The organism is Paenibacillus sp. SSG-1 (genome assembly GCF_002224835.1).
GTDB lineage: Bacteria > Bacillota > Bacilli > Paenibacillales > Paenibacillaceae > Paenibacillus_AQ > Paenibacillus_AQ favisporus.
In genome coordinates this window covers 2,811,343-2,869,013 of sequence record NZ_MBRK01000001.1, presented here as the reverse complement: position 1 = coordinate 2,869,013, position 57,671 = coordinate 2,811,343, and the positions used below count along the sequence as shown (strand labels likewise).

The following is a 57,671-nucleotide window of genomic DNA, read 5'->3' as shown; positions in this document are numbered from 1 at the left end:
ACAATTCACGGCCGTTGACCCCGTTCAAGCCATGCTGAGTACGGCAACATTCTCCAAGGTGTTTCATGTATTAAGTTCGGCCTATTTAACAGGAGCTGCTCTGCTGGCAGGTGTTGCTGCATTCGCAATACTTCGAAAAGGGGTTTCAGCATACCACAAAAAAGCCTTAAAGCTGATGATGGCTGTCGTTTTATTGTTCAGTTTAGTAAACACATTAGCCGGAGACGTATCCGCTAAGTTTTTGGCCGAACATCAACCTGAAAAACTTGCGGCTGCCGAATGGCATTTTGAAACGGAAAGCGGCGCAGATTTGATATTTTTAGGGTGGCTTAATGCTGAGCATGAAATTATAGGAGCACTCCACCTTCCCAAATTTCTGAGTTTCTTGGCTTTTGGAGATTTCAATGCAGAAGTAACGGGTCTTAATGAGTTTCCTATCGATGAACAACCATCACTCGTGGTTCATTATTTTTTCGATTTAATGGCAACCATTGGATTTTTATTCTTAGGCATTTCCTTTCTGTATTTCCTATTTGTATTTTGGAAAAAGCGTAACGAACTCAACAAGTGGATACTGCGAATGATTGCATTAGGAGCACCACTTGCTTTTTTAGGAGTTGAACTGGGGTGGTTTTACGCAGAACTCGGCAGGCAGCCTTGGATTATCCGAGGATATATGCGTGTAGAGGAAGCGGCTACGACATCCCCAAGCGTCAGGATCCTTTTTTTCTTTTTCCTTCTACTATACATCGTATTGGGAACCGTTAGTGTTCTTGTGCTTCGTCGCATGTTCTATAACAATCCGGCTGAAGTTGAGATGGAGACGTGGACGCAGCGTGCAAGCGACAAATCAACATTGAAGGGTGAGCACACATGATGAATTACGAATTGATTGGAATTTCCGTGCTCTGGTTGTTTTTGTACGGATATATCATCATCGCTTCCATTGATTTTGGCGCAGGTTTCTTTGCCTTTTATGCTCGTTTAACCAAACAGGATCATGTCATCAATAAACTGATTTCCCGTTACTTATCGCCAGTTTGGGAAATCACGAATGTATTTTTCGTTTTTTTCTACATTGGCATCATCGGCTTTTTCCCGGAAACCTCCTATTATTATGGATCAGCCATGCTTGTCCCAGGAAGTCTTGCGGTCATTTTGCTCGCTATACGCGGTTCATTCTATGCATTTGAAAATTATGGCTCCAAACATAATATGGTTTATCTGTTTCTGTATGGAGCAACCGGAGTGCTTATTCCTGCTTCCTTGTCAGTGGCGCTGACATTATCCGAAGGCGGATTTATCTTGAAACAAGGAGAGACGGCCTCGTTGGATTACTGGGCACTCTTGAGCAGTCCACTGTCTTGGAGCATCGTTGGACTGGCTATCGTATCTGTTTTATTCATTAGCGCTGCTTTTCTTGCTTTTTACGCTTCGCGTGCTGAAGATCATGCTGCATTAAAATTGATGCGAACCTATGCGCTTTTTTGGAGCACGCCTACAATCGTTATCGCACTGACAGCATTTATTTTTTTGGGTCAACACAATGAACGGCATTTCCAAAATATGATGGATTTATGGTGGCTGCTCGCGCTCTCAGTTGCCTTTTTCATGATTGCCATGTGGTTATTATACCGAGGAAGCCGTTACGGGATGGCGTTTATATGCATCATGCTGCAATTCTTCAGTGCTTTTTTTGCTTACGGCATCGGGCAATATCCTTACATTCTTGATCCATACATCACCATTCAAAGTAGTGTCACCTCTTCGTCTATGGGATTCGCACTGGTAGTGGCGTTTATCGGTGGTATGTGTCTCTTAGTTCCTTCGTTGATCTTGGTCTTCAGGCTTTTTCTGTTTGATGCGGATTATGTGAAAGGAAACAAATAGAGTAGTTCATTGTTTCTTAGGGGAATATCCCCTCAAGGCCACTTTCCGGAAGGAGGAGAGTTTTTACGTGAAGAGAAATAAAAACCTTATTGCTCAACACATGTCTGCACAACGAAATTATCTTGTTCTTCTTGGCATCATATCCTTTGCACTTGGCACAGCCATTGTTGGTCAGGCTGCATTGCTTGCAGAAGCCATTCAGCGTATCTTCGTGGAAAAAGCCTCTTTCTCATCCGTGGCGCTGATCCTTGGCATGCTTTTGGCGATGATGGCTTTACGCACATTGTTATCATTTGTCAATGGGAGAATTGGTCTTCATATGGCTGCCACGGCAAAGACCAACATGCGCGAATCTGTTTTGCAAAACTTGACCCGTGTTTCCATGGGTTTAAGTCTTCAGGGGCAGACGGGAGAGAGGGTCAGCGTAGCATTGGATGCAGTAGATGAGGCGGATAGTTATTTCAGTCAATACATCCCGAAAATGGTGGAAGCGATGATCATTCCCATTTTGGTCCTGATCGTTACATTTACTCAACATGCCAATTCAGGTTGGATCATGATGTTTACGGCTCCGTTTATTCCGATATTCATGATCCTGGTGGGGCTAAAGACGAAAAATAAATCGGAAGAAAAATATGCGCAGCTGGCCAACTTTTCCGGTACGTTTTTGGATTCCCTTCAAGGGTTGGTTACATTGAAAATATTCGGGCGAACTCAGCGTCAGCAACAGGAGATAGAGCGCAGTAGTCTCAACTATCGTGACACAACCATGGATATTTTGAAGATCGCATTCATGAATACGTTCATGTTGGAATCCATTGTGATGCTTAGTATCGGTATTGTCGCCCTTGAGTTGGCCATTCAGTTGGTTGTTTTCAAATCAATGGCGTTTCACACGGCTTTACTCGTTCTGTTACTCGTTCCAGAATTTTATAATCTCTTAAAAAATACAGGCACCGCTTTCCATAGCGGGCGGACAAGCATGGGAGCGATCCGTAAGGTTGAGAGTATGCTTGAGAAAAATAGGGTAGAAGCGCATGTAAGCGATAGTAACGATCGGATGCCAAATTTTCAGTTGTCCCATGCAAAGACACTTCCGGTACCCCCTTCGATAGAATTAAAAAATGTACGATTTCAGTATGCTCCTGATTCATTTGAATTCCACTCGGGAAGTGTGTTTATTAAACCGGGGGACAACATTGCCATTGTTGGAAAGAGTGGAGCCGGTAAAACGACACTTCTTCATCTTATTGCCGGTTTGCTGAAACCGGATTCGGGGGTCATTCTGGTTAATGGAAACCCACTCTCTCATGATCATGAAGAAGAATGGTTTAAACAGGTTAGCTACATCACACAGCACCCTTACATTTTTGCTGGTACATTCGCAGAAAATATTGCGATCGGTGCGGGTAGGGACGTTTCTAGGGCAGAAATCGAGAAGGCCGCAGAGGAAGCCGGACTTACAGCGGTTGCAGCACAATTGGATAAGGGGTTTGATACATTCGTTGGCGAAGGCGGACGTGGACTATCGGGTGGCGAAAAGCAACGTCTTGCCCTGGCACGCGCATTTTTGAAGCGGCCTGCCATCATATTGTTCGATGAGCCTACAGTAGGGCTCGATTTGCGCACCGAAAGCATACTGCAACGTTCCATTTCCACATTGTCGAAAACGTCTACCATGATTACTGTGGCACATCGTTTATATACGATTCAACACGCCACCAACATTTTGTTTGTAGACCATGGATCGATCGTGGGTTCAGGGTGTCACGAGGAACTTCTGAAACGCTTGCCCCAATATGCTGAAATGGTCGCTGTTCAACAAAAAGGAGAATTAGCATGAGTGAGCTGGCTATGTTATCGAAAGCGATGTTTCAAGAGCGGAAGGATATTATCTTTTCGATAATAGGAGGGTTTATTGCTGGAATAGCCGGTGTAGCTCTCTTTTCCGCAAGCGGGTATCTGATTTCTCAAACGGTATTTGCGCCACCGCTCTATACATTGATTATCCTTACCTCTCTTGTGAAATTTCTCGGTTTTCTCCGGTCGGTGAGCCGTTATGGAGAACGATTGTATACCCACCGGGCGACGTTCTCCATCCTCAGCCGTCTGCGAACTTCCTTTTTTGCTAAGCTCGTCCCTTTGACACCTGGAATACTGAATAAAAATCGAAGTGGGGACTTACTTGCACGGATCGTTGGAGATGTAGAAAGTTTACAACATTACTTTCTGCGCGTTGCATATCCGCCGCTTGTTGTAATGATGGTGTTTTTGGCAACGGTGCTTTTTACAGCTTCCTATTCCTTCTGGATTGCTGGTTTGCTGGTATTGGGAATGTTGATGACTTCACTGGTCGTGCCTGGAATCGTTCTGTTGGGACAGCGAAAAATTCATGAGCGCGTCCGCGAGCAGCGATCGAAACTGTCCACGGAAATCACAGAAACACTGTATGGATTTCGTGATTTAAAGATTTATGGGCAATTGGCACAGCGTGAGGAGCAGCTTCAGCGCTATTCAGCTTTATTGGCAGCTGAACAGCAACGAGCTGCTGTCCAATTGTTACGGGGACAATCCATGCATGTTTTTGTTACATTTTTTGTTGCTTGGGGTGTGCTGACGCTCAGTGCCTATTTGATTCTGGACGGAAGACTTGCTGGCGTATTTCTTGCCATGCTGGTCATGGCCACGCAAACCGTTTTCGAAGAGGCAGCTCCTTTGGCCGTATTACCTGCATATAAGCAAGATAGCGAACATGCAGCCAATCGGCTGACGGAAACAATACCATCTCAAGCTGCAACATTACGATCAAGTAAGTCTGAGTCTTTGCCAACCGATTTACCTGTATCCATTGAAATAAGCAATGTTACTTTTCAATATGAGGGGGAGTGGCGGCCAGCACTATTGAATTTCTCACTGCAACTTGCTGCAGGTTCTAAAACAGCGATTGTTGGGCCGAGCGGGTCAGGAAAATCTACATTAATCGAGTTGTTGCTCAAACTGCGAACAACAACATCGGGGAATATACGCATAAACAAAGTCTTGATTAACGAATTAGATGAGGAAAACATCTGGGAATTGACAAATGTAGTGTTGCAACAAAGCCATTTTTTCAAAGGGACGCTTCGTGAAAATCTGTTGGAGAATGCAGATGAACATTCTGACGAGGAGCTAATGGAGGTACTTGCTAAAGCCCAATTACCAAATGTTTCGCTAAACCAGGTGGTCTATGAGAAAGGTGAAAACTTATCCGATGGGGAAAAACAGCGTCTTGCCCTAGCACGAGCCATGCTGCGCAAAAGACATCTGTGGTTGCTGGACGAACCAACGTCTTCTCTGGACTATGTAACCGAGCAGCGCGTTCTAAAGCAATTGTACGAGCAAGCGAGCGGAGATACACTTCTTCTCATTTGTCATCGCCTGACCGGTTTAGAGAAGATGGATCAGATTGTCGTCATGGAGCAGGGCGAAATTGTGGAGATCGGCTCATTTAAGGAATTGATGGAACAGAAGGGATACTTTTATAAGTTAAAACAGATTGAACTACAGATGATTGGTGAATCTGGAGTTTAAACCGCTTGAGCTCCTGTAAGCTAACTGGTTGATTCCGTTCACTCAGGCGTAGGAGGGCGATTAAAAATGATAACAAACCATAGAAGAGTTTTACTAGTTGATGACGAGACACGCATTCGCAACATTCTACGAATGTATTTGGAGTTCGAAGGATTCATAGTCGAAGAAGCATCGAATGGTACACAAGCCATCGAAAGATATGGTGAGAACCACGCAAATTATGATTTGATCGTGCTGGATTGGTTACTGCCTGACATGAATGGGATTGAGATTTGCAAGTGTATGAAACAGACACAACCTGATATTCCGATTCTGTTGTTATCTGGGCGATCGGAAGAAAAGGACCGCATTGAAGGTTTTGAAGCCGGAGCAGACGATTACGTCATCAAGCCATTTAGCCCGAGGGAAATTGTGCTGCGTATCCAAAACATGATAACCCGTGTATATTCTCCCGGTCCCTATGTTTCTGAAACCGGTGATTTGCTAAATAACGCTTTCAAGATTGGTGAAATTGTGCTTTATCCTTCAGCACGCCGTGTCATGGTGAAACAAAATGAGATCCATCTGACTCCGAAAGAATATGATCTGCTCTATTTCCTGATCACACACCAAGAAAAAGTTTATTCTCGTGAAGTATTGCATACTGAAGTTTGGAAGTCATCGCACAGAGGGATTTACGATCGGCGTACAGTAGATACCCACATTAAACGCCTGCGTGATAAGCTATTCTCCTATTACCCGGAAGGAAATGGATGGATTCAGACATTATGGGGACATGGGTATATGTTCAAAAAAATTTAATTTTTGGGATATCAAATATAAAAAATGCATAAAAAATGTTTGCCGAAAAAGACAAGAACATGTATGGTTAACTTAATTATTAATTACCAAATGCGGTGAAGAGGACAAGTAGATCAGGAAACGCCGTTCAGAGAACTGCCGGTTGGTGCGAGGCAGCGGATATCCGAATCAAAAATCACCTCAGAGCTGGCCTCCGAATTATAGTAGATGGGCCCGGGATTCTACCGTTACAAAGAAGCATCGTTGTTGGACGATGGCTAAGAGGGCGTTTATTATAAACGTCAATCAAGGTGGTAACGCGGAGTAACTCCGTCCCTAATGGGATGGGGTTTTTTTGCGTCTTCATAGAATATTTATTATATTGGAGGGTTATCGAATGAATAAATTGATGTTACAGAACGTTTGACATTACGGCAACTTGAATATGATGATGCTGAAGCTTTGGGTAGGGATTGGTGTAGTTTAACAGGCTGGATTAACGATCAGAAGTTGAGCTGATGAAAGGGTGATATTGCAATGCAATTCAAGTTGTATACGGATGTGCATGAGTTTTACAATGACACCTATGATGTGCTGATGCGTCATGAAGCGCAAAATTTGATTCCTCTTGGCAATATCATAATGGGGCACGAAGGAAAAGACACAACAGACTGGCGTAACCCTGTAAATTGGCTTATGGCAACTATTACGGATGCTAAGGGCATACAACTTACCGCCATAATGACACCGCCACACAATATTACGCTTTATGCAACAGACAACATCATTAACCCGGATGCGATAAACTGTCTGATAGATGGGCTGAAAGACCGTGAAATTCCAGGTGTGATAACTGAAAAAACCTTGGCAGAATATTTTGCCAAAGAATATACCTTGCGCAAGGGAATAACCTTTAAAACCACCATGAGCCAACGTATCTATGAACTTACGGCAGTAAACCCAGACATTCAAAAGGTTGGTATCGTTCGATTGCTAAATGAAAAGGACATTCACTTTTTCCCATACTGGGCTGAAGCATTTTATGCAGCGGGGAGTTATGGCAAAACAGAAATGTCCATCCCGCAAAATGCAGACCCTTACCTCTACCGAATAGCATCAAAAAAGCTCTATATTTTAGAGGACAACGGGATACCCGTTTCTATGGCAGGATATACAAGGGAATTGCAGACGGCTATTGGCGTGGCATTTGTATATACCCCTCCATATGAGCGCAGGAAGGGTTACGCTACTTCAATTGTGGCGCAAATAAGCCAACTTGCATTGGATAAAGGGTTTACTAAGTGCGTCTTATATACAGACCTAGCAAATCCCACATCTAATAGTATCTATCAAAAGATAGGCTATATGCCAATTTGTGATTCGCTCCAGTTAAAATTTGAATAGTACAATGATGCCGACAGAACTTTTACTACCTTAGAAAATAAGAGCATCATATAGAGTTATCATGAAATCACTTGGAGTTATAGGGGGAAACACATTCTATGTTAGGCGCTGAGATCAGCATAATGGAGTATTTTACGGAGCAAAACATCGAACTCCTTTTGGAGCGTTTCCGCTCGCTGGGGCCGCTGCCCGGCATTCTGCTAACTTTTCTAAAGTCTTTCGTTCCGCCGCTGCCTACTATCATGATTGTCGGCGCCAATGCCGCCATCTATGGATTGTGGCTGGGTTTTTTATATTCGTGGATCGGCCTTGTAACGGGCAGTTTTCTTACGTTTTGGCTTTTTCGCAAAGCGTCGGATACACCATTTATTCAACGCTGGGCGGTCAGGCCCAAAGTACGGATGGCCATGGTATGGGCGCAGAGGAACGGGTTTAGCTTCGTTTTTCTCTTAAGCATGCTCCCGATAGGACCGTTTGTAGTCATAAACATGGCCGCGGGATTAACGCGAATGCCGACGGTTTCCTTTGCGGCAGCCGTAACTCTAGGCAAAGGTGTCATGGTATTCTGCGTTTCCTATATCGGAATGCATCTGTCCGATTTTATTGCCCAGCCCGTCAAGTTAATCGGAGTGGCATTGTTTATTGCAGCTTCCATATGGTTGAACCGGAGGCTGCAGGCCTATTTTACGTCCTCGGCAGCTGTGGCATCCGAGCCCTCGAACACTATGGAATAAAGCGGGGAGAGAACTTGGAGTTAGATGATAAAAAATAATGAAGGGGTATGCTGCCAGGCTGATTTGGTCATGTAAGACGACAAGAACATACACGCTTATTAGCCGCGTAACTGCGGCTAATTTTGTTCAAACGATAAATGTCCATGTCAGCTTCACTTATTCTAAAATGTTGTATCGAAGCCGCCGATCGCGCTAAAATGGCTTTAAATGTAATGCTCAAAAAACGGGGGCTTCGCCGTGACGATGAAATGGATTGACTTGTCCAGGAATGCGATAGACTTATACGAACAGAAGCATAGGGGCGGGCATCTCGTGTCCGAGCACTATCACCAGACGTACCAGCTGCTATTTGTGCTGGAAGGGGAAGGTACGATCCGGCTAGGGGGTGAAGTACGGGAGCTTGCGGTCGACGATACGGCGCTGATCGTTCCGTATTCCGTCCACTCCGTCATGTCCGACTTCAGGCTGACCTTGTTAGTGTTGGCGTTTGACGAGGCAGTGCTCGATCCGGATATGAGGGCGCAGCTGCTCCACGCCTACTTTCCGGCCTCCTGCCTGATGAAGCCGGGATTGTTTGCTGCGAGCGAACTGCGACAGCTGCTGAGGAAAATGCTGTTCGAGCAGTCCAGGGAGCTGTCGCCGCTCGTCCGGCTTTCGCTCAAAGTCCAGCTGTCTCAGTTGCTGCTCTTGCTGGTTCGATCGGCCGGAACGGAGGCCGCCGGAGCGGGCTCCAGCTCCAACAAGCTGCGTGCCGAGAAAATTCGCAGCTATATCGATTCGAAGTATTTTGATCCGCTGACCGCTGGGGACATCGCCTCCAAGCTGGACATCAGCACACGGCATGTGAACAACATCTTCAAGGAACGGTATAACATGACACCGATGCAATATTTGACCGAGGTACGCATCCGCGTCGCCCAGAAGCTGCTGGTGGAAACGGGTAAGGACATTATATCGATCTGCTTCGAGGTCGGCTACGATTCCGTGTCTACGTTTTACCGGTCGTTCAAAGCGGTCGCCAAGCTATCGCCAAAAACGTACCGTGAGCTGAACGCGCCCACGCAAGCTGAGTAGGCAGGGAGCCTTATTGAAACATATTTTCCCCTTCATCCCCCATCGGATAAGCACCGGCGGGGGTTTTGTTTTTTGCTCGAATAATTCGCTTCCAAAATTGAGAATCGTGTTCCCGTAATCGTAAGAAAAGTGGTTTCGCATCGACTACAATACGGTTATACGAAGCGAAGGGAGCGATGAATGTGGCAGTTCGCAACATCGGCATTATTATGAACGGCGTTACCGGACGGATGGGAACCAACCAGCATTTGATCCGTTCGATTCTTGCGATTCGCAAGCAAGGGGGCGTCGCGCTGCCGGACGGAGACGTCATCATGCCCGACCCGATTCTGGTCGGCCGGCAGGAGAGCAAGCTGCAGGCGCTGGCCGCCGCCCACGGCGTCGAACGTTGGAGTACCGATCTTGAAGCATGCCTCGCCGATCCGTACTATGAAATTTATTTCGACAGCCAGACGACGGTGCGCCGCGCCGAAAGCATCAAGCAGGCGATCGCCGCGGGAAAGCATATTTATTGCGAGAAGCCGACGGCCGTCGATTTTGAAGGGGCGCTTGAACTGGCCCGCATCGCCGCTGAGGCCGGGGTGAGAAACGGCGTCGTGCAAGACAAGCTGTTTTTGCCAGGATTGCTCAAGCTGAAGCGTTTAAACGACTCTGGCTTCTTCGGGCGTATCCTGTCCGTGCGGATGGAGTTCGGCTATTGGGTGTTCGAGGGCGACTGGCAGCAGGGTCAGCGGCCATCGTGGAACTACCGCAAGGAAGACGGCGGCGGTATAATCGTCGACATGTTTGCACATTGGCGCTATGTTCTCGAGAATTTGTTCGGGGAAGTGAAGGCTGTTTCCTGTCTTGCCGCTACACATATTCCGAAACGTCTGGATGAGCAGGGCGTTCCGTACGAATGCACGGCGGACGATGCGGCGTACGCCATATTTGAGCTGGAAGGCGGCATTATCGTGCAGGCCAACTCGTCCTGGGCGGTGCGGGTAGACCGCGACGATCTGCTCACGGTTACGGTCGACGGCACCGAAGGCAGCGCCGTGGCGGGTTTGCGGGACTGCAAGACGCAGCATCGGGTCAATACGCCGAAGCCGGTATGGAATCCGGACATTCCGAACCCGTTCCAGTTCCGTGACCTATGGGTGGAGGTGCCGGACAACGCGTCATACGACAACGCGTTCAAGGTGCAATGGGAACTCTTCTTGAAGCATGTCGTCATCGGCACGCCGTTTCCGTGGGATTTGCTCGAAGGCGCGAAGGGCACCCAGCTTGCCGATCTCAGCTTGCAGTCGTGGCAGGAACGCCGCTGGATCGACGTGCCGAAGCTGAGCCTGTAAAAATAAATACTAAAAAAATCGGCTTTTCAGCACCGAGAAGGTTGGATGAAGCTAGGGACTGAGCAACGCAGCGTAGGTGAACCTACGTGAGTAGCGGAAGGCCCGGCTGAATTCAAGATTCGACGTCGAGTAAGCTTCATAGCTATACTTCGTGATCAGAAGCCGATTTTTTAATTACCTCTTAAGGAGGGGAATACAGATGACCCAATCGCTGCTCCTCCCCCGCGCAGGGGGAGCGTTGTATGAATATACTCCGGGCAAAGCAGGCTCGTTCTCCGTGCCAGCCAAGCCGTTTACGGGCCGCATCGCCTTCTCGGCCGCCCATGTCGTCTGCGATCCGCTTGCGGACGCAGATCCGCTGCATCATTCGCAGATTGATTGGAACTCGACGCTCGCCTACCGGCACCATTTGTGGTCGCTCGGTCTGGCGGTGGCGGAAGCGATGGACACCGCGCAGCGCGGCATGGGCCTCGACTGGAACCGCTCGAAGGAGCTTATCCGCGCTTCGATCGCGGAAGCGCGCTCGGTCGGTGGCAAAATCGCCTGCGGCGCGGGAACCGACCATTTGTTTCCGGGACCGTCGGTCACGATCGCCGACGTGGAAGCCGCCTATGAAGAGCAAGTCGGCTTCATCGAAGGCGAGGGCGGTCAAGTCATTCTGATGGCGAGCCGCGCACTTGCCGCTTGCGCGAAAGGGCCCGAGGATTACGAGCGGGTGTATGGTAGCATTTTGGGACAGGTAAAACAGCCGGTCATTCTGCATTGGCTTGGCGACATGTTCGATCCCGCTCTGGCCGGCTATTGGGGATGCAAGGACGATCTGGACGACGCGATGGACGTTTGTTTGCGCGTCATTCGGTCAAACGCGGACAAGGTCGACGGGATTAAAATCTCGCTGCTCGATGCCGGTAAAGAAATCAAGATGCGCCGGCTGCTGCCGGAAGGCGTCAAAATGTACACCGGCGACGATTTCAACTACCCTGAACTGATCAAGGGTGATGAGCAGGGCTACAGCCATGCGCTGCTCGGCATATTCGACGCGATTGCGCCGGCCGCCGCCCAGGCGCTTCATGCGCTAGACGCAGGCGATCTGGTCAGTTATGAGGCGATAATGGAGCCTACTGTTGCCTTGTCCCGTCATATTTTCCAGAAGCCGACGTACGCCTATAAGACGGGAATTGTGTTCATGGCTTACCTGAACGGCCGCCAACCGCATTTCCGCATGATCGGGGGAGCGGAAGGATCTCGCTCGATCGTCCATTTGGCCGAGCTGTTCGTGCTTGCCGACAGGGCCGGGCTATTGGCCGATCCGGAGCTTGCCACCGAACGGATGAAGCCTGTCTTGGCGCTGGCGGGTATTTGGCCGTAATCATTTATAGAGATGTTTGAAATCCGGGAGGGATCAGTATGGAACCGCTTCGTTCCATAGACAGACTCAGCTTGAACCAGATTACGACCGATCGGCTGAATATGCGTGAGGCCGTGGAAGCATGCGTTCGCGCCGAAGTGCCTTGGATCGCGCTGTGGCGGCATAAATTGGCCGAGAATGGCCTGGCCGAGAGCAAGCGGCTTGTGCGGGACGCGGGCCTGTGCGTCTCCAGCTTGTGCCGTGGGGGTTATTTTCCGGCGGCCACCGCGCCTGCGCGCAAAGAGCGGTTGGACGACAATCGCCGCGCTGTCGAGGAAGCGGCCGAGCTCGGCACCGATGTACTCGTACTCGTTTGCGGACCGGCGCCAGACCAGGATATCGATTTCGCCCGCAAGACAGTCGAAGAAGCGATCGCGGAACTTGTGCCGTTCGCCCGCTCGCACGGTGTCAAGCTCGGCATCGAGCCGTTGCACCCGATGTACGCCGCTGAACGCTCCGTCATCAATACGCTGGCGCAAGCCAACACGCTCGCGGAGCAGCACGACCCGCAAGACGTCGGCGTCGTCATCGATGCGTTCCACGTCTGGTGGGACCCCGAGCTGTACGCGCAAATTGAGCGGGCCAGGGGGCGTATACTCGGCTTCCACGTCTCCGATTGGATCGTGCCGGTACCCGACCTGCTGATGGGCAGAGGAATGATGGGGGATGGCTTTATCGAGTTGCGCCGGATGCGTCATGCCGTTGAAGCGGCCGGTTACGTGGGGGCGATCGAGGTGGAAATCTTCAACCGGCAGGTATGGGATATGCCGGGAGACGAGGCGCTGACGCTCATCAAGGAACGTTATTTGCAGCATGTATGAATGATAAATTTGCAGCTTTGGCGGGCCGGGAGAATCGTTCCCGGCTCGTCAAGGCATAGCTTTGGAGGGAAGGAATGTGAAGATTTGTCGCACCGCGCTGATCGGGATCGGGGGATTCGGCGCTGAACATGTGAAAGTCATGCAGAAGCTGGTCGAAGAGGGTAGCCTGCAGGTTGCTGCTTTTGCGGAGCCGAATGTCGACGCTCATCAGGAGTCTTACGACAAGCTGACCGCGCTTGGGGCCGTCCATTATATGGATTACGTGCAGATGCTCACGCTGCATCCGGATATCGATTTCGTCGTCATCGTCACACCGATCTCCTCCCACAAGCCGATGTGCATCCAGGTGATGCGGATGGGCTTTCACGTGCTGGTGGAGAAGCCCCCGGCGGTAACGATTCAGGACTTGGACGAGATGATCGCGGTGCAGAGGGAGACCGGGCGCTTGTGCCAGGTGAACTTCCAGAATACGTCGGGCCAGGCATTCCGAACGCTGCTGGAAAGGATCAGCTCCGGTGTGCTCGGGCAGGTGGAGCATGTAGTCGGCATTGGCATGTGGAAACGGCTTCGCTCTTACTACGATCGAACCCGCTGGGCTGGCAAACTGGTCAGCGACGGCCAGTATGTGCTGGACGGGACGTTCAACAATCCGTTCGCCCACTTGCTGCACCATAGCTTGCTGGCGGCCGGAGGAGACGCCGCAGACTTGTACCCGGAATCGGTGCAGGCCGAGCTTTACCACGTCAATGACATCGAGGGGGACGATGTCTCCTGTATTCGCGCCGTTATGGCTAACGGTGTGAGCGTTCATTTTTACGCCATGCTTTGTCACGAAGTCAGCGAAGTGCCTTCGATTGCCGTGTATGGAACGCGAGGGAAAGCGCATTGGAATTACCAGAACAAGCTGACCATTAGCGCACAGGACGCCGAAGAGGATTTGGCGTTTGGTCCGACCGATTTGATGTGCAGCATGTATCTGAACCTGATGGAAGCGATTGAAACCCCAGGGAAATCACTCTTCTCGCCGCTCAAGGCAAGCCGAGGCTTCGTGCTGGTATCCAACGGCGCCTATGAGTCGGCTCGCGCCGTTCGTGCCATTCCCGGCCGATTCGTGACCGAGCGGGAGGATGGAGATTCCACGGTGCGCTTGCTGCCCAGCTTGTCCGAAAAGATGAGAGACGCAGCAGCAAAGCGGCAACTGTACAGTGAATATCCGCTTCCTTGGGCGACACCGACCCGGCTGTTCCGGATGGAGGGCTACAGCCGATTCGAGCTGCCTGCCACGATGTGCACAAATAACGGTAGACCGACCAATTAGAGGCGTTCCTTCAGGTAGCGACGGCAGCGTTCCGGAGGCTGCTATTACCCGTGAGCAGCTGATCACGCTCCTGTACCGGTATGGCGAGCAACCTGCTGTGGACGGCATCAACAAGAGCTTTCCGGACAGCGGCGAGATTTCCGTTTGGGCAAAGGACACTATGAGCTCGGCTACGGAGGTGGGAATCCTGAACGGCAAGCCAGGGAACCTTCTGGAACCTGCCAGTGTTGTCTCGCGGGCTGAAGTGTCCACCATACTCGCGCGCTTTATAGCTTGGCTAAAGTAATGCATCTTGGTAGAAATCCGATTTACGGAAGTGTTGTTCCGATTGTATTACCGAGACAAAACTCGAACGCTTGTTAACAAACGGCGCGTGAGTACATTGGTCAAACCTTCGATATGATTCATCTTATCTTGGTCAGCTCTTCCCATTCGATGGGCCCATTCGACCCGATGTCCCGGATTGAAGCGTGCTTCAGCTTGAATATGAGAACCGATATCTGCACGGCGGATCTTGAGCGAGCGCGACTCGAATATGTTGCTCAAGATCCGCTTAGGTTGTAAGACGACAAGAACATACACGCTTATAAGCCGCTAAACAGCGGCTTTTTTTGTTTTGAAGATATTGTAGTTTTTAGCATTTTATAATACGTGGCTGAGCAGGGCCCAAAGAAGAACCGAGAACGATAAGCTGATCCCCGCAAAAATGGAGTAACAAATCTATAACTGGCTTCAGACATTAAGCTAACGGGCAGAATAGTGCTAATTAGACTACAGGAATATCGACAAATTCAACCCCTAACTTTTATCGAAATTTTATTTTATATTGAATTTATGAACAATAAACTACGGTTAGGAGGGCGAGAAAATGAGTCAAGTCCGGAACTACTACGAGAATTCACAAAATAAAGAAAGCATACGATCAATTTATAACACAGGTAATAATCTTAGTGCTAAGTATGAGGTTATGGGTAAATACGGAATATCAACAGAAATGTTTGAAACTTGGACCATAGATAAGCTTAACTTGTTGGGCAATGAACGCGTTCTTGATATTGGAACAGGGAATGGGAGGTTCTCGATCCCCACCAGTAAAATTTTGAAGAATAATGGCGGGTTTATGGTTTGTTGTGACTTAACAGAAGGAGTTATGAATTCAGCACGTATTCAGGCAGAACAGGAAGGGCTACCTATCCTCCACATGATTGTTGACGCTGAAAAATTGCCGTTTCTTTCTGATGAGTTTGATGTCGTCATGGCTAATCACATGCTTTACCATCTACCTGATTTGAAAAAAGGATTGAAGGAAATTAGCAGAGTTTTAAGAAATACAGGACAATTTTTAGCTACGACTAATAGCAGCCGGGGGATGCCTGAATTCTTCGCACTGCATCAGGAGACAATGCATCAGTTACATATCCCATTTGAAATTAAAGACGACCCGATTCCTTTTTCCTTAGAAAATGGAGAGGCCATACTGTTAGAGCACTTTAATCGAGTAAAACTACTAACTTATGAGGCAGGATTCAAGGTAACAGATCCAGAGCCTGTGTTAAAATACTATATGGCAACTCAACTCTATCAAGGTCCTTTTCATGATATATCATTAAGCCGCGAACAACGGGAAGCAATTTCACACACTTTCTTTACTCTAACTAGACAAAAAATTGAATCATGTGGGGGAGAATTGATCATTTCAAAACCAGTTGCGGCTTTTATTTGTGAAATGAATTAACTAGCGGGGATGATACCTCAATTGAAGACTTTTTCTCTAAGAGGCAGTTTACTTGATTCGTGATCATTTAAAAGTAAAAACACCAGCTTTTTAGTTTCAGTTCTTAAGTCTCTCGCCCGAACCCCGGCGTACATCGGAGGCTTCATGCACTTCAAGCAATGCCGACATCAGCGACGACGGGGCCATTCACGAGGCTGGCCCTGACCAAGTCGATGCAGGTAGACTACGCACCGTATGTACAACATCCTTTATATTTGCGCCAGACGTAGACCGATTAGGAGGAAAAGTATGAGGCACTGTTCCTTGCCTCCAACGAATGGAAGTTCATGATGGACTTGCCATTCTACTTCGATGGCGTCATCGTCTTCAGAAAAAATGCTTAGGGAGGACCATAACCTATGAAACTGCTAACCTATCTTGAAGGCAATACATACCGCCTCGGTGTCGCTACCGAGGTAGGCATCGTCGACGTTGCGGCGGCGCTTGGCGACGGCCCGGGACCGCGCACCGTGCACGAAGTGATCGAGGGCGGGGAGGAAGCGATTCGGACGCTGCAGCAAGCAGTTAACCGCACACTGGCGTCTTGCAGCGACGTCCTGCTCGGAAAAGCGGGTCTCAAGCTCGGACCGTGTGTCACACACCCGAACAAAATCATTTGCGTCGGCCTTAATTACCGCAAACACGCCGAGGAGACAAACGCGCCAATCCCGGAGTATCCGATTCTGTTCAGCAAATTCAGCAACACGTTGGCTGCTGACGGCGAAGACGTGCCGCTTCCGCGCACATCGCAGAAAGTTGACTACGAAGCCGAGCTCGTCATCGTGATTGGCAAGACGGCCAAATATGTCGCCAAGGAAGAGGCGCTGGACTACGTATTCGGCTACTGCGCCGCCAACGATTTGTCCGCGCGTGACCTGCAGATGCGCACTCAGCAGTGGCTGCTCGGGAAGTCGTGCGACAAATTTTCGCCGATCGGGCCGTACCTCGTTACCGCGGACGAGGTCGGCGATCCGAACGCACTAGACATCAAGTGCATAGTAAACGGCGAAGTGCGACAGCATTCCAACACGTCGGACATGATTTTCCGCTGTGACGAGATCGTCAGCTACATTTCGCACCATATGACGCTCGTGCCCGGCGACATTATTTTGACCGGGACGCCGGAAGGCGTCGTGCTCGGCAAACCTCCGGAGAATCAGGTCTACTTAAAGGCCGGCGACATCGTCACGATTAATATCGAGAAGCTGGGCAGCCTCACGAACCGCATGATATCCGAATAAGCCTGCACTTGAAAAAGGGACCCGACGCAGCGCCTGAGCCGGCAGCGGGTCCCTATTTGCCATCGTAAGTTGCGCTTGCTAATACATTCCCGAAAGCACCACTCCCGTCAGAATTTACCCGAAACCTGCAATGAGATCGATTGAGATGAAGTTAATGGAAAGCGCTGACACGAATAAGTCGCCGAAATTTTCGAGTTATTTTCCCATTTTAACCTTGATATATATGTAAAAATCCATATTGTAAGACGACAAGCATTTGCCATTGGATTATTCTGAGAACGTGTACTTCGTTATTCAAAGCACCTGGAATAAATAATGTCATTCTACAATCCATTGATATCGACTTTATTCGAAATTAAAGTAAAAATCATTTTCTGTGGCGTGTCGAAAGGAGTGGGTAACGATGATTATGACACAGAATGAAATGCTGTTCATTGTGCAATCACAACTTGCAATTGACCTGAATTGCTCGATCGATGACTTGAACGGTGAGAAGGATAGCATTATTTTCGTAGAAGCTAAAGAAAATCCTGGACGAAGACCATTTCCTAGGAAAGAGCGTTTTTTCGAAATTGTGTCTATGGGGAAATCAATTGTAGTGTCAGCTACACCCGAAAGGTTGTCGATTGCTAAAACACAAATGCAAGGCAAAGATAGGGATACCGTATTTTCCTTGCCATTTATCAGAGGTCTTTACCTACATTTTCTGCCTGATGTAAAAAGAATAATGCCTATGGCACCACCGAATTTTTTTTCATATGAACTGATTAAGCGAGAAGAAATGGTCAGTTTATTTGATGATGTTACAAGATTCACTGAAGCTATAATTTATGATACTAATCTTCCCTGGCAGACTGATCTAGCTGTGCTTGCAAAGCAGGACGGAAAAATTGTTGGTGTGGCAGGAGCAAGCAAGACCTGTGCAAAACTGTGGCAAATTGGCATAGAAGTATTACCAAAATATCGTAACTTGGGATTGGCTAGTTATCTGGTAAACAAGTTAACTTTTGAAGTATTGGAACGTGGCGAGATACCAAGTTATGATGTAATCGCCAGTAACATTGCCTCACAGAGAGTAGCTCATCGATTAGGGTATTTTCCCGCATGGGTTTCTGATTGGCGATGCAATTTTGTAGGACTTGAACAGTAATAGTTTCTTTAAAAAGTTAAGCTACCGGGGAACGATAGCTGAATTAAGACATTTAAGGCAGCCGGCTTTTTGGCCGGATGCTTTTTTTCAAATAACGGGCAGTATAGTATCGCGACATCCAATATATGGTATTATGGAAAATGAAGTTAATTTCATGTTATATGCTGATTGAGGATAGCTTCTGAATGGGGGGATTTCTTTGGTAGATGCATATTTGCCGCCAAAACATCAGATTTCAGTGTCGGCACTCATTGAGAATAATAAAGGTGAAGTTCTGTTAGTAAAGACTCATTGGCGCTCGGATACGTGGGAATTCCCTGGTGGAAATGTAGAAGAAGGTGAATCACTTGATGATGCAATTACTCGTGAAGTCCTTGAAGAGACTGGAATTCTGATACGTCCCATTGGTGTAACGGGAGTTTATTACAAGGAAACAAGCAATCTATTATCGGTGGTATTTAAAGCAGAACTCATTGATGGCCAATTAAAAATTCAGCCCGAAGAGATAATGGAAGCTATGTTTGTAAGGCTGACGGTGAGCAACATAGAACAGTACATTACTCGTCCTCATATGAAGTCACGATCATTAGATGCAATTCGGAGTAAGGGGTTCGTACCGTATGAATTTTGGAAGACAAAGCCGTTTCAACGGATTTCTCGCTTAGACCCTCACGGTGTACAACCTGAAGTGAAGCAAGCTAACGGGAAATGATAGCTCAATGAAGATAATTGAGGGCAGTCGACCTAAAAACTGGCTGCTTTTTCCTCAACTAACGGGCAGGATAACGGGGAGTAGGAGGCTGCTGTTTATTATGTAAGCGACAGGAACATAGACGCTTAATAGCCGCGTAGGAGCGGGCACATTAAGATATTGGGCAGATTACATCAATACGGTTGGAATTTTATAGGGAATATGGTCGTTATAATGTAATGAGCTGAGAGGAGTGATTATTGTAAAATTTCTTTGTACTAGCATATTAATCGTTGGATTGCTGATTTTATTTGGTTGTTCAAATACTTCCGAAAAAGATGCAGAAGTCAGCCCAAAGTTTGTAAGTGAAGGAATCGAAATGCAAGGCATAGAAGGGAAAATCGGTATCTTGGGACCGGATTTCGTGGCGAATCAGGCTAATAAACATATGTGGCACTTATGGGGAAGTAAAGCTGATTTGGACGGGGAATTTAAAGTCGATGCCATGAATATAAAATCCGGTGAGAAGATAAATCCGTTTACAGCTGATATTCCTACATCCTTGTTCGGTCCAAATAACGGTGCAGATGCACATTTACCATCCTCAATGAGGCTACCGAAACCTGGCATTTGGCTGCTTAACGCTTATATTGATGAGAAGTTGTTCGGCAGTATTAATGTCGAAGTCAAATGATTATTGAACTAACGGGAAACGTTAGCTTCAAGAAACCGCCTTTTCACCAAGGCGATTTTGCAAGGGATATCAGATTACCTCCGGGAATTCCAGGATCTGGAGCAGGCGCTCATCTTATTCTGCGAACAATTTGTAGCTTCTGCGAACGGTTCGTCCGATTACAGCGCTCTGATCCGTCTGATTACAATGGAAGCCGCCAACCTGCCAGCCTCGTTTTTAGAAAAGCTGGATAACGCAACGGAAGAGGGGATTACCAGGAGGTTTACCGAGTTTGGACAAACCGGACTGCTCGATGTGCCAGATCCCGTAATGGCTACAAAGCACTTCGCTGCCTTAACGTTTTTATTGGTATTTGATCAACCGAGAAAAAACGGGACATTAGATGAGGAACAAACCAAACGTATCATCACTGAAGGCGTACGCGTCTTTCTTTGCGCTTATGGAAAACGCACCGTTCAAAACGAAAATCAACCATCAAACTGATAACTTGATACCATTCCCGAATGATGACAAGAACATGGTTACATAAAACATGGACTGTATGCCTTGTTCGGAATGATGACAAAATATCATTACTCGATAGGCAACATGATAACTTTGAAGGGTGTATCCCTCCTGTTACAGTAAATTTTTGGTATGTGTGACAGGCGTAAATGTGGAGACCCACTAGGGAACACATGATGGTCCAGAGAGAATGGCTCGATCTGATTTTTAAAAAGTCGAAACAGATGTGTGCTGGATTACCAATCAGATTCATTCAGGGAGGAAATAACATGCTATATGAGTTGCGAATCTATACGATTTACGAAGGTCGAATGGATGCCATTCAGGACAGATTTAAGGAGCATACGTTTAGAATTTTCACAAGACTGGGAATGAAGGTCGTGAATTTCTGGATAGATGCAACGGGCCAAAATAAAATATATTATGTGATGGAATATGAGGATATGGCGCAGCGTCAAAGGCTATGGGAGCAGTTTAAGAAAGACATCGAATGGATTCAAGTAAAACGCAATTCGGAAGAAAACGGAGGGCTTATTGTCGAAAAAATTGATGAATATTTTATGAATCAAGCTGAGTTTTTCAGATTGGGAAATTGAACTAACGGAAAACGATAGTCGAATAAACGAACAGGAAGAGTTGCCGGTGCTAATCGGCAGATTTATTACGCTAATGGGCAGTTTAGTTCATTTGTTATACTTGATCTATATAATTAGTGGGGCGAAAAGGAATGGGAATACGATTAGCAACTAAAAATGAACTCCAATGGGTAAATGAACAGTATCAGAAAATAGGCTTTGTGCCGAGTAATTTAGAAAATGAAAAAATTGCAATAGTTACACATCAGGATGAATTTGCAGGCGTTGGAAGGATTGTTTATCTTAATGCAGAAGAAGCTGAAATTGGCGGTATATATATATTGGATGAGTTCAGAGGGCTATCGCTTGCAAATGAGTTAGTTGATTATTTGGTAAAGGAAACTAAAAAAAATAATTTAAAAGAAGTGTATTGTCTACCGTTTGAAGAGTTAAAGCATTTTTATCAAAAATTTGGTTTTAAAGAATTTGACTACGAGGGCAAACCAATTAACAATCATATCCTAAAGAAGTTTCAATGGTGTTTAGACACCTATGAGAAGAAGGTTTTATTACTTAAATTATAAATAATACAAAAGCCAGCTGTAAGACGACAAGAACATATACGCTTAAAAGCCGCATGGCAGCGGCTTTTTTTTGTTTTAACAATAATGAGCCAAGATCGGCTCGTCATTTCTCGGGGACTCCGATCAGCGTAGCGGCCGCCCGGTATACTCCCGGCCCGCACAACGCGCTTGCAAGCCCCTCGACTCCTCGCGCGAGGAACCACGTTCCCGGATACGTTTGGCAGATGGCGATGCCTCTCTCGAAAAGTGCCAACGCTTCTGTGGGCCTCTGCCGGATTAACGCAATATATCCCAAGGCCCGAAAAGGTCCCGACAACTCCAAGTCGTCTTTTTTGCTTTCTCAAATATCGTGGCATTTTCGACCCAAGTGCTTTTTTATTATTGGGCTTTGTTATATCAGTAATATTGTAGATTTGCGTAACGCTGTTCTTAAGTAACTTTGTAATGTAAAATTATACTAGTTATTAATGTATTGGAGCGCTCCTATGCGGACTGCGAACTTTACAACGAGGAGGAGAGACCGATGATCAAATCAAAAGCTCCCAAGAGACCGACAAGGGATGAATTTGTATTAGAGGAGATAGGCAATCAGCTTACAGAGGCTTATCAAGAAGGGTCAGAAATTCTACTTACTGTGTGGGGTTGGGAGGAGCCAGTAAGGGGTCAAATAGATCAAATGGACTCACGGACTGGAAAAGTACACATCAAAAAGGATGGAGTTATTACCAAGGTCCCTTTTATGGATATTATGGAAATTAACTATCCTAGAGATTAGATTTAGTGAAAGGGAAGATTTGATTTGATTGTAGATTTTTAATTTAGATTTCCAAGCTTAAGCTTCATAGTCATTTTGTTAGGTACCATTACTTGTTTCATTGGATTATGCAGAAAAGATTTACAACTGAAAAGATAAATATAAAGACAAGTGCGGTCCAATGAAAAGGTTAATTGTTACTTTTAGAGTGAGTCGGATAGAGTTGATGAAATGTCAGTACCAATCAGCTATAAGTGTTCAATAGAACAAATGGTGAGAGTCGAATTGACATATTTTGATGGGATGGTTTTTAAAAGTGAAATCCATAGCCAGAAGTGGAGTAAGATAAATAAGTAGGTGTCCTGCGTAGGCTATCGCCGCATTAAGAAATGCCAAATGGAAGTTTACTTACGACGCTGAAAGATTGAGCGAAGCTTCGCGGATGCTAAAGAGCTCCATGGGTTTCGCTATTGCCATTTGCGCGGAATCTCTAACGTCACGGAACAAGCGTTGATGACGGCCGCCGTGCAGAATATGAAGAAGATGACGATCCACCTGGATCGCCTGGAAAAGAGGGGGTAACCCTTCTTTTTTAGGCTTTTTAGGCTTTTTAGCAACTGTAAATGAAAAAAAAGAGAAACCCAACGTCTCAAAGACGTGGGTTTCTCGACAATCTGAGGAGCTCTCAATGAGCTCTTTTATTTCGCTATATTGAGAATGTTCAAGATGGGAAGGAATGTCACGCCTATCTCTACATTCTTGACAACGTATAAATCATATTGCCCACTGGTTCTATCGTGCCAAGCACTTCTTCCGGCTTCGTCGACAGCTCGCGGGCGAAATCGAAGCTGAAGACGTTTTACATCACGTAGATCAGCGCAATCGGCGACAAAATTGTCGGTCTCTCTATTAATAAAACATACGATAAAGGCAACCTCTAGAGGGTGCCTTTATTTACATGCTGAGCGAAAAATCGGGAAGCTTCGGGAGCGCACGATGCTTGTACAGTAGCACAATGGACTAAGGCTTCCTTTGAAGCGATTCGCTGAAAATGGCTATTGACAAATAATTTCAGGTTCCAATATGATGGTAGTGAAAACGTTTAACGTATATCGATTGCATTAAGGAGGGGATCTTACTTATTCGATTGCTGAAAGTGTGTGGGTTAATTGGTGCAAGCCAAAACGACAATAAGAAATACCGAGTTGAGCATGGAGAGGTTGAAGTGAATGGCGATTCAATATGGAATTCTTGCACTCTCCTGGATTGGCGGAATGGTCAAACGAGTCTGGACTGCTTGCGATCCAGCGCGCTTCACGGGCAGGCTACGATCTATTGGAGGTCTCACCGGTAAAGCCTGACACTTTCGACTCGATTTTCGCATATGGGTTGACTTTGCGACAAAAAGGAAAAGCGGTCTAATGTTTGCAACGACTTGACAGATCAATATTTTGAGGTGATCCCAAATGAGTGAAGTGAAAGTGAAAACGGTTCGAACGCCGCAGTTGGAAATTGCTTACGAAGAGGAGGGGGCGCCAGACGGCTTCCCTGTTATCCTGATGCATGGTTTCCCCGATGACGTTCGTGTTTGGGATGGGACGGCGTCAATATTGTCTTCGGCAGGCTACCGGGTATTGATGCCGTACTTGAGGGGTTATGGTCCGACTCGATTTATCGATCCGGATACGCCAAGGGTTGGGCAGCAGGCTGCATTGGGGCTGGATTTATTGCAATTCATGGATGCCTTGCGGCTCGAACGGGCGTCTATAGCCGGCTATGATTGGGGATGTCGAGCCTGTTGCGTCGCCGCGATCCTGAACCCGAAACGAATTCGAGCTCTGGTAGCAATCGGCGGTTATGATGTCCACGATGTGATGTCTCCGCCTAAGCCGGCTCCTCCGGCCCTGGAAGCAGAAAGCTGGTATCAATGGTACTTTAATACGGAGCGTGGAAAAGCGGGACTGGAAGCTTATCGAAGAGAGATCTGTCGAAAGTTGTGGGAACGCTGGTCGCCTAGCTGGCATTTTGACGATCTTACCTTCGAGCGAACGGCCCATTCATTCGAGAATCCTGATTTTGTACAAGTGGTGATTCAGGAGTACAGGCATGTTCATCGAAATGATAACGGTGATCCTGCATTCGTCGAGACTGAAAAGTATCTATCGACATTACCGCAAATTGAAGTTCCGGCAATGGTGCTGCACGGAGATGAAGATACGGTCCACCCTCTCTTCCGATCGGAGGAACTGATGTCCAAATTTATCGAAGGCACGGAAAGAAGAGTCGTCCGCGGAGCAGGACATTTTCTGCCGCGGCAGCGCCCTGATGCGGTAGCGGAAGCGTTAGAATCGCTGCATCTTAATTATCCCTGAGTTGTAAAATCTCGGAGGTATCCGCATGTTTAAAGCAATTGCATTTGATATGGATGGAGTTCTTATCGACACACAATCTTCCGTCAAGGAATTTTGGAACCAGGTCGCCACTGGATGTGGTATCCGCTTGGAACCGTCGGATTTTAATCAATTTATCTATGGGTGTCAAGCTTCCTATACACTGGACCGTCTATTCCCTAAGCTGACTTCTATCGAACGTGCTATGGTTCTTTCCAAACTTGAATCGTATGAAGCAACGATGACCTATCAGGAAATCATCGGCGTATCAACATTTTTGGCATCCGTACGCGAGGCGGGTGTAAAGACCGCGCTCGTAACGAGTGCTTCTCCGTCAAAGGTGAACGAGGTCATTTACCAGATGAAATGGCAGACTTACTTTGATGTAATCGTTACAGCCGAGCACATCGCTCAAGGAAAACCTGCTCCGGACTGCTATCTTCTGGCTGCCGAATGGTTGAACGTCGACCCCGGCAGTTGCATTGTGTTCGAAGATGCCAGAAGCGGTGTCCGTTCAGCGGTGGCGGCAGGAATGTATGTTGCAGGTGTTGGTCTGGATCGATTATTGAAGGGCGAGGGAGCGGCGGTTGTCGTCGATAACTTCAAATCCGTCAAGCTGGTGAGCAAGAATGGCGGGTCAAGTAAGAGCCATATTCATATTGGGGAAGTCAGCGTGCCAATTCGGACTTCTTATAACCGTACACTGGGTTCCGGAAAGGAATGACTGGATGACTACCATACTTACTGCGTAATGGCGATTCAAACACATGGGGTTAAAGTCCCCATACAAATAACAGGTATCCCCGATCAGTCAGATGGCCTGACATTTTACAACAGTTACTGGGGCCTGATTTCTTAAGAGTAAATTCGGAATGACCGCTGAAGCCATCGCTAAGGGAGCCGGCGAGTTGGCGGACATCATCAAGGCAACCCCCGTTTGGAGCTTGTGACAACCCTCCGGCCTTGATTCTCGTGGTTTCACCGTCTATCGGAAAATTGTGCGAGGCAACCAAATTGTTTTTTTAGGTGCTCAGTTCCGAAGGAGCGATTTGGTGAAGTGTTACAAATTGCGATCGAAATGTTGCGTATTATGGAAGCATCTTAAGAGTCATCCGCAAGCGGACGGACCAAACTTCTCAGCTAGACTCGGGTAGCAGTAGTTTGCCGGATGATTAGTTGCGGCTCGACAACGGATTCGCTTTGCGCAATCGTATCAAGCGTTCCATCGATAAAGCCGGTGAGCAGGTCGATTGCCGTAATGGCAAGTTCTCGCGCTGGCTGCTTCACGGTTGTTAGCGGCGGAAAGGAATCAGCCGCTTCTTCAATATCGTCAAATCCAATAATGGACAGGTCGTCTGGTATTCGCTTGTTTAGATACCAAGCCGCACGGATTGCGCTCAAGGCGTACTGATCCGACGCGCAGAACAGGGCCGAGGGAGCTTTGCGACATTCAAAGAGCGCTTTGGAACGTTCGAAAGCGGTAAACCGGTCGCGAGCGTCTAGAATATGGCTTTCGTCTGGCTCAAAACCACGGTGCTGCAAGTAATCTTTAAAGGCTCTCAATCGTGTTCTTACTCCACCGTGCTCTAGATTCCCAAGGAAACCTATACTGTGGTGACCCAGCTCGATTAAATGATCGAGAGCTAGATGAACGCCTTTGGCGTCATCTGTTCTTACCTGCGGAATTGGTAGTGAACTGTCCCCGGTAATCGATACAATGGGGGGACCGCTTTGTTTGCTGCGTTCCAGAAGAGAATGGGTGGACAGATTTCCAATTAGAACGAGACCATCGAACCAATGGTTTATCATAAAATGCAGCTGACGCTCTGCAGTATGCGCATCGTAATCGGCGTGTCCCATAAGCATTTCCATTCCTTTATCGTGAGCGGCTTTTTGCACTTCACGTACAAGAAGCGATAGGAAGGGGTCATGAATGTCGCGAATGATCGCACCGATGACTCCTGAGCGCTTTGATCGGAGAGCAGCGGCGAAGGGATTGATCTGATAACCGAGTTCTTGGGCCGACTGCAGCACTTTTTGCTTTGTCTTTTCACTGATCTTTATACTTCCATCGCGGCTGTTTAGCACTCGAGATACTGTCGCAAGCGAAACGCCGGCTTTGGCCGCCACATCGGCAATCGTAATATTAACCATTCATCTCAACCTTCCCGTGTATTCTACTTCTTTAGGATATCAAAAAGCATTTAGATTGCAACATTATACGTATAACGTTTTCATTATTGTTCGGATATCTTTTTTGATGTACAAGTAAAATGAAGCGAAAGAGCGAAAAAATGCGCAGAACAGGACAATATTGTAGGGGATCTTATGCTTATCGGAGCGATTGAAGCTGGAGGGACAAAGTTTGTATGCGGTATCGGTAATAAGCATGGAGTCATGTTGGATAGTGCTGTTTTCCCAACAGAAACCCAGGATCTAACCATGAAGAAAGTGATCGAGTACTTCCGACTGATTATTCGGTGTTGGATGAGTTTCTGCCGCACCATCATTATGCACGTAAACATGTTGCTTGCATCCTTGATATAGTTGAAGAACATGCCGGGGGGCCGTTGACGGGGTTGATTCAATGTAACTATAATGGTTTTATTGAAAGGGGGTGCCTCGCATGATCATCGTCAGCCGTTATACGATCGCGCTTCATATTTTGACTTGGCAGGCTTTTTGGGTGGAGAAGGACGAACCGAGGGAGCCGCTCACCAGAGGGGATCGGAGAAGCGCAGGCCGGGAACAGCTTCTGGCTCGGAGATGCCGAACGACCGAAGGACCTGAGTCATCGGAAAAGGGAATCGGTCGCAGGAGCCGTCCGAGGAAGCCGGTCTGCCGTTTGAATAAGCCGATTGGTGTTAGTTTCTGCGGCGATCAATGCAACTGATTCAGTATCATTGAAGGGTAAGTGACAGTGGGATCCCCAGGCCGCTGTATTTGTTTTATAGGCCGACGGAGGGGGCGCATCTCGGTGTTCAATGCAACTGATTTGGTTATGTTGACGTTGAGAAGACCTCTGGTTCCAGCCGCGAATGAACCTGGTTATAGTTTTCATTGCGACGGCTTGAGAAGGGTCATGATCGGCGGCGTTGCACGTGTCGACGGCGATTGCCGGACAGCTGGTGACGGTGTTCTCGCTTGTTTATCAGTGTCGTCGCCGTTACTGACGACACTGACCGGGAGGATAGAACGCAGGAGATTGTTGTTCGGTTTGCTGCTACTGCTTGCCGTTGGAAACGTGGTCTGCGGATTTGCTTCCTCGTACAGCCTGATGTTGACCGGACGGATCGTAGCCGCGTTGGGGACGGGCCTGTTCTTCAGGTAGCCGTACCCAACACCTCCACTCTGGCCGTGCCCGCAAAGTGGGGGAGCGCGGTGGCGATCGTCATTGCTGGGAAGACCGTCTCGCTGATCCTGGGCGTCCTATTCGGGACGTGGGTTACCATGACGTTCGACTGGCGCACGACGTTCTGGATCGTCTGAGGGGTTGTCCTGCACGCCGCGCTGGCCATCCGGCTGCTGTTCCCACATGTAGCGCCGAAATGCGTTATAGCGTATTTTTTGGACATTATAACAAACTAGCAGAGGAGATCCAAGATGCCTGTATTTTCGTTTTTAGTCTATATTTTAGTGAGCACCTTTACCCCGGGCCCCAACAATTTCATGGCGATGTTGTTTGCCCACCAGTACGGTTTTCGACGAACGATCCCATTTTGTCTGGGTGTTGGCGCCGGTTTTTTTGTCGTTGCGCTGCTGTGCAGTTACTGCAATCTGTTGCTTAAACATCTCATTCCCGGCATCCGGTGGTGGATGACGATTCTGGGAGCGGCCTATATGCTGTATCTCGCCGTTAAAATCGTGTTCCACCGCAAGAAAGCTACGAGCAGCAGAGAGGACAAAAACAACCGCTTTCTGACGGCGGTGCTTCTACAGTTTATCAATCCCAAAGGCATTTTGTACGCCATAACGTCCGTATCGACTTTTATTCTCCCGTACCATTCTTCCCATCTGGCCTTGATCAGCTTCTCTTTGTTTCTGGCACTCTTGAGTGTGATAAGCACCTTCTGTTGGAGCATGTTCGGCTCCATATTTCAGCGATTGCTGTCGGCGTACCAAACCCCGTTTAACGTCGCGATGGGCCTGCTTCTCGCATACAGCGCGGTTTCCATCTTAATCGAATAAAAGGCACAGTGCCCTGCATACCATCCACAGAAACTAGCAACACAGTGACTAGCACGCATAATGCACCACTTTACTCAGCAGGATCAGGGTAACGGCACTCTCCATTCTTATGTAAAAAGGAGGCGTCACCGGCTCCTTCTCTATGTTCGTTTTGATCCGCTTTACAGTGTTTCGCTCCAGTCATGCACCATGCTGCCTTCCAGGAACTTCTCGTAGTCCATGGCAGCCATGCATACGGTTCCGGCAGCGGAAATCGCTTGACGGAAGCGCACGTCCTGCACGTCGCCGCAGGCGAATACGCCCGGAATGTTCGTTTCGGTCGTTCCCGGCTTCACCTGGACGTAGCCGATTTCGTCCGTCCGTCGAGGAACTTGGTGTTCGGCGTGTGGCCGATCGCCACGAAGACGCCGGCCGGGTAACTGGACGTATATCATCCATGCTTGGCGATTCCAATGCGGCGTGACGATAGAGAAGGCTTCACAGCTCATTGGTCATGCAAAACGGTATCGGAAATCGAACCGCTGTGGTCAGAAATTTTTGCACCGTCCAGGAGGTCTAGTGCTTGTTTGAAGGTGAGCTTGAATATAGCGAAAAGGAGTGTTGATATGAACTTCCATATGCATGAAGCCTTTGAGATTTTGGAGCGCACGCCGGAAACCTTGGAGTGCTTCTTATCCGGTCTATCCGAGGAATGGCTGCATGGCAATGAAGGGGAGGGAACCTGGAACACGCTTGAAGTCGTTGAGCACCTCGTTGAAGCGGAGAAGCATAACTGGATCCCGCGGATGGAATCCATTCTTGCGGAAGGGGAAAACCATCCGTTTCCCGTATTCGATCGCTATGCCCACTTGAAAGACACGTCCGAGAGAACTGTTGAAGAGGCATTATCAGAGTTCTATACCCTCAGAATGGCGAACATATCCAAGCTGAAGGCAGTTGTCAATCCTCACGATCTGGAAAAGACCGGTCTGCATCCGGAATTCGGCGTCGTGAAGTTAAGGGAGCTCCTCTCTGCATGGGTTGTTCATGATTTTACGCACATGGCGCAAATGGTTCGGGTGATGGCGGAGAGATACCGGGCTGACGTTGGACCGTGGAGTGCATACTTAGGCATTTTAAAAAGGAGCTGATCTCTTCTGCTTTCGAACAGTCAGGAAATTCATTGTTAGATGGGTTCGACAGGGTCGAATTGCCTGATACCGGACGGAAGCAGTTGGAGGATTAGCAGCTTTACTACAAAGGTGCAGGAGGGAATATAGGTATGAACAAAATTCAGGAGTTTAAAGTACTACATCAATCAAACGAGCTTTTATTGTTAGGAGTCGCTTGGGACTTGTTTTCTGCGTTGTCTCTGGAGAAAGCCGGATTCAAAGCTATCGGTACAACCAGCTGGGGAATAGCGAAAAGCTTGGGTTATCCGGATGGTGAAAGAATTGAATTTGATACAATACTAAATCGCGTAAAAACGATATTGGATCATGTGAACATCCCTGTTTCTGCCGATATAGAGTCGGGTTATGGAAAAGATGAGAATACGATCGTCAAGAATGTATTGAAACTTGCCGATATAGGGGTTGCGGGGATCAATATAGAGGATTCACGCAAGAATCAAGCAGGACTTAAACCATTGAACGAACAATGCAGGCTTTTATCGAAAATCAGAGGGGCCCTAGAGAAGAGTGGCTATAACGATTTTTATATTAATGCAAGAACAGATACCTATTTGCTGAGTATGGAGCCGTACAACGAAATGATAGTCCGGGCACAAGCCTATGTGGAAAGCGGCGCAAGTGGAATTTTTGTTCCTGGATTGAAGGACGATAACGAAATTAAAGCGGCTGCAGAGCAAATTGCCGCGCCTCTAAACCTTATGTCTGTGCCAGGGCTTACAAGTTGTAAAAAGCTCCAAGAACTTGGCGTCAAGCGGCTAAGTCTCGGCGGCGCCTTATATCGGAAGCTTCAATCATTACTGGATACGTGCGCGGCTCAAATTTATGAATCTCAGGATACGTCTTTGCTATTCGATTAAATGAAGAAAGGACAACGTAAAAGTTCCACAACGATTTACTGGATGTGTGCGGCGGCTCACGAACGGCGCAAGCATCGTGCGGGCGTTCCATACGTCGACGTGGGAAGCTAAAATAGAGGACTCGTGAAAGGCACTTAATTAGGTGCCTTTTCTTTTCACTCTATAGATGATTCCTCCTATAGATGATTCCTCATTACAGATGTAGTTTTAAGCATTTTAATAAACTGAGTGCGATAAGCTGATACCCGCATAAATGGAGTTACAAAGCCAAAATGGCTTCAGCATTTGGCTAAAGGGCAGGATAGTTCATATAAAGTAACGAATTGTTGATAATTCACATTTCTTCGAGAAGGGGATTCATTAAATGAAAAGAGTAGATGTTGCCTACGTGCTTCTCTTTGATGAACAAGAAAAAAATGTATTGATGGTCAAAAACAAGGGTATGAAATCTTCCTACTATACACTTCCTGGTGGAACAGTAGAACGTGGGGAAACACTTGAAGAAGCTGCTATTCGTGAGGTAAAAGAAGAAACGGGCTTAGAGGTTGAAATAAATGGTATTTTCAGTGTAAGCGAAGCGTTTTTTGTAGATAGGGAACATCATACAATTTTCTTTACCTTTAGGGGGAATGTAATTGGTGGAGAAATTAATATCTCATTTCCAGAAGAAATTGAGGAAGTTACTTGGATGGAACCACAAAGTGCAGAGGAATACATACATATACCAAGTGAGTTAAAGGGACTTATAATTGGTAAATCATCAGCACCATATGTACTCAGAGGAACTATCAATCACAATTCTTAATACAGTTTGTTGAAGTAAGGGGAAACGATAGTTGAATAAACGAACAGGAAGAAGCTGCCGATCAGCACCCAGGTACAATTAAATATCCAGCTGGATGTACCTTGCGATTTACCGACTAACGTAATCCGATTAGAAAAAAAGGAATACGAGCGGAACAGTTTCAGTTAGTATTCAAGAATGTTCGATACTCGGAAGGATGGCAGTTATTTTAAGAAAAGACGGGGATGCATCAGATAACGGTGACCATCCTGTAAGACGACAAAAACATACATCTTTAGTGCCGCTTAGCTGCTGCTTTTTCTATTATATATATTGGATATGATTTAAAAATGTGAGTATGTCGAGGTGAAAAATGGAGATTCGTATTTTGGATTCAAAAGATGCTGAAATATATCGTGAGTTAAGGTTAAAGCCTCTGAAGGAAAATCCAGAGGCAATAACGGTCAAGTACATAGTCACCCACTAGGCGCATCAGTAGCTGTGTCGTTCAATCCGTGGCAGGCCATACCCTACCACTTCTTTCCATATCAAGACGGTAGTCGGTATATTTGCGCACGAATAAGTCGCGCCCAAGTTGCTCAGCAGCCTGCAGGGGTAAACCCGGATCGTGGATCACTTCTCCACGGCTATTGCCGACCCCGCGGACGACGCCGACGAACTCGGAGTGAGTGTATCGGGAAAATTCCTGAAGTTGATGAATGATTCCAAGCGTAGCTCCCGGGTACGTCTCCTCGGAAGATAACACAAGTCCAATGCGTTTGCCGGACATGCGCTGGATGATCTGCGCCGAATCGGGATGGGAAGCCGCATTGTAACAAAACGTGCGGTCAAAGAATGATTTCGTTTGGGCGGATAATCCGTACCAATAAACCGGGGAGCAGAACACGACTCCGTCAGCAGACAAATAGTCGTCGATAAACAACGAACGAAAGTCGTCAGCGATTGAACATTCTCCGTCAGGCTTCCGGCATATCCTGCAGTCGCGTAGAAAACTCGAAATGTAATCGTCTATAAACCTTAGTGCCACCGTAGCTCCGGCTTTCTCCGCACCCCAACGGACCGCATCTGCCAGCTCGGAAGAGTTGCCGTTCCGTCGGGGACTTCCTATAAGAACAAGCACCTTTTGATTCTCTGTCGTTGAAGTCATCTTTTACTCCTTTCCACCTCCGGGTGTAAAGTCATTTTCCATAAGCAAATTGTAATCTAAATAATCCATACCGTATAATGATTGGTATTGATATATCCATCTTTAATATTGATGGGCTTTCGGAGGAATATAGATATGGAAATGATGGACCTTAAAGTGTTCATAAGCGTGGCAGAGGAAGGCGGGATTTCCCGCGCGGCGAAAAAACTGGATTATGTCCAGTCTAACGTGACGGCCCGGATTCAGAAGCTGGAGTCGGAAATCGGAGCCGATTTATTCCATAGATATCCCAAAGGGGTCCGACTGACGGAAAAAGGTGCCCAGTTTCGCGATTATGCGCTCGCGATCTTGAGCCTTGCCGACGAAGCAATTAGAGCGGTGCAGGAGAAGTCGCATCCCAGTGGACCTCTTGTTATTGGGGTGGTGGAAACCGTGACCTGCGGCAATTTCATGAATGTGTTGTCGGATTTTCAATCCTGCTATCCTGAAGTGTCATTGTCATTGGTAACCGGATCCTCATCTGAGCTGCTGTCAATGGTGATGGACCGCAGGCTTGACGGAGCATTCGTGACGGGCGATATAGCGCCATCGCAGTTGATTTTCGAATATACGGTAAAAGATGAAATTATGCTTTTGACCAGCGGGATGGCTGGCGCGTACCCAGATTTATCGAGCGCAAGATGGGCGGTTTCTCCAATAGGTTGCCCTTTCCGAAGGGTGTTGGAGGAGTGGCTTGACAGTGCGGGGATTTTGCGAAAGAACTTCATTGAAATTGGTTCGCTGGAAACGCTGATGAGCTGTGTCAAGTCGGGGCTTGCCTGCACACTGCTGCCGGCCTCCGTCCTTAAAGGGGAGTACCGGTCGTTAGGGGCTTACCAGATACCGGAACGCCTTCGCTTTACGAGCACGAGTCTCGTTCGCCGAAACGACCGATTCAGCAGCAAAGCGTTTGCGGCTTTTGCCGAAATGGTACGCTTGAAAGGGCTGTAATTGAACGCGTCTTGACGAAAATGAGTTAATCTGCGGAGTTGTCGGCACACCTGTTTAAGGATCGCGCTCGGTTTAAATGATCTTTTCCCCATTGTTCGAGACAATCCAGAACGGGTCCAAGACTTTTCCCATGATCTGTAAGTGAGTATTCAACCTTAGGCGGAATTTCCGGAAAGACGGTCCGGTGAACGAGTCCGTGATTTTCCAACTCACGCAGGTGCTTTGTCAATATTTTTTGTGTAAGTCCGGGAATAAGCTTCGGAAATTCGCAAAAACGGACAGTCCTTTTTCGTAAATGACTCAAAATCAGTAGACTCCATTTGCCGCCGATCATGTTCAGTGTCACGTAAGCGGCATAGTCGTTTTCTTCGTTTTTCACGGTTCTCCCTCCTGTTTATTACTTTCTTATTGGAAACTAACGCAATTAAAAGTGCCTACTTAACAAGCATGCATGTTCCCTTTATGGTAAGGATTGAAATTAATTTTATTTTTTATTATATAGGGAGGCTTCTCAAATGAACAAGAAGGTGTTCGTGACCGGTGCGACGGGCTATATCGGCGGGTCGGTCGCGCTCAAGTTGCGTCAGGCGGGCTTTCAAGTAACAGGGTTGACCCGAACAGACGAGGGAGCTGCCAAGTTAAGGGAATTAGGTATTTCACCATATATCGGCACTCTAAACGATTTCGAACCGCTCATACAGGCGGCAAAGGAAGCTGACATCGTGGTTAACGCTGCGGACTCGGATAACATCTTCGCGGTGACGACGCTATTAACGGCGCTTGAAGGAAGCGGCAAAACGTTCGTTCATACGAGCGGTTCCAGTATTGTCGGGGATAAGGCGGCGGGAGAATACGCCAGTAAGGTGTATCATGAAGAAATCATCGAACCACTTCCCGAAAAATTGGCGCGCGTCATGATCGACCGGACAGTGCTCGCGGCCGCCAATCGCGGCATACGTTCGATGGTCATTTGCCCTTCGCTGATTTATGGCACAGGTTATGGTATCCATAAGGATAGCATACAAGTTCCTTGGCTGATCGAGCTTGCATTGAAGCGTGGGGCAGCGTGTCATATCGGAAAAGGCGAGAATGTCTGGTCGAACGTTCACATCGACGACCTTGTCGAGCTATATCTATTAGCGATAGAGCGCGCGCCGGCCGGTTCTTTCTTTTTTGCCGAGCACGGCGAAGCCTCCATGAAAGAGATTGGTGAGGCGATCAATCGGGCATTCGAATTAGGGCCGGAAACGGAAATGATGAGTCTTGATGAGGCGATTAAGCAATGGGGCCCTGAAGCTGCTCATTTTGCTTTCGGTTCCAATAGCCGCATTCGTTCGACAAAAGCACGAAAAATGCTGGGATGGAATCCGAAAGGGACTGCGCTGCTCGAAGAAATTGAAAATGGGTGCTATAAAAAGTGACGTTCTGATATGAGCATAGGAGTCAAAAACGTTCAACATGCCAGGCATTCAGACTGCAAAGTTTGAATGCCATTTTTTGTCAAAATGCATAGTTAGACGCAAATTTACTGTAAGATGACAAGATCATGCACACTTAAAGCCGCGTAACAGCGGCTTTGTTTGTTGTAACGATCTATGTTCTTGTAAAAAACCGACGACAAGAACATATATGGTTAATCGTGCTTGATAAGAAGTATCAACCACGGATGTGCTTGCCTGGGTAAATGCACGTTGTTCGGTTACCAGAAATATAAGGCATAAGGCAATGGGTTATTTCGTGCAGGTATTGGGGGATAGTTCTAAGCTTCCAAATATGCGTGGCTGAGCAGGGCGAAAGAAGAACCAACAGCGATAAGCTGCTGTCCGCGCTGACGGAGTTATATAGCTTATAGCTTTATCTGGGCTGCGTTCCGACAGATTGAATATATTGTAGATTTGTTTGCATTTCGAGAGCGGGGCGTGAGGATAGGTGTATGTCCATTGACAATATACCTCATCATCCAGTTGATGGAGGAATCTAAAGTGTCTGTGCTAAGATGAGTGTAAATTATGATTCAAGCTGGGGAACAAGGCTAGAAGGGGTGCACATTGAAGAAAATACTTGTCATTGACGATGAAGACGCAATCAGAGATTTAATTGAGCTCGTACTGAGAAGAGAAAACTACGTCGTTCAAACGGCTGAAAACGGTAAAGTAGCCCTGCAGCTGCTCGATGCTTTTGGGCCGGACCTGGTGGTGCTTGACTTGATGCTGCCTGACTGCTCCGGATATGACCTGTGCAAGGAAATCACCGGGAAACGTGCTGTTCCTGTGATCATGCTCTCTGCCAAAAATGAAGTAATCGACAAGGTGTTGGGACTAGAGCTAGGGGCGGAAGATTACATGACCAAACCCTTTGACAATCGTGAATTGCTCGCTCGGATCAAGGTGATTCTGAGAAGAAACGAGAGCAGGGAGGAATCAAGTGAAGGAACAGAAGTGAAAGCTACACGCATCATTCATGAAGAGCTGACATTTGATCTGGAAAGCCGAAGGGTGCTGAAAAACGGTGTACCCGTGTCTTTAACGGCCAAAGAGTTTAAAATTCTGGAAACGTTACTCAAAAGGCCAGACAAAATCTTTACCCGGGATGAGCTGCTGCAGATCGGATGGGGATATGACTTTATGGGAGACAGTCGAAGTGTGGATATGACCATCATGCGATTACGGAAGAAGCTGGAGGATAACGCTGACGAACCGAAATATGTCAGGACGATCTATGGATTTGGCTATCAGCTTGGAGGTGGCGAGGCCTGAAGTATGCAACCCGGTTACTGCTGAATTATTTATTTTTCTCCGTGCTGTCCTTTGGCATCATCATTTTTGCGGTGAATAAAGCCATCGATTACTACAGCTTCATTACCATTGAAAAACAGATGATGGAGAAGGCGGATCTGTCCGAGTTGTCCTTTCGTGAGGTGTTGGCACAGCATAGATCATCGACAGGAGAGCCGCAGACAAAAGAAATCGTCAGACTTGCTCTGGAGAAGCTGAAAGCTTCAGGCAAGGAAGTACGTATCTATGATAGCTCCAAGCAGTTGCTGGGCTTGGCTGTGGATGGCATCATCATTCATGATGGCAAACCTCTTGTTTTTGAAAAGAATATTGTGAAAGCGCTGAGCGGCAGTTACGCCTACACCGTTACGAAAAATCATCTGCTTTATTTTGCCACGCCCATTCAGGATCAATACTACCAAAACGCTTATGTGTATGAGTTCGTGGAGGACATTTCCTACTTCTATGCGATTATGGATCAAATCCGTTATATCCTGTTTGCGGGTGCAGGCGGATTTATTGTACTGATTACGTTATCCAGTCTGTGGATTGCCCGCAACACAACCAAGCCGATTAAGCTGTTGCTTGGCGCCGCGCAAAGTTTCTCTAGACAGGAGTTTCGAAGAGTTCATCTAAATCGGAAGGATGAGCTGGGCATGCTGGCAGATGGGCTAGATTCCATGGGTCGGCAGCTTCATGATTACATTCAGTACCAAAAACAATTTGTCTCCAACGTATCTCACGAGTTAAAAACACCATTGGCAGCCATTCGTGGTTTCTCTCAATACTTGGTTGAAGGGGAGAACGAGAACAAGGAGCTGCAAAAAATCTATGCTCATCTGCTTCAGGAATCGGATCGGCTGACGCGCTTGATTAATGAATTGTTGTTGCTATCCCGATTCGACAAGGCTGGTTCTAACGAACTGGAAGTCGAGAGGACGGAAATGAACGGACTGATTCAGCAAGTCGCAACGAGTATGGGTGCCAAGGCCAAAGACAAAGGAATCAAGATTATGTTCAGGGAGGCGGAAGCGGAACCGGAGGATAAGCTTCTGACGAGAGTCCACGCCAACGTGAATCCCATGCTGATGTCCCATGCGATCGCCAACCTTGTGGACAATGCCATCAAATATTCAGGCAGTCCTTCGCTAATCGAATTGAAGTTGGAACATACGCCAAGCGAGGTCGTTATACGAATACGTGATCAAGGTATCGGTATCGCGAGCGATGAGCTGGAGAGAGTGCAGGAACGCTTTTACCGGGCGAAAAATGCAAGCACAGCGAACGGTTCAGGTCTTGGACTTTCGATTTGCAAAGAGATTGTAGAGCGGTTTAATGGATATATCGACATGGAAAGTCAAATCGGGGAAGGAACGACCGTTACGATTGTGTTACCCCGTGCGTAAAAACGCGCGTAAATAGTTACGTTACAAGATTGATACAATTCTGTTATGAGACTAACAAATGCCTTTTTTATAATCGCTTCATAAGAAGAAATCACACATTTATGGAGGGAACATGATGAAATGGATAAATAAAGCTGCAGCTGGTATCCTGCTGAGTATTTTACTAACGCTGACACTGACGGGCTGTCAGTCCAATGGTGCTAAGTCGCCAGAAACGGCGCAGAACTCGGCTGAAAAAAACACGTCGAACGAACAGGCCGAAGGCGAAGGAGCAGCAAATTCTACTTCGCCTGCTTCAGAAAATCCGGAAGGACAGAGTGCTGAAGCGATTAAGGAAGGTTCGATGGAGAAGGAAGGCAATGTGGTGCTGAAGGAGCTCGCTTTTGTCTATAATGAGCACACCATTGCGATTTCGGATACAGCGAATGAAGATCAGATGGAACAGATGCTGGGCAAACCGGATAACCTGAAATCTCATACGTATAGTGCCGGCGATGGAACAAACATGGATACGTTAATCGGTTTTACAGAAAAGGTGTATACGTATCCTGGTCTGGAGATTAAAACAATCAGTATACCGGAGGGGAAACAAGACTCCATCTTTCATATCGAAATGACAGATCCTAAGTACGCGACAGTGCGAAACATTAAAGCAGGAGATAGCCTGGATACACTCAAAAACGCCTACCCTGAGGGGAAACTGCTTGGTGATGGAGCCCCTAATGAGGAGGATGAATTCCGTTATGAGCCATCCAATTATGTGGATGTGATGTCGTTTCATATCAAGAATGCCAAGGTGGAGAGCATTCAGATCTACAGCCTTCTGGACTAATATTTAGTGATCGATTGTTGGTAAGCCATTCATACGAATCACCTTTAATACCTGCCCGGGAGAGGGGCAGGTATTTTCTCGTGTATAGACTCGCACATGTCGAAGGACAAGAACATCGTCCCATTGAGAGTCGCTATTATAGCGGCTTTTTTTGTTCTAATTACCGATTTTAGATAAGCATTGAACTATTAATTAAATTTATTAAGATAACAGGCAGGGGAGTTTATTGATTTCACGAATACTGTACATATGAAGTTATTTACGAAGTTCGTAGATTAGACGTTATAAGAAACCGGCGCAAAGACGAATAACCAAGGTGCTTTTCCCGAAGGAGATGAGTTCAATGCTTTACATATTTAGTGGACTGCCGGGCACCGGAAAAACCACATTATCATCGGCTTTAGCAAGAGAACTAAAGGCTACGTATCTTCGGGTCGATGTCGTGGAGCAGGCTATGCGAGATGCTGGAAAGACCATCGAAGGGCCTGAGGGTTACATTGTGTGTTATGCAATTGCATCACAGAATCTTCAACTGGGCTTAGATGTGATTGCAGATACAGTTAATCCTATTCAAATTACGCGCCAGGCATGGCGCAACGTGGCCGATTCTCTCGGAATACCTTATGTGGAAATTGAAGTACTTTGCTCTGATTATATCGAGCACAGGAATCGAATCGAAATGCGTACAGCTGATATTCCAGGTTTTATACTTCCGACGTGGGAGCAGGTCAGAAATAGAGAGTATGATGTTTGGGATCGGGACCACATAGTCATAGATACAGCTCATCAAACTGTAGAAGAAAGTTTAAATACATTATTTAAACAATTGGAAGATAGAAGACTTTCTTGAACTAACGAATATCAGGCGGACAACCCTGCACCGATTAACCGCATCGCGGCCGTTCCCTTCGGTCACTTAAGTCGGTGAGGGTTCGTGAACGCCTGAACGTTAGCCGAAAGAAGTTCTTAGTTTAGGAGGAGTCTATATGATATTAGAAAAAGTTATAAAAAGAATTGAAATACAAAGTGAATATAAGGATTTTGTTGATAAGTACATAGATAATATACTTACCGAATTTAAAGGTAAGATTCATAGCATCTATATGTGTGGCTCGATTCCAAAAGGAACTGCTAAACCTTTTAAGTCAGATGCAGATTTTACTATTGTATGTGTAAATCCCAAAGATATTGATTACGAAAGATTGTCAAATATTAATGACAGTCTTTTGAAAAAATATCCAGTATTAACTAAGATTGATACGACAATTTGCTCACTTGACGATGTATTAAGTAAACCAAATGATTGGGGTTTTTGGGTTAAGATCATTTGTGTTTGCATATATGGTGATGACGTTGGTGAAAAAGTACCCCCGATTATGATTTCTCCAGAGTTCATTTTAGGCTTAAATACAGAGACCAAGAAGGAAGTAGATCGTAGACATCGTTTACTTTCTAATGCTAGTGATAACACAATGAAAACTAGATTAATTAAAGGTTATTCTAAGAGATTAATTCGTGCATTATACTCTTTGGTTTTAGAAGATACAGGTGTATGGCAAGATGACATTAGTAAGATGAAGAATGCCATATTAAACTATTGTGACATTGACTCCGCTTTAGTTGATTATCTGTATGCTTGTTACTTGGATAGTCATAATGTACTTGTTGAAGAGTTTCTGGGAATTGCAGATGAAGTATATAGCTATTTTGAGAACGCGTTAAATGCAATGGCTGCTTCCAGAACCTCCTTCGACTAACATGATATTGACGCTCCTGGTCACTCTGAGAAGTGAGTGACCACATCCAGCACCCTAAGCCCGTCGGGACGTCACTGCATTAGTTGTTCGGCAAGCCTCACAACGATAAGCAGCGACTCTAAGGGGCCAGGACGTCGTCAATACAAAACGTTATCATCGTCCCATTGAGAGTCGCTATTATAGCGGCTTTTTTGTTTACCGTAATCGAATCATAATGTAACTTGCTCGTTCAAACATACATCAAGAATCCATGGCCACGGACCGTAGCCCGCTTCAACGTTGATATGTCCCATTTTAGGCAACATCACGCAAGGAACCCCTAGATCAAAGTACTGTGAAGCATCTTCCACCGAGCAATAAGGATCTGTTGACGATAAAACCAACAACGTTTTTTCCGCAACCATTCCGATCTCATGCATGTTTTCCGGTACAGGAAAAAAAGTCATCACTGGTTCATATTCCAAAAATGGCGAGGGTGGGGCTATAAGAATGGCTCGCTGAATTTTTCGTTTCGGAGTTGAAGCCGCGTAGTGGAACCACATGATGCACGCTAGACTATGAGCCACGACGATGACTTCTTCATCGTTTGGAATTTCTTCAAAGACAGAAGATAAATGATCGAGCCAAACATCCCTGTCAGGTTGATCTTTGTCTGGAAAGTCAGGAAATCGGACGGTTTCACCTCGTTTTACTAGCTCTTGATGTAACCAAGTTTGCCAATGATCGGGGTCACTGCCGCCGACCCCATACAATAGCAGAAAACTTCTGCTCATGATGAGAGACACCTCCAATATGGTCGTTATGATCATTGCACACGATTCCTATCACTTTAATCTTCTCGTTCAAAGTGGCTTGTATGAGTTCCCACCCAACGTATGATTCAAAAACCATGCTCACACATTTGGAGTAGCCAAACGGCATGCCCCTTTTTAGCATGACCAGGATCGACTGGACAGCATTCCGGGGATTGCCCGGCGACCCGCTGAGCAGATTCTTGCCGAGGGTGTCCCCACTGTATTCTACACTTGCCAGATGAAATCCTATATTTTTTTAGCATTCCCTCCAAAATCCACCCGAATGTTGAATATTCATCCCTGACATGTGCGCAAAAGTCGGCTTGATGAAAAATCAATGATTCGAGATCCTGAACAAGTTCGTTTGGTTTGTTTGAATCAGAAACGAGCGATATGAGTAACTGGTCAACTGAAAAAATAATGATGGATAAACATGATATTCAAAACCTAAATGATCATTGAAACTGGCTTACTGGCGTTATTGCTCCATTGTTTTGCTCACGACTTATGAGGCCGTATCATTCCAAATTTCATCAGGTATCCTGGGCTTGGCGGACATCGGATCCACTATTCCCTAGAGCAGGAAACAGGGCTTTACAACACCTTATGTCGAATAAGAGAGGAAGTAGATCACTTTCTGAAAGGAGTCATTTGGTATGATTGTAATCCCTGATACGTTTATTAAAAGAATGCACGAACTCCACGGTAAGCAAGGCGTAACATGGGCAGAAGCGTTGCCTGGATTGATTGCCGACTGTGCAAGCCGTTTCGACTTTATCCCAGAAGCTCCATTTTCCGATTTATCCTATAACTTCGTGATCCGTGTAAAGCGCAGCAATGGGAAGCCCGCCGTCCTCAAATCATCTTTCAGGAAAGACGAGCTTTCTAGGGAAGTTAGTGTGCTTCGGGCTTATGAGGGCCGGGGGGCGATTGATGTCCTAGATGCAGACGATGAATGGGGCGTGGCCCTGCTAGAAGGTGCCGACCCTGGCACACCGTTGTCATCAATTGAGGATGATGCGCGTGCGACGGGTCTCTTTTGCGAAGTATTTCGCCGCCTTCATCTTCCTGCACCAACCAGTAGTCGGTACCCATCCATGAGGGAGCATTTTGCGGCAATCGAGCGATACCGCGAGCGATTCAACGACGTGAACATTGCCGGGCCACTGCCTAAGAACTGGGTGGAAAATGCTGAAGAATGTCTGTCGTATCTCATATCGACCACGAGTGAGAATCTTCTACTGCACGGCGATCTGCATCATGAAAACATCCTTCGCCATGGCGAGGAACAATGGGCTGTCATTGATCCCAAAGGCATCATGGGTGACATCCATTTTGATACTATCCAGTATCTGCTAAATTATGAGGATCGAGGTGGTGACTGCGAGCAGGTTCTGCGGAGCCGGATTGCAATCATAGCCGATCGTCTTGACCTGGACCCTCACCGAATCGCAATGTGGGGTGTGGCGCGAGGTGTGCTTGAGGCGTGCTGGACGATTGAAAATGGAGGAACGGATTGGTACAGAGGGATACAAATAACGGAACGCTTTGCCAAGTGCCTGCATTGAGATCTATACAAAGTGGGGGGGTTACGCTAACGGGCAGGATAACGCAAAAGCAGGTTATATAGGACATCATGAGGAATATAACGTACATACCGTAAATTTTGGAGTTGGTCAAATGGAGACGATGTTATCAGAAGAAATGATCCGAGATGACATAATAAAAACATTTCAACGCCTTTTCGATTTGGATGTGCTTGAATCTACTGCAATAAGACGAGGTTGGTTAAACTTAAAATGGAAAGTTACAACTGATTCAGGTCAATTTCTACTTAAACAATACAACAAAAACAGATATAGGATGTATAAACCAGAGGAGCTATTGCTTGCATTCTCTCAACAGGTTAGATTATTTGACAAAGGTCTTGCGTGTCCCAATTTGTTATCACACAATAAAAGTATATTACTTGAATCTGATAACGGAGAACTCTTCACGGTGATGGAATATTGCCAGGGCAAACTAATTCCACCAGGTAAAGCTAATGTACATCAAATATACGATTTAGGTCGAGAAACAGGAAAAATGCATCGATTATTAAACGATGGGACACTTAGTATTCAAAATAAACCACAATTTATCCCTCCAAGGCGTGAGGAACGCTTAGCACATTGGAACTCAGTTTGGGAACAGACAAAGGAAGCTGGTAAAACTGAATTGCTTTCTGATATAGAGACTCAACGAAGGGCAACTGAAGATATAGATATAGAAATACTCGAATTACTTCAATCAGGGTGGGCTCATCGTGACCTTTGGGTCGATAATCTATTATTTAATGATAGTCGACTAACTGCAATCCTTGATTTTGATCGGCTAAAATATGACTATCCGCAGTTAGATGTTGCTCGTGCTGTTATATCATGTGCGTTAGATGATAATTTAGATGTCTCCCTAGCCTCAGCATTTATGGAAGGATACAGCGAAGAACACACCGTAGTAAAGGGTTACTTAACAAACTCATTAAAGTTGTTGTGGTATATGGAAAGCACCTGGTGGATAAATGCTAACATGGATGAACATAGTATACCTCCCGCTCGCTTCACAAAGGAAATGATTTGGCTTGCTGAAAATCAAAAGAATATGTCCGATTTGTTAGGGAATATTTAGATAATACGAAACAATTATATGAAATAATGTAAATGATTAACCATTTTCTGTTAAGCTAACGGAATACAATAGTTCAAAACAACTCACAGCAGCCGGAAAATAATCGGCTGCTGTTCTTGTTAAGCTAACGGGCAGGTTAACACAAATGAGATCGATCTCAAATTGATTAGGAAGCCAAGTTTCCCGACTGGGTGGCGCAGCGAGGCGCCGCTTCCTTCAATAAAAACAGCCAGCTGCGCGCCGGCTGTTTTTTTTGCCGAATAGTCCGCCGCAGAGGGCTTTTCGGGCCCCCGCAAGAATGGTCAACGCCAGGAAACGGGCGAACAAGAATGGGCATTTGCCAGAAATGGGCAGGGCATGTACCCTTGCCTTAAGACACATGAAAGCGTTGACAATCACCTTTACCGATTCGAAGGAGGAATCCATGATGGACGTGCCTGCGGATAAGGTTACCGCGGCCGCCGAGGGCAAAAAAGCCGTCGGCTCCCCGCCCAGCCTCGTCTGGGGGGGCCTGAAGAGAGACAAGTATTTGTATTTGCTGGCACTTCCGGGACTGATTTATTTCATCGTTTTCCGGTACGTGCCGATGTGGGGGGTGATCATTTCATTCCAGGAATATTCGCCCTATCAAGGAGTCCTAAACAGCCCGTGGGTCGGATTCGATCATTTCGCACGGTTTTTCTCGAATCCGGATTTCCTTCTGCTGTTCCGCAATACGATGGCGATCAATCTGCTAAGCCTGATCTTTTTCTTCCCGCTGCCGATTCTGCTCGCCGTGCTACTAAACGAAATTCGCGTTTCGTCTTACAAAAAAGTCGTGCAATCGATCATTTATTTACCTCATTTCCTGTCCTGGGTCATCATCGTCGGCATCACGTTTCTGCTTCTGTCCACCGGCGACGGCGTCGTGAACAAGCTGCTCGTCGCCTTCGGCTTCGATAAGGTCGATTTTCTAACGAACAAGAACTATTTCTGGGGACTGCTGACGCTCCAGTCCATCTGGAAGGACGCAGGATGGGGCACGATCATTTTCCTTGCCGCCATCGCGGGAGTCGATCCGCAGTTGTACGAAGCAGCCAAGATGGACGGAGCGAGCCGACTTAGGCAAATCTGGCACGTGACGCTGACGGCCATCCGTCCCGTCATCGTCATTCTGCTCATTCTGCGGATCGGTCATATGATGGACGTCGGCTTCGAGCAGGTGTTTCTGATGATGAACGGCGCCGTCTCCGATGTCGCGGACGTCTTTGATACCTACGTATACCGTCTCGGTGTCCGGCAAGGCCAGTTCAGCTTCAGCACCGCCGTCGGCTTGTTCAAGTCCGTCGTCGGCCTGCTCCTCGTCATCGGCGCCAACCGATTGGCCAAGAAGTTCGGCGAGGAAGGCGTCTACTAACCCATTTCACCTGCTGGAGGCGAACGTTCCAATGAGAGAAAGCTTGGGAGATCGCGCGTTCGGTGTCATCAACGTCATCGCGCTCGGCTTAATCAGCCTGATCACTTTCTTCCCGTTCTATTATGTATTCGTCGTGTCATTCACCGATCCGTCGGAATTTATCCGGAGAGGGCTGGTGCTGTTCCCGCAGCATTGGAGCCTCGTATCCTACAAATATTTGCTCTCTACCGATGCTTTCATGAGAGCTATCGGGAACAGCGCGTTCTTGGCGATCGTCGGTACCGCGCTGAGCCTCATTGTTACTTCAGGACTATCCTACGCGATATCCCGCAGAAGGCTGCAGGGAAGGCGGTTCATCATGCTGGCCATCCTGCTGACAACACTATTCAATCCGGGCATCATTCCACCGTATCTGCTTGTGCGGGATCTGCATCTGATCAACAGCATCTGGTCGCTTATCTTGCCGGTGCTGACAAGCGGCTGGTACGTGCTGCTGATGAAGGGCTTCTTCGACAGCATCCCGTCCAGCCTGGAGGAAGCAGCGCGGATTGACGGCTGCAACGATCTCAGCGTCTGGTACCGGGTCATCCTGCCACTGTCGCTTCCCTCCATGGCGGCGTTCGGACTGTTCTACGCCGTCGCGTACTGGAACACCTTCTTCACGGCTCTACTGTATATTAACGATTTCGCGAAGCATCCGCTGCAGGTGCTGCTGCAGAACATGCTGATCGACGCATCCACCGCGGCGGGAGGGTCGGCCGCGGCTGAAATGATGTCGGAGCAGCGCATTCCGCCAGAGACGCTCAAGATGGCCGCCGTCGTTATCGCCACGGTACCTATCCTACTCGTCTATCCTTTCTTGCAGAAGCATTTCGCGAAAGGAGCTTTGGTCGGTTCCGTCAAGGAATAGACGAAGGCCAGACGATTAGAAGCAAAATAAAAAGGGGAGGTTCGCGTATGCGAAAAAGAAGGTTCAAGCTTGACAAAACGAAGATTGCCGTTTCCGTGCTGCTCATCGCCGCCCTGCTGGTCGGCTGCAGCGGCGGAGGAGGCGGGGGAGGAGCTTCCGGCGACGGTCCGCTGAACGTCAGCATCATGACGATGTATTACACGCCGGAGCCGCCGGGCAAGGATAACGTCGTCGTCAAGGAAATCGAGAAGCGGACCAACACCAAGCTGAACATTACATGGGTCTCGCCGAACAACTATGCCGACAAGGTGAACGTAACGCTCGCCTCGGGAGACATTCCCGACCTGATGCTGCTGGATAACGCCTTCACCGCCCAGGTTCGGACGATGGTGGCGCAGGGGGCGTTGTGGGATCTGACCCCATATATTAAGGACTACCCAAATTTGATGAAATTTCCGAAGGAAACCTGGACCAACACGAAGCAGGCTGACGGCAAAAACTACGGAATTCCCCGGGTCCGTCCGGTCGAAGGCGGCGGCTTCGTTTACCTGCGCAAGGACTGGATGGACAAGCTGAATCTCGAGGTTCCAAAAACAATCGACGAATTTTACGACGTCCTTAAAGCATTCGTTGAAAAGGATCCGGACGGCAACGGCAAGGACGACACGATCGGGTACGCCAGCTTCGTCGACCAGTCCGGCATGGCCTCCCTCGGCCAGCTGCAGAACGTCTTCACAAAGACGAACGGCGATTGGTCGCTGGTAGACGGCAAGCTTGTGAACGTCAATCTGCTACCTGGTGTCCGAGACGCTCTCGTCTGGATGAACAAGGCGTACCGGGAGAAGCTCCTTCCCGAAGATCTTGCGACGCTAAAAAACTCGCAAGCGAAGGATTTGCTCAAGGCGGGCCGGGCGGGAGGATTCCAGGATACGGTCGAAGCCGCCTGGGAACCGACGGAGGAGCTACGGAAGACCGATCCGAAGGCGGACTTCCTTCCGCTTGTCTCTCTGAACGGCTACGTCAACCGTGATTCCGGCTTCTTCGGAATGTACGCGATTCCGAAGACCGTGCCCGAAGCGAAGATGAAAAAGCTGCTCGAGCTGATGGACTACGGCGCTTCTGACGAGGGCAGTGATTTGGCAAGCTTCGGCATCAAGGACATACATTACAAGGAAGAAAACGGCGTGAAGGTGCCGACCGAGCAGGCTAAGACCGATATCGTCGCACAGCAGGCGCTCGGCCAAATTTTCATCAAATACGACAAGTATTTGCGCGCCTACCGTTCGGGTATGCCAAGCGACATACTGGAGCGGAACAAGCAAATTATTGACGAGCGGGCCAAGCTGAGCGTGCCGGAGGTTGCGGTCGGTCTCAATTCCGATACGAATACCAAGGTCGGCACTGAGCTGGGCAAGAAAATTCAGGACATGAAGACGAAGGTCATTTTGGGGAAAGCGCCGATCGAAGAGTGGGACAGATTCGTTGGAGAACTTAAGAACGATCCCGACCTGCTTAAAATCACCGAGGAAATCAATGCGTCCTATCAGCAGCGGATATCCAGCTCCGAATAAAGGTTTGGAAAGCACCACCCTCTTTTTTCTAATTTGGAAAAAGAGGGTTTTTCCCGTTCATCCCGCGAGAACCGGTTATTTTTGGGAGTAGGCCGGTTAAGCGTTTCAGTCGGCAAGGGAAGGTTATCGGACCACGGTCCGGGCAGCTATTGAAAAAAAGAAAGGCAGGGAGCGTCATGAACCATTTCGTCCAAAGGGACTGGCCGGATCGGCCGCCGGCGATCAAAGGCCGTTTCTACCGAAAAAGCCTATTGATCGTGCTGAGCATCACATGCCTACCGACGGCAATTATTGGAATAACACTCTATCTACTCGGCAGCTCGCATATCGGCAAGGAGGTGACGAGCTCGAACGAGGCGCTGCTCCTGAACGCGGTAAAGCGCATTAACGGCGATTTGAACCAGCTCGAACTGACGGCGACGCAGTGGGCGTTCGACCCGCGGTTCGACGGAAGTCTCAGGAACGTCGATCTGAAGGACCAATATACCGTTACTCAAAACCTGTACCGCACCTTGACGGTTATGAAGGGCTTCTATCCGCTGGTCGATCAGGTGCATCTGTTCGTCGACGGCAAGTCACCCGTCGTTGTCTCCGACTTCGACGGGATCGAAGCCGTCTCCAACCCAGGCGATCTCGCCGGCTACCGGGCGGTCATGTCCAGCAAGCAAGGCGCGTTCTGGCTGAACGGCTTCCCACGGGTCAACCGGTCGGACGATCATACGGTGGCGCTCGTACATAAGGTTCCGGGCATCGGTCAGCCTTACGGTACCCTGATTTTCTATCTGGACCGGGATAAGCTCGTAAGCCTGGTGCATGAGCTGTCGCTCGGCAAGGCCGGCAGCTCCTTCATTATCGACGAGAAGGGCCGCTTCGTCGTGACCGAAAAAGGGGCGGGCCTTCCCGAAGGAACGCCGTTCGAGACTGCGCTGGCTGCCGAAATCAAGCGGCATGAAACGGGTTCCGGCACGTTCCTGTACAACTTTCAGGGCGAAACATATACCGTTACGTTCGGCGATTTTACTCGGCTGGGTCTGCATTGGACCTACGTCACTGCCGCTTCGCTTTCCTCGATGACGGCTCCGGTCAAAATGATGTCTAGGATGATTGTCGGTGTCAGTCTGTTCGGCTTTGTCGTTGCGCTTCTTCTGTCCTGGCTTGCCTCCAAGCGGATCTATCATCCAATCCACCGGCTCGTCGGTTTGTTCCATGACGAGAGACGTGCGCCCGATCCGCCCAGCGACGAGATCGGCTTTCTCGAGAAGCAGTGGCGCCACCTGAACCGGGAAAGCCGCGAGCTGCGGGAGAAGCTGGAGCAGGCGCAGCCCTGGATGCGGTCAAGTTTTTTGCTTCATCTCATACAGGGACATTATTATTCCTTCACGGAAGAGGAACTGCGAGAGAGGATGAACGCCTACGGCTGGAGCATGGACGGCAAGCGGTTTCTGCTCGTGCTCCTCCAGGTTACTGGGCTCAGTCGGCTGCAGGGGCGCTTCACGGACGGCGATGCTCAGCTCGTCTCCTTCGCGGCAGCGAATATTGCGCAGGAGTTGACCGCCGCTCGCGGCGAACAGGCGGATATCGTCAATTTCCAGGATCTATCCGTAGGCATCCTGTTGTCCTTCGGGCGGGAGGAGCCGGAGGAGGCGGCACGAGGCAGCGCCTTCCAGCTGGCGGCTTCGCTCGCGGAGACGATCTGTGCCGTGCTGAAGGTGCAAAGCACAATCCTGATAGGTCGGCCTCTGCCGAGAATTGCGGATTTGCCGGAATCATTGCGGCACCTTCGGCAAGCCGCCCGCTACCGCGATGTTCAGGAGGAGACGCAGATTCTTTCCCTGGAGGACCTTCTTCCCAGCATGGGAAGGGAGGCGGTGCCGTATCCGTTTGGCGCGGAGAAGGAGGTGAAGCAGGCAATCCGGATGGGGCTCCCCGAGGAGGCGGCCGCCGCCGTACAGTCTTTCGTGGAAATTCTCGTGCAGGAGGGAGGCAAGGAAATGTTCGTCCAGGACGGCGCGCTCCAACTGCTCGGCAGCATCCAGCACGCGATTCTGGAAGCCGGCTATCAGCCGCGCGGACTGTACGGGGACGATGATCTGTACGCCGAGCTTCGCGGAATGCGGGATCCCGAGAGGATGACCGAATGGTTTCGTGTCCGCGTAATCAAACCATACGGGAAAGCGCTGGCCTGCGACAAGGCTTTGCATCAGCGACGGCTCGTCGAGCGGGCAATGGAGTACGTCAAAGAAAATTACGACTCAGACGTCTCGCTGGAGCGCTGCGCCGAGGATTTGGGGACAAGCCCGTTCACGCTGAGCAAGGCGTTCAAACATATCGCCGACATCAATTTCATCGATTACTTGATCCAGCTGCGGATCGAGAAGGCGAAGGAACTGCTGGACGACACCGACATGAAGGTTGGCGAGATTGCCTTGCAAATCGGCTATCAACCCTCTTATTTGAACCGGCTGTTCAAGAAGCTGGTGGGCGTTACACCGGGGCAATACCGTGAGCGGAAGGCGAACCTCGAGTGAACGGCCTGCGATAAATAACGGCGGGCCACCCCCGCGGCTGCGCCCTTCTCCGAACAGTACGGGCGATGGGAGTTCGAATGCGTAGAGCTAGAGAAGTTCGCCATTTCATCAACAACGGGTGAAATATAGCTTAATGATGACCCGAAGACAGCCGACCACAAAGATCGGCTGCCATCGTTGCAAAAAACGAGCCGATTATAAAAGACTTAACATAACATACTTGTTAAGTTTGTTCTCGGTTTAAGTGCTGGTTATACATTTCCTTGAACAGTAAAATCTAAATGTAACGTAAGAAATTCGCTTTAGGGGGCAAACATGAAGATTGGTTCGATCATCAGAAAACTAAGGTTACAAAGTGGTATTACCCAAGAGCAGCTGTCCAATGCTCTAGCCGTTTCGGTTCAGACAATTTCAAGATGGGAAACATCCGCTAATTATCCTGACTTAGAAATGCTGCCCTTAATTGCGAGGTATTTCCGAGTTACAACAGACTATTTGTTAGGAATAGAAGGAGGAAATAATAACATGAAATTGATTAAAACCGTTGAAACATTTGAAGTTCCTAGCCGGGAAGAAGCTGTTTCGTTGGTAAAAAAGTTTTCAAGCGAAAAATTCCCTGTATTGCTAGGTCATAAAATTACGGAAAATGATGATGGGGCGATTATTCTTGAGGTAGAAAAGAAGTTTGGCGTTAACCTTGAAGATATGCCATGGAAAGCTAACCAGGATTAGCAAATAGTATTCAACTATCGGGAGACGATTAGTTGTATGTGCAGTCGCGGCAGCCGGCCATGTGATCATCCAGTTCCAATCCAGTTCCAAAACAACAAAACACAAGAAGCAAGATCGCCAACAGGCGATTTTGCTCCTTGAACTTAGTTTTTTTATTGTCGAAGGACAAGAACATAGTCCCATGGAAAGTCGCTATTTTAGCGGCTTTTTTTGTTTTATCGGAACAAGTTCTTGTCCCGATTACCGTAATGGACAAGAACTTGAGCCGATTACCGATATTAACGGCAAATTGCTTGATGCCTTTTACGAAGAAGCACGTCGACTGGGTGATGATCTTGAAAGTTTAAAAAAAAGCTTTAGAGCGTGTTGACTTAGAAGAGCACGTAGGTGATGATTGGATCCGCAGTAATGATAGCAGATTGTTCGGCCCATTACCCGCAGATAAAATTGAGGGGAAAGTGGTGGGGGTGATAGGTAGCCCGTTAAGCTAACGGATAATATAGCACAACAACATCAAAGGCAGTGGATTAGTAAAAACTGTCGGGTGACAGAAACATAGTAACATTAGAAGCCGCTGATTATGCGGCTTTTTTATTTAGGCTATCAAGTTATTGTCAAAATCCAGTGACAAGAACTTTGTTATATTCCCGATTTGATTTCATCGAGCCAGCAGACGTCTATTTATTAAGTTTAGGGGGAAAGGCGTGTCATATGACATTTTGACACTGTTGTACATAACATCGAGTGCAGTAGGATACAGATGAGAGTTCTGGGAACTAGAATATATCTCATCAGACCAAATCACAAAGTATTTAAGGAGAGGATTTTATGAAAAAGAAAATGGGGATCGCAATTGCTGCTTCGATGATCACACTGGCTGGTTTTACAGGAAATATTCATGCAGCTTCGATAGGTGCTTCTCTTATAGCTCCCTACAATACAAATCAAAAAGCCGAGCAGATAAAATGGTTAGAAAAGCATGCCATGCCATTAAAGTCAACGGATCCAACAGCATCGCTTCAGGATTTAAGACCGCTTAAGGATATGATCGGATCAGCTACAATTGTTGGTTTAGGTGAAGCGACGCATGGAGCTCACGAAGTTTTTACCATGAAGCATCGCATTGTTAATTATTTGACAGCTGAAATGGGCTTTAAGGCCTTAGTGTTAGAAGAGGGATGGGACAGAGCATTGGGACTCGATCGCTATGTTCTTACGGGTAAAGGGGACCCAAGCCAATATCTAAGTCCTGTATTTAACACGAAAGAAATCATAGATCTGCTTCAATGGATACGCCAATATAATGCTGATCCAAAGCATAAATCCAAAATACGGATCATCGGGATGGATATCCAAACTGTAAACGAGAGTGTTTATAACAATATCCGAGCGTATGTAAAGAAATACGATCCAAAACTTGTCACTCGGTTCGATCAAAAGATGAAAGGCCTTATTCCTGTAACCAAGGATTTAGATACCTTTGGCGGTCTTAAGAAAGAAACGAAAGCACGGTATGTTTCAGATGCGAAACAAATCAGCGCTTTATTAGAGCAAAATAAAAATAAATTGAATGGAAAATCCCCAGAGTTCGCATGGATCAAACAAAATGCCCGTATTATTGAGCAATTTACGACAATGACAGCCGCATATCCTGATAACTTGGAAGACTTTTATTTGAAACACGATATTGCCATGTATGAGAATGCGAAATGGACAGAAGAACATGTAGGAAAAACAATCGTCTGGGGCCATAATGGGCACGTTTCGAAAACAAATATGCTCTCTTTCGTATACCCTAAAATGGCTGGGCAGCACTTAGCAGAACATTATGGCAAACGGTATGTAACCATTGGAACATCTGTTTTCGAGGGACGTTACAATGTTTATAACACCAGCCAACAATTCGGGCCCTATGGAATCTTAAAATTAGATGACCCGAACAATTTTAATTATACGTTTGGACAAGTCAAATACGACCAGTTTTTTGTTGATTTACGTAAGGCAAGCGGAGTGACTAAAACTTGGCTAAACGAGCAACATCCCATTTTTGCTGGAGTAACAACGGTAGGTCCAGATATCCCAACAACTGTTGATCTATCATTAGGTCAATCATTCGACATCATCGTTCATATTCAGAAAGTGAAGCCATCTCAACTGAATCAATAAAATCATAAATAAATTATGCAAGCTTAAAAGTCGCTTAGTGGCGGCTTTTTTGTTTTGAGCATAGTGCTTATTTACTTTTTTCCTTGTAAGATAGTTAGAGAATACTTGGGGATTGTACATATATACGGATTTATTCTTGTTAATTGATATCCTGAAAAAATAATTCCAATATTGAACGTATAACGTCTAAGTAATTTCTACACCTAATAGATGGAGGGGGACTTTTGTTAATGTAGCTGTATCTGGAGCGTATGGCTTAGTAAGAGTAGCGTAATAGCATGTATAAGAAAAGACATAGTGAGTTGCGGTTTGTACATGTATCACTGGCACACAGGGATCATCCTGAGTTTGAACAATTCTATTGTGTAGTTGGGCATGACCGTAACTCACGCTCCATTCATTTTTTGTCATATGACATTATGACACTGGCAGATTTGACATCAAGAGCAGTAGGATACGTTTACTACTTGCAAAGGATGTGAGCTCTTTGATGGCAAGAACTGTCGCCTGTTTTGTTCAAACCGGCTATTTCCTGCTGTTTACTTTCGTCACCGGATTGTTTTACTTCTGCTTTTATCTGGTTGCCATTATTCTGGGTTTGAGTCTTTCGTTTACTGTCGCGGGCGTTCCTCTCCTGGCTAACGTTCTGCGAACAACGACTGCCTTCCTGCAATTCGAACGAGTACAAACCAAGATCTATATGGATATCACCACCGAGCCATGTGTTAAAGCCGCCAACCCGAATGTGTCCAACTGGCTTCAAGCGAAAAAGGAGCTGATGAACCGGCGCAACTGGAACGCTATTGGCTGGCTGATGTTGAAGTTTCCGGTAGGGATTATAAGTCTGATCAGTGCGACTTTGCTCTACGTGGCGCCGCTTGTATTGATTGTGGCTCCGTTCCTCTATCCGTTTATCAGCCTTTCCTTTATGGATGCAAAGGTAGACACGGTTGCCAAAGCCGTGATGGTATCGGCCACAGGGGTTGTACTGATGATGGTGAGCTGCAGGTTTGCGGACGGGTTAGCTCGCTGGATAGGCGGCTACACGCGTCTGATGATCAAGCATGTGAACCGGTAGACGAATGCCCGGTTTCGCCTCGTAGGTCGTCGGGGGATTGTTCACTCGATAGCAGTTTACTTTATACTAGTTACGTAATGTCATACTGAAAGTCTTTAGGGGATGATGGTTTTGTTCGATATGGTCAAGCAATGGTACTGGTACGACTGGCTCATGTTCATAGTCCGCCTGTTATCCAGCATTTCTCTCGCGTTTACGACCATAGGACTGCAACAATATTTCACGCTGCCGATTGTGGTCGTTGTCCTATGGCAGCTGATTGCTTTTTCCGTTCCATGGCTTTGCTTGCAGCTCAATTATAAATACTACTTGTTTACCGAAATCGTAATCTCGGGCGGGTTGTGTTTGTATCTGGCTTCATTTTTTCCGCAAGCCTACATAGCGTTCCTGCTGTATGCTTTTTTCATTGCTGCCCACAGCTCTCATAGAACCTATCTCTGGTCAGCGCCAGTATCCATCTTGCTCCTGCCCGCCATAATCAAGCAGCTTGCAGAGCAAAGTGAATACTGGGTCATGGCCGTTCATATCGGGATGGCGTATATCTTCGGATTCTCCTTCCATTTACTCGTGCTCAATCATCGTCAAGGCGAAACGATTCGCGAGCAAAATGCGGTGTTGGAGCAGTACCTGTCCCAAATCGAGCGTATTACGCTTGCCGAAGAACGGAGCCGTCTGTCCAAAGAGCTTCATGATACCGTCGGTCATGCCTACACTTCGCTCATTATGGGGTTGGAAACGTTGCGTCCTCAGATGGCAACGGATAAAGGAACCGAAAGTCTCGATTCCCTATTGAACCTGGCCCGCCAAAATATGGAGGAAGTCAGAGGTTATGTGCATCAAATCGAATCGCCGCATGAGGGGCTCCCGCTGCTTCAATCTCTGAGGAAGCTGGCGGAGGAATTTCAGGAACATGCCAAGGTGCTGGTTACTTTTCGAGCCTACGGGGAGGAATACCCTGTAATGAAACAAGCGAAGACAGCATTCTACCGCTGCCTGCAAGAGTCGTTGACGAATGCCGTGCGCCATGGACACTCGACAGAGATTAAGGTTTCTGTGCAATTCGAGCCCCGACAGACGAGACTGGAAATTCAAGATAACGGCCGCGGGATGGAGCATGGAAGGGAGGGCTTTGGCCTCAGTGCCATGAAGGAGCGGGCGATGATTTTGCAAGGCCATGTGGCCGTCTATACGGAGCATGGAAAAGGCACTCTCGTTACATGCACGCTACCCAGACAAACGGAGCTTAAGGATGAAGTCATCCGCCTGTTGGTCGTCGATGACCATCCCGTTATCCGTGAAAGCTTGCGGACTTTGCTGGAGGAGCAGCAGGATTTTCAGGTTGTCGGGACGGCAGAGGATGGCGAGCAAGCGATCGAGCTGTGCAGGCAGCTTAGGCCGCAACTGGTGCTTATGGATGTTGAAATGCCGAATGTGGATGGAATCTCCGCATCCCGTACGATAAAAGAAGCGTGGCCCCACATCCGGATTCTGATTCTCACTACGTTTGAGGATACCAAACAGGCTCTGGAAGCAATGCGAAGCGGGGTGGATGGATACCTGTTGAAGTCCATGCAGCCGTTAGAGCTGGCTGAAACGATTCGCACCGTCCACCGCGGGGGCACGCTGATCGAACAGGGCATGTCGCACAAATTATTTGCCCAACTGGAAGCGGACAATAGCGGGGATGATCCTTCGTCAATCAAAGCGTCCTCGGCCTATGATTTAACGTCGCGGGAGCTTGAAATTTTACAGTTCGTGTCCAAAGGGCTGCGATATAAAAGCATTGCTTCCAATTTGTATTTATCCGATGGTACGGTTCGAAACTATGCGTCATCGGCTTATTTGAAGCTGGGGGTCCGCAACCGCGAGGAAGCGGTACAAAAAGCCAGGGAGGCTGGGCTTCTGGAATAACCACAAGTTATGTAACCTGGTGACGGGTGCCGATCATAAGAAGTGCATGATCGGCACCCGTCATTTCAATTTTTAAGACCATTTTTACTTTTTCAGAACTATGGTTTCTGTTCATTAGACGACAAGAACTTACAAGCTTAATAGCCGCGTAACAGCGGATTTTTTAGTTTTAACAACAGGACAGAGTTTATTGTCGAGGGACAAGAACATAGTCCGATTACCGATTAGATAAGTATCCTACTACATTTCACTACACGAATTCATTAAGCTAACGGGCAGGATCGTTACAATACTTGGTAATAGAAAAATTGGTAAAATAGGTTACGGATAGTACAAAACAATTTGAGTAAGGAGTGAACAACTTGTTTGTTACTTATGAGGAGATCACCAGGAAAGGCGTAGGGGTACTAAATGAGGATGCCATTATTACGAATCCAAAAGTAAATTTGTATGGAGCTTTGGACGGTGTATCTTCCTTGGTACCCTATCTAAACACCAAAAAGGAAACAGGCGGTTTTATTGCCGCGAATCTGGTAAAAAACTACTTCGAATCTGTTACTGATCCTAGAAGTTTAATGGACCACATGATTGAGGTGAATGATCTTCTTAGGGAACAAATGGTGTTCGCCAATATTGATCTGAGGAAAAAGGAAGAACTATGGGGAGCAGCATTGGCAATCGTTCGTATTCAGGATAATGGTGTGGAGTTTATACAGACAGGGGATTGCATGATTCTGGCTGTATATGAAGATGGGGAGGTTCGCCCATTAACATGGAAACAAGTTTCTCACTTAGAAGCTCCAGCATTCGCTAAATGGCAGGAAGGAATCAATAAAGGCTTAAATAGCCAGAAAGAGCTTCATGAAACCGTTATTGATACAATAAAAAAGAATCGATACCGCGCTAATACAGATGGTGGTTACGGCGTCTTAAATGGGGAAAAGGATGCAGTTCATTTTTTCGAATACGGAAAAATTAATCTGACGTGTTTAAAACATATCATTTTGTTGACTGATGGGATGTTTTTACCAACAAATATCGTGCCCGAACAGAGTTCGTATTGGAGCTTTGTTGCGCGAAGCATGTTGAATAAAGGTATAAAACTATATACTCAAGAATTAATAGAACTTGAAGAATGCGATCCTGAGTGTATTCAACATATCCGCTTTAAGAAATCGGACGACAAGACAGCAATGGTGATTAATTTTCATTAGCAGCTGCGCTAACGGGAAACGATAGCTCAATCATGACAAGAAAGGCAGCAGGTCAATTGACCAGCTGCCTTCATTGCACTAACGGG

Annotated in this window: 54 protein-coding genes, 3 pseudogenes and 1 other annotated feature (1 of these 58 running past the window's edge); of the genes and pseudogenes, 51 read left to right on the top strand and 6 right to left on the bottom strand. The window is 47.3% G+C overall.

All coding sequences use genetic code 11. From position 1 onward, the window contains the following. The 21 genes from BCV73_RS13235 to BCV73_RS13135 all read left to right on the top strand — a co-directional run. Nucleotides 1-877: the 3' portion of a cytochrome ubiquinol oxidase subunit I gene (locus tag BCV73_RS13235; protein ID WP_089547458.1), read on the top strand. It extends 488 nt beyond the left edge of the window; 877 of the gene's 1,365 nt are visible here — the last part of the coding sequence; its start codon lies beyond the left edge, outside the window; the stop codon is at nucleotides 875-877. Beyond that, on the top strand, nucleotides 874-1,890 hold the full coding sequence (locus BCV73_RS13230; protein ID WP_089547457.1) for a cytochrome d ubiquinol oxidase subunit II: 1,017 nt from the start codon (nucleotides 874-876) through the stop codon (nucleotides 1,888-1,890). Before BCV73_RS13235 ends, BCV73_RS13230 begins: the two co-directional genes overlap by 4 nt. A gap of 100 nt (nucleotides 1,891-1,990) precedes the next feature. Next, nucleotides 1,991-3,733 carry a thiol reductant ABC exporter subunit CydD gene (cydD, locus tag BCV73_RS13225; protein WP_481855836.1) on the top strand — a complete coding sequence of 581 codons (1,743 nt, stop codon included), beginning with the start codon at nucleotides 1,991-1,993 and terminating at the stop codon, nucleotides 3,731-3,733. Next, on the top strand, nucleotides 3,730-5,460 hold the full coding sequence (cydC, locus tag BCV73_RS13220; protein ID WP_089547455.1) for a thiol reductant ABC exporter subunit CydC: 1,731 nt from the start codon (nucleotides 3,730-3,732) through the stop codon (nucleotides 5,458-5,460). The genes cydD and cydC overlap by 4 nt, the downstream gene beginning before the upstream one ends. A gap of 66 nt (nucleotides 5,461-5,526) precedes the next feature. Then, nucleotides 5,527-6,261 carry a response regulator transcription factor gene (locus BCV73_RS13215; protein WP_089547454.1) on the top strand — a complete coding sequence of 245 codons (735 nt, stop codon included), beginning with the start codon at nucleotides 5,527-5,529 and terminating at the stop codon, nucleotides 6,259-6,261. 86 nt (nucleotides 6,262-6,347) lie between these two features. Next, nucleotides 6,348-6,581 (top strand) — a binding site (T-box leader). A gap of 196 nt (nucleotides 6,582-6,777) precedes the next feature. Continuing rightward, a complete protein-coding gene (locus BCV73_RS13210) occupies nucleotides 6,778-7,644 on the top strand; it encodes a GNAT family N-acetyltransferase (RefSeq protein ID WP_089547453.1) in 867 nt (288 codons plus the stop codon). Between the two features lie 98 nt (nucleotides 7,645-7,742). Continuing rightward, the gene (locus BCV73_RS13205) at nucleotides 7,743-8,378 is read left to right on the top strand and encodes a TVP38/TMEM64 family protein (protein WP_089547452.1); all 636 of its coding nucleotides are present in this window, start codon (nucleotides 7,743-7,745) and stop codon (nucleotides 8,376-8,378) included. A gap of 243 nt (nucleotides 8,379-8,621) precedes the next feature. Further along, nucleotides 8,622-9,452: a helix-turn-helix transcriptional regulator gene (locus tag BCV73_RS13200; protein ID WP_256993139.1), complete on the top strand. Its 831-nt coding sequence runs from the start codon at nucleotides 8,622-8,624 to the stop codon at nucleotides 9,450-9,452. A 182-nt stretch (nucleotides 9,453-9,634) separates the two neighbouring features. Beyond that, a complete protein-coding gene (locus tag BCV73_RS13195; protein WP_089547450.1) occupies nucleotides 9,635-10,786 on the top strand; it encodes a Gfo/Idh/MocA family protein in 1,152 nt (383 codons plus the stop codon). Nucleotides 10,787-10,985: 199 nt separating this feature from the next. Next, nucleotides 10,986-12,155: a dihydrodipicolinate synthase family protein gene (locus tag BCV73_RS13190; RefSeq protein WP_089547449.1), complete on the top strand. Its 1,170-nt coding sequence runs from the start codon at nucleotides 10,986-10,988 to the stop codon at nucleotides 12,153-12,155. 38 nt (nucleotides 12,156-12,193) lie between these two features. Continuing rightward, nucleotides 12,194-13,015 (top strand): sugar phosphate isomerase/epimerase family protein, encoded by an 822-nt coding sequence (locus BCV73_RS13185; protein ID WP_089547448.1) that lies wholly within the window; start codon nucleotides 12,194-12,196, stop codon nucleotides 13,013-13,015. A 76-nt stretch (nucleotides 13,016-13,091) separates the two neighbouring features. Further along, the gene (locus BCV73_RS13180; protein ID WP_089547447.1) at nucleotides 13,092-14,333 is read left to right on the top strand and encodes a Gfo/Idh/MocA family protein; all 1,242 of its coding nucleotides are present in this window, start codon (nucleotides 13,092-13,094) and stop codon (nucleotides 14,331-14,333) included. Further along, on the top strand, nucleotides 14,221-14,619 hold the full coding sequence (locus BCV73_RS36125; protein ID WP_143811862.1) for an S-layer homology domain-containing protein: 399 nt from the start codon (nucleotides 14,221-14,223) through the stop codon (nucleotides 14,617-14,619). Before BCV73_RS13180 ends, BCV73_RS36125 begins: the two co-directional genes overlap by 113 nt. A 582-nt stretch (nucleotides 14,620-15,201) precedes the next feature. Continuing rightward, entirely contained in the window at nucleotides 15,202-16,068 is an 867-nt protein-coding gene (locus tag BCV73_RS13170) for a class I SAM-dependent methyltransferase (RefSeq protein WP_089547445.1), read from the top strand. Nucleotides 16,069-16,466: 398 nt separating this feature from the next. After that, a complete protein-coding gene (locus tag BCV73_RS13165; protein ID WP_089547444.1) occupies nucleotides 16,467-17,348 on the top strand; it encodes a fumarylacetoacetate hydrolase family protein in 882 nt (293 codons plus the stop codon). Between the two features lie 403 nt (nucleotides 17,349-17,751). Beyond that, nucleotides 17,752-18,498 (top strand): GNAT family N-acetyltransferase, encoded by a 747-nt coding sequence (locus BCV73_RS13160; RefSeq protein WP_256992845.1) that lies wholly within the window; start codon nucleotides 17,752-17,754, stop codon nucleotides 18,496-18,498. A gap of 199 nt (nucleotides 18,499-18,697) precedes the next feature. Further along, the gene (locus BCV73_RS13155) at nucleotides 18,698-19,210 is read left to right on the top strand and encodes an NUDIX hydrolase (RefSeq protein ID WP_432206585.1); all 513 of its coding nucleotides are present in this window, start codon (nucleotides 18,698-18,700) and stop codon (nucleotides 19,208-19,210) included. Between the two features lie 232 nt (nucleotides 19,211-19,442). After that, nucleotides 19,443-19,883, top strand: a complete 441-nt coding sequence (locus tag BCV73_RS13150) for a DUF4871 domain-containing protein (protein WP_179231988.1) — start codon at nucleotides 19,443-19,445, stop codon at nucleotides 19,881-19,883. Between the two features lie 57 nt (nucleotides 19,884-19,940). Continuing rightward, nucleotides 19,941-20,366: a TetR/AcrR family transcriptional regulator C-terminal domain-containing protein gene (locus tag BCV73_RS13145; protein ID WP_256992844.1), complete on the top strand. Its 426-nt coding sequence runs from the start codon at nucleotides 19,941-19,943 to the stop codon at nucleotides 20,364-20,366. 290 nt (nucleotides 20,367-20,656) lie between these two features. After that, a complete protein-coding gene (locus tag BCV73_RS13140; protein WP_076165196.1) occupies nucleotides 20,657-20,983 on the top strand; it encodes an NIPSNAP family protein in 327 nt (108 codons plus the stop codon). Nucleotides 20,984-21,114: 131 nt separating this feature from the next. Beyond that, entirely contained in the window at nucleotides 21,115-21,546 is a 432-nt protein-coding gene (locus BCV73_RS13135) for a GNAT family N-acetyltransferase (RefSeq protein ID WP_089547440.1), read from the top strand. Nucleotides 21,547-21,649: 103 nt separating this feature from the next. Here the strand turns inward: BCV73_RS13135 and BCV73_RS35410 are convergent, their stop codons facing one another. Next, nucleotides 21,650-21,799 carry a hypothetical protein gene (locus tag BCV73_RS35410; protein WP_218828135.1) on the bottom strand — a complete coding sequence of 50 codons (150 nt, stop codon included), beginning with the start codon at nucleotides 21,797-21,799 and terminating at the stop codon, nucleotides 21,650-21,652. A gap of 270 nt (nucleotides 21,800-22,069) precedes the next feature. Between BCV73_RS35410 and BCV73_RS13130 the strand changes: the two genes are divergently transcribed. The 4 genes and pseudogenes from BCV73_RS13130 to BCV73_RS13115 all read left to right on the top strand — a co-directional run bounded on the left by BCV73_RS13130 (nucleotide 22,070) and on the right by BCV73_RS13115 (nucleotide 25,414). Continuing rightward, complete coding sequence (locus BCV73_RS13130) at nucleotides 22,070-22,321, top strand: YolD-like family protein (RefSeq protein ID WP_089547439.1); 252 nt, start codon at nucleotides 22,070-22,072, stop codon at nucleotides 22,319-22,321. Between the two features lie 399 nt (nucleotides 22,322-22,720). Then, nucleotides 22,721-22,882: pseudogene (locus BCV73_RS13125) on the top strand (transposase); the annotation flags it as partial. A gap of 884 nt (nucleotides 22,883-23,766) precedes the next feature. Further along, nucleotides 23,767-24,672 carry an alpha/beta fold hydrolase gene (locus BCV73_RS13120; RefSeq protein WP_089547438.1) on the top strand — a complete coding sequence of 302 codons (906 nt, stop codon included), beginning with the start codon at nucleotides 23,767-23,769 and terminating at the stop codon, nucleotides 24,670-24,672. 25 nt (nucleotides 24,673-24,697) lie between these two features. Further along, nucleotides 24,698-25,414 carry an HAD family hydrolase gene (locus BCV73_RS13115; RefSeq protein WP_089547437.1) on the top strand — a complete coding sequence of 239 codons (717 nt, stop codon included), beginning with the start codon at nucleotides 24,698-24,700 and terminating at the stop codon, nucleotides 25,412-25,414. A gap of 416 nt (nucleotides 25,415-25,830) precedes the next feature. Here the strand turns inward: BCV73_RS13115 and BCV73_RS13110 are convergent, their stop codons facing one another. After that, nucleotides 25,831-26,844 (bottom strand): LacI family DNA-binding transcriptional regulator, encoded by a 1,014-nt coding sequence (locus tag BCV73_RS13110; RefSeq protein WP_089547436.1) that lies wholly within the window; start codon nucleotides 26,842-26,844, stop codon nucleotides 25,831-25,833. Nucleotides 26,845-27,316: 472 nt separating this feature from the next. Here BCV73_RS13110 and BCV73_RS35045 point away from each other — a divergent pair, with 472 nt between their 5' ends. The 3 genes from BCV73_RS35045 to BCV73_RS13090 all read left to right on the top strand — a co-directional run bounded on the left by BCV73_RS35045 (nucleotide 27,317) and on the right by BCV73_RS13090 (nucleotide 28,878). Then, nucleotides 27,317-27,583 carry a hypothetical protein gene (locus BCV73_RS35045; protein WP_089547434.1) on the top strand — a complete coding sequence of 89 codons (267 nt, stop codon included), beginning with the start codon at nucleotides 27,317-27,319 and terminating at the stop codon, nucleotides 27,581-27,583. 464 nt (nucleotides 27,584-28,047) lie between these two features. Then, complete coding sequence (locus BCV73_RS35770; RefSeq protein WP_256992843.1) at nucleotides 28,048-28,179, top strand: hypothetical protein; 132 nt, start codon at nucleotides 28,048-28,050, stop codon at nucleotides 28,177-28,179. Between the two features lie 114 nt (nucleotides 28,180-28,293). Then, nucleotides 28,294-28,878, top strand: a complete 585-nt coding sequence (locus BCV73_RS13090; RefSeq protein WP_076165214.1) for a LysE family transporter — start codon at nucleotides 28,294-28,296, stop codon at nucleotides 28,876-28,878. A gap of 161 nt (nucleotides 28,879-29,039) precedes the next feature. Here BCV73_RS13090 and BCV73_RS13085 read toward each other — a convergent pair. Further along, a pseudogene (locus BCV73_RS13085) lies at nucleotides 29,040-29,287 on the bottom strand (NAD(P)/FAD-dependent oxidoreductase); the annotation flags it as partial. Nucleotides 29,288-29,483: 196 nt separating this feature from the next. Here BCV73_RS13085 and BCV73_RS13080 point away from each other — a divergent pair. The 3 genes from BCV73_RS13080 to BCV73_RS13070 all read left to right on the top strand — a co-directional run bounded on the left by BCV73_RS13080 (nucleotide 29,484) and on the right by BCV73_RS13070 (nucleotide 31,712). Beyond that, nucleotides 29,484-30,008, top strand: coding sequence for a DinB family protein (locus BCV73_RS13080; protein WP_089547432.1), 525 nt, complete (start codon nucleotides 29,484-29,486; stop codon nucleotides 30,006-30,008). Between the two features lie 131 nt (nucleotides 30,009-30,139). Next, nucleotides 30,140-30,907 (top strand): isocitrate lyase/PEP mutase family protein, encoded by a 768-nt coding sequence (locus BCV73_RS13075; RefSeq protein ID WP_089547431.1) that lies wholly within the window; start codon nucleotides 30,140-30,142, stop codon nucleotides 30,905-30,907. A 364-nt stretch (nucleotides 30,908-31,271) separates the two neighbouring features. Then, nucleotides 31,272-31,712, top strand: a complete 441-nt coding sequence (locus BCV73_RS13070; RefSeq protein WP_089547430.1) for an NUDIX hydrolase — start codon at nucleotides 31,272-31,274, stop codon at nucleotides 31,710-31,712. A 487-nt stretch (nucleotides 31,713-32,199) separates the two neighbouring features. On the opposite strand, the gene BCV73_RS13065 is transcribed toward BCV73_RS13070, so the two are convergent. Beyond that, nucleotides 32,200-32,859 (bottom strand): flavodoxin family protein, encoded by a 660-nt coding sequence (locus BCV73_RS13065; RefSeq protein WP_089547429.1) that lies wholly within the window; start codon nucleotides 32,857-32,859, stop codon nucleotides 32,200-32,202. Nucleotides 32,860-32,994: 135 nt separating this feature from the next. Between BCV73_RS13065 and BCV73_RS13060 the strand changes: the two genes are divergently transcribed. Further along, nucleotides 32,995-33,849 (top strand): LysR family transcriptional regulator, encoded by an 855-nt coding sequence (locus BCV73_RS13060; RefSeq protein ID WP_089547428.1) that lies wholly within the window; start codon nucleotides 32,995-32,997, stop codon nucleotides 33,847-33,849. Between the two features lie 25 nt (nucleotides 33,850-33,874). Here the strand turns inward: BCV73_RS13060 and BCV73_RS13055 are convergent, their stop codons facing one another. After that, nucleotides 33,875-34,183 carry a winged helix-turn-helix transcriptional regulator gene (locus tag BCV73_RS13055; protein WP_089550235.1) on the bottom strand — a complete coding sequence of 103 codons (309 nt, stop codon included), beginning with the start codon at nucleotides 34,181-34,183 and terminating at the stop codon, nucleotides 33,875-33,877. 181 nt (nucleotides 34,184-34,364) lie between these two features. Between BCV73_RS13055 and BCV73_RS13050 the strand changes: the two genes are divergently transcribed. From BCV73_RS13050 to BCV73_RS13025, 6 genes are all read left to right on the top strand, one after another. After that, nucleotides 34,365-35,270, top strand: coding sequence for an NAD-dependent epimerase/dehydratase family protein (locus tag BCV73_RS13050; RefSeq protein WP_076165225.1), 906 nt, complete (start codon nucleotides 34,365-34,367; stop codon nucleotides 35,268-35,270). A gap of 627 nt (nucleotides 35,271-35,897) precedes the next feature. After that, entirely contained in the window at nucleotides 35,898-36,605 is a 708-nt protein-coding gene (locus BCV73_RS13045; protein WP_089547427.1) for a response regulator transcription factor, read from the top strand. 41 nt (nucleotides 36,606-36,646) lie between these two features. After that, nucleotides 36,647-38,029 (top strand): sensor histidine kinase, encoded by a 1,383-nt coding sequence (locus tag BCV73_RS13040; protein WP_089547426.1) that lies wholly within the window; start codon nucleotides 36,647-36,649, stop codon nucleotides 38,027-38,029. Nucleotides 38,030-38,144: 115 nt separating this feature from the next. Beyond that, nucleotides 38,145-38,861: a hypothetical protein gene (locus BCV73_RS13035; RefSeq protein ID WP_089547425.1), complete on the top strand. Its 717-nt coding sequence runs from the start codon at nucleotides 38,145-38,147 to the stop codon at nucleotides 38,859-38,861. Nucleotides 38,862-39,204: 343 nt separating this feature from the next. Beyond that, entirely contained in the window at nucleotides 39,205-39,711 is a 507-nt protein-coding gene (locus tag BCV73_RS13030; RefSeq protein WP_076165236.1) for a P-loop nucleotide/nucleoside kinase family protein, read from the top strand. Nucleotides 39,712-39,847: 136 nt separating this feature from the next. Then, nucleotides 39,848-40,618, top strand: coding sequence for a nucleotidyltransferase domain-containing protein (locus BCV73_RS13025; RefSeq protein WP_089547424.1), 771 nt, complete (start codon nucleotides 39,848-39,850; stop codon nucleotides 40,616-40,618). Nucleotides 40,619-40,827: 209 nt separating this feature from the next. On the opposite strand, the gene BCV73_RS13020 is transcribed toward BCV73_RS13025, so the two are convergent. Then, complete coding sequence (locus tag BCV73_RS13020) at nucleotides 40,828-41,391, bottom strand: RBBP9/YdeN family alpha/beta hydrolase (protein ID WP_179231987.1); 564 nt, start codon at nucleotides 41,389-41,391, stop codon at nucleotides 40,828-40,830. 677 nt (nucleotides 41,392-42,068) lie between these two features. Here BCV73_RS13020 and BCV73_RS13015 point away from each other — a divergent pair. From BCV73_RS13015 to BCV73_RS12960, 13 genes and pseudogenes are all read left to right on the top strand, one after another. Next, nucleotides 42,069-42,980 carry an aminoglycoside phosphotransferase family protein gene (locus BCV73_RS13015; protein WP_089547422.1) on the top strand — a complete coding sequence of 304 codons (912 nt, stop codon included), beginning with the start codon at nucleotides 42,069-42,071 and terminating at the stop codon, nucleotides 42,978-42,980. Between the two features lie 112 nt (nucleotides 42,981-43,092). Next, entirely contained in the window at nucleotides 43,093-44,079 is a 987-nt protein-coding gene (locus BCV73_RS13010; RefSeq protein WP_089547421.1) for a phosphotransferase, read from the top strand. A gap of 379 nt (nucleotides 44,080-44,458) precedes the next feature. Continuing rightward, nucleotides 44,459-45,475 carry an ABC transporter permease gene (locus BCV73_RS13005; protein ID WP_256992841.1) on the top strand — a complete coding sequence of 339 codons (1,017 nt, stop codon included), beginning with the start codon at nucleotides 44,459-44,461 and terminating at the stop codon, nucleotides 45,473-45,475. Between the two features lie 31 nt (nucleotides 45,476-45,506). Beyond that, nucleotides 45,507-46,385 (top strand): carbohydrate ABC transporter permease, encoded by an 879-nt coding sequence (locus BCV73_RS13000; RefSeq protein ID WP_076165251.1) that lies wholly within the window; start codon nucleotides 45,507-45,509, stop codon nucleotides 46,383-46,385. 47 nt (nucleotides 46,386-46,432) lie between these two features. Then, nucleotides 46,433-47,956, top strand: coding sequence for an extracellular solute-binding protein (locus BCV73_RS12995; RefSeq protein ID WP_089547419.1), 1,524 nt, complete (start codon nucleotides 46,433-46,435; stop codon nucleotides 47,954-47,956). 149 nt (nucleotides 47,957-48,105) lie between these two features. Then, the gene (locus tag BCV73_RS12990) at nucleotides 48,106-50,484 is read left to right on the top strand and encodes a helix-turn-helix domain-containing protein (RefSeq protein WP_218828134.1); all 2,379 of its coding nucleotides are present in this window, start codon (nucleotides 48,106-48,108) and stop codon (nucleotides 50,482-50,484) included. Between the two features lie 315 nt (nucleotides 50,485-50,799). Then, on the top strand, nucleotides 50,800-51,216 hold the full coding sequence (locus tag BCV73_RS12985; protein WP_089547417.1) for a helix-turn-helix domain-containing protein: 417 nt from the start codon (nucleotides 50,800-50,802) through the stop codon (nucleotides 51,214-51,216). A 61-nt stretch (nucleotides 51,217-51,277) separates the two neighbouring features. Beyond that, the gene (locus BCV73_RS12980) at nucleotides 51,278-51,586 is read left to right on the top strand and encodes a hypothetical protein (protein WP_143811861.1); all 309 of its coding nucleotides are present in this window, start codon (nucleotides 51,278-51,280) and stop codon (nucleotides 51,584-51,586) included. Between the two features lie 25 nt (nucleotides 51,587-51,611). Then, nucleotides 51,612-51,707, top strand: a pseudogene (locus tag BCV73_RS36210) (hypothetical protein); the annotation flags it as partial. A 337-nt stretch (nucleotides 51,708-52,044) separates the two neighbouring features. Next, nucleotides 52,045-53,382 carry an erythromycin esterase family protein gene (locus BCV73_RS12975; protein ID WP_089547415.1) on the top strand — a complete coding sequence of 446 codons (1,338 nt, stop codon included), beginning with the start codon at nucleotides 52,045-52,047 and terminating at the stop codon, nucleotides 53,380-53,382. A 490-nt stretch (nucleotides 53,383-53,872) separates the two neighbouring features. After that, nucleotides 53,873-54,460, top strand: coding sequence for a sensor domain-containing protein (locus BCV73_RS12970; RefSeq protein WP_089547414.1), 588 nt, complete (start codon nucleotides 53,873-53,875; stop codon nucleotides 54,458-54,460). Between the two features lie 120 nt (nucleotides 54,461-54,580). Next, nucleotides 54,581-56,371: a helix-turn-helix transcriptional regulator gene (locus BCV73_RS12965; protein WP_256992840.1), complete on the top strand. Its 1,791-nt coding sequence runs from the start codon at nucleotides 54,581-54,583 to the stop codon at nucleotides 56,369-56,371. Nucleotides 56,372-56,724: 353 nt separating this feature from the next. Then, nucleotides 56,725-57,585: a protein phosphatase 2C domain-containing protein gene (locus BCV73_RS12960; protein WP_089547412.1), complete on the top strand. Its 861-nt coding sequence runs from the start codon at nucleotides 56,725-56,727 to the stop codon at nucleotides 57,583-57,585. The last annotated feature ends 86 nt before the right edge of the window (nucleotides 57,586-57,671 follow it).

Excerpts from the sequence above, each read along its gene's own strand:
- BCV73_RS13005 (WP_256992841.1), top strand. The coding sequence starts at position 44,459 with ATGAAAGCGTTGACAATCACCTTTACCGATTCGAAGGAGGAATCCATG.
- BCV73_RS12970 (WP_089547414.1), top strand. The coding sequence starts at position 53,873 with ATGGCAAGAACTGTCGCCTGTTTTGTTCAAACCGGCTATTTCCTGCTG.
- BCV73_RS13160 (WP_256992845.1), top strand. The coding sequence starts at position 17,752 with ATGATTATGACACAGAATGAAATGCTGTTCATTGTGCAATCACAACTT.
- BCV73_RS13020 (WP_179231987.1), bottom strand. The coding sequence starts at position 41,391 with ATGAGCAGAAGTTTTCTGCTATTGTATGGGGTCGGCGGCAGTGACCCC.
- BCV73_RS13055 (WP_089550235.1), bottom strand. The coding sequence starts at position 34,183 with ATGATCGGCGGCAAATGGAGTCTACTGATTTTGAGTCATTTACGAAAA.
- BCV73_RS12985 (WP_089547417.1), top strand. The coding sequence starts at position 50,800 with ATGAAGATTGGTTCGATCATCAGAAAACTAAGGTTACAAAGTGGTATT.
- BCV73_RS13065 (WP_089547429.1), bottom strand. The coding sequence starts at position 32,859 with ATGACTTCAACGACAGAGAATCAAAAGGTGCTTGTTCTTATAGGAAGT.
- BCV73_RS13025 (WP_089547424.1), top strand. The coding sequence starts at position 39,848 with ATGATATTAGAAAAAGTTATAAAAAGAATTGAAATACAAAGTGAATAT.
- cydD (WP_481855836.1), top strand. The coding sequence starts at position 1,991 with ATGTCTGCACAACGAAATTATCTTGTTCTTCTTGGCATCATATCCTTT.
- BCV73_RS13010 (WP_089547421.1), top strand. The coding sequence starts at position 43,093 with ATGGAGACGATGTTATCAGAAGAAATGATCCGAGATGACATAATAAAA.
- BCV73_RS12995 (WP_089547419.1), top strand. The coding sequence starts at position 46,433 with ATGCGAAAAAGAAGGTTCAAGCTTGACAAAACGAAGATTGCCGTTTCC.
- BCV73_RS13230 (WP_089547457.1), top strand. The coding sequence starts at position 874 with ATGATGAATTACGAATTGATTGGAATTTCCGTGCTCTGGTTGTTTTTG.
- BCV73_RS13075 (WP_089547431.1), top strand. The coding sequence starts at position 30,140 with ATGAACAAAATTCAGGAGTTTAAAGTACTACATCAATCAAACGAGCTT.
- BCV73_RS13215 (WP_089547454.1), top strand. The coding sequence starts at position 5,527 with ATGATAACAAACCATAGAAGAGTTTTACTAGTTGATGACGAGACACGC.
- BCV73_RS13000 (WP_076165251.1), top strand. The coding sequence starts at position 45,507 with ATGAGAGAAAGCTTGGGAGATCGCGCGTTCGGTGTCATCAACGTCATC.
- BCV73_RS35045 (WP_089547434.1), top strand. The coding sequence starts at position 27,317 with ATGATCATCGTCAGCCGTTATACGATCGCGCTTCATATTTTGACTTGG.
- BCV73_RS13190 (WP_089547449.1), top strand. The coding sequence starts at position 10,986 with ATGACCCAATCGCTGCTCCTCCCCCGCGCAGGGGGAGCGTTGTATGAA.
- BCV73_RS13185 (WP_089547448.1), top strand. The coding sequence starts at position 12,194 with ATGGAACCGCTTCGTTCCATAGACAGACTCAGCTTGAACCAGATTACG.
- BCV73_RS13080 (WP_089547432.1), top strand. The coding sequence starts at position 29,484 with ATGAACTTCCATATGCATGAAGCCTTTGAGATTTTGGAGCGCACGCCG.
- BCV73_RS13135 (WP_089547440.1), top strand. The coding sequence starts at position 21,115 with ATGGGAATACGATTAGCAACTAAAAATGAACTCCAATGGGTAAATGAA.
- cydC (WP_089547455.1), top strand. The coding sequence starts at position 3,730 with ATGAGTGAGCTGGCTATGTTATCGAAAGCGATGTTTCAAGAGCGGAAG.
- BCV73_RS13070 (WP_089547430.1), top strand. The coding sequence starts at position 31,272 with ATGAAAAGAGTAGATGTTGCCTACGTGCTTCTCTTTGATGAACAAGAA.
- BCV73_RS13200 (WP_256993139.1), top strand. The coding sequence starts at position 8,622 with ATGAAATGGATTGACTTGTCCAGGAATGCGATAGACTTATACGAACAG.
- BCV73_RS12975 (WP_089547415.1), top strand. The coding sequence starts at position 52,045 with ATGAAAAAGAAAATGGGGATCGCAATTGCTGCTTCGATGATCACACTG.
- BCV73_RS13115 (WP_089547437.1), top strand. The coding sequence starts at position 24,698 with ATGTTTAAAGCAATTGCATTTGATATGGATGGAGTTCTTATCGACACA.
- BCV73_RS13110 (WP_089547436.1), bottom strand. The coding sequence starts at position 26,844 with ATGGTTAATATTACGATTGCCGATGTGGCGGCCAAAGCCGGCGTTTCG.
- BCV73_RS13165 (WP_089547444.1), top strand. The coding sequence starts at position 16,467 with ATGAAACTGCTAACCTATCTTGAAGGCAATACATACCGCCTCGGTGTC.
- BCV73_RS13030 (WP_076165236.1), top strand. The coding sequence starts at position 39,205 with ATGCTTTACATATTTAGTGGACTGCCGGGCACCGGAAAAACCACATTA.
- BCV73_RS13140 (WP_076165196.1), top strand. The coding sequence starts at position 20,657 with ATGCTATATGAGTTGCGAATCTATACGATTTACGAAGGTCGAATGGAT.
- BCV73_RS13015 (WP_089547422.1), top strand. The coding sequence starts at position 42,069 with ATGATTGTAATCCCTGATACGTTTATTAAAAGAATGCACGAACTCCAC.
- BCV73_RS12965 (WP_256992840.1), top strand. The coding sequence starts at position 54,581 with ATGGTCAAGCAATGGTACTGGTACGACTGGCTCATGTTCATAGTCCGC.
- BCV73_RS13090 (WP_076165214.1), top strand. The coding sequence starts at position 28,294 with ATGCCTGTATTTTCGTTTTTAGTCTATATTTTAGTGAGCACCTTTACC.
- BCV73_RS13205 (WP_089547452.1), top strand. The coding sequence starts at position 7,743 with ATGTTAGGCGCTGAGATCAGCATAATGGAGTATTTTACGGAGCAAAAC.
- BCV73_RS13130 (WP_089547439.1), top strand. The coding sequence starts at position 22,070 with ATGATCAAATCAAAAGCTCCCAAGAGACCGACAAGGGATGAATTTGTA.
- BCV73_RS13210 (WP_089547453.1), top strand. The coding sequence starts at position 6,778 with ATGCAATTCAAGTTGTATACGGATGTGCATGAGTTTTACAATGACACC.
- BCV73_RS13035 (WP_089547425.1), top strand. The coding sequence starts at position 38,145 with ATGAAATGGATAAATAAAGCTGCAGCTGGTATCCTGCTGAGTATTTTA.
- BCV73_RS13050 (WP_076165225.1), top strand. The coding sequence starts at position 34,365 with ATGAACAAGAAGGTGTTCGTGACCGGTGCGACGGGCTATATCGGCGGG.
- BCV73_RS13060 (WP_089547428.1), top strand. The coding sequence starts at position 32,995 with ATGGAAATGATGGACCTTAAAGTGTTCATAAGCGTGGCAGAGGAAGGC.
- BCV73_RS13120 (WP_089547438.1), top strand. The coding sequence starts at position 23,767 with ATGAGTGAAGTGAAAGTGAAAACGGTTCGAACGCCGCAGTTGGAAATT.
- BCV73_RS13170 (WP_089547445.1), top strand. The coding sequence starts at position 15,202 with ATGAGTCAAGTCCGGAACTACTACGAGAATTCACAAAATAAAGAAAGC.